The 57671-nt window shown below is 73.0% G+C and carries 45 protein-coding genes (1 of these 45 running past the window's edge); 17 read left to right on the top strand and 28 right to left on the bottom strand.

Going from position 1 to position 57671, the window contains the following annotated elements:
* Positions 1-572 carry the 3' portion of an IclR family transcriptional regulator gene (locus ACIQPT_RS35215; protein WP_401162101.1) on the top strand. 199 nt of this gene lie to the left of the window's left edge, so only the last 572 of its 771 coding nucleotides appear in the window; its start codon lies beyond the left edge, outside the window; the stop codon is at positions 570-572.
* Positions 573-585: 13 nt separating this feature from the next.
* On the opposite strand, the gene ACIQPT_RS35210 is transcribed toward ACIQPT_RS35215, so the two are convergent.
* The 3 genes from ACIQPT_RS35210 to ACIQPT_RS35200 all read right to left on the bottom strand — a co-directional run bounded on the left by ACIQPT_RS35210 (position 586) and on the right by ACIQPT_RS35200 (position 3744).
* Positions 586-1092, bottom strand: coding sequence for a MarR family winged helix-turn-helix transcriptional regulator (locus ACIQPT_RS35210; RefSeq protein ID WP_401162099.1), 507 nt, complete (start codon positions 1090-1092; stop codon positions 586-588).
* On the bottom strand, positions 1089-2786 hold the full coding sequence (locus ACIQPT_RS35205) for an FUSC family protein (protein ID WP_401162097.1): 1698 nt from the start codon (positions 2784-2786) through the stop codon (positions 1089-1091). The genes ACIQPT_RS35210 and ACIQPT_RS35205 overlap by 4 nt, the downstream gene beginning before the upstream one ends.
* Positions 2787-2901: 115 nt before the next feature.
* On the bottom strand, positions 2902-3744 hold the full coding sequence (locus ACIQPT_RS35200; protein WP_401162095.1) for a phospholipid scramblase-related protein: 843 nt from the start codon (positions 3742-3744) through the stop codon (positions 2902-2904).
* Positions 3745-3839: 95 nt separating this feature from the next.
* Between ACIQPT_RS35200 and ACIQPT_RS35195 the strand changes: the two genes are divergently transcribed.
* The 4 genes from ACIQPT_RS35195 (at position 3840) to ACIQPT_RS35180 (ending at position 7048) form a co-directional block, all read left to right on the top strand.
* Entirely contained in the window at positions 3840-4271 is a 432-nt protein-coding gene (locus tag ACIQPT_RS35195; protein ID WP_401162094.1) for a hypothetical protein, read from the top strand.
* 130 nt (positions 4272-4401) lie between these two features.
* Complete coding sequence (locus ACIQPT_RS35190) at positions 4402-5052, top strand: DUF3105 domain-containing protein (RefSeq protein ID WP_401162092.1); 651 nt, start codon at positions 4402-4404, stop codon at positions 5050-5052.
* Positions 5049-5708 (top strand): DUF305 domain-containing protein, encoded by a 660-nt coding sequence (locus tag ACIQPT_RS35185; protein ID WP_401162090.1) that lies wholly within the window; start codon positions 5049-5051, stop codon positions 5706-5708. The genes ACIQPT_RS35190 and ACIQPT_RS35185 overlap by 4 nt, the downstream gene beginning before the upstream one ends.
* Before the next feature lie 92 nt (positions 5709-5800).
* The gene (locus ACIQPT_RS35180; protein ID WP_401162088.1) at positions 5801-7048 is read left to right on the top strand and encodes an ROK family protein; all 1248 of its coding nucleotides are present in this window, start codon (positions 5801-5803) and stop codon (positions 7046-7048) included.
* Positions 7049-7174: 126 nt separating this feature from the next.
* Here the strand turns inward: ACIQPT_RS35180 and xylA are convergent, their stop codons facing one another.
* A complete protein-coding gene (gene xylA, locus ACIQPT_RS35175; protein WP_401162086.1) occupies positions 7175-8341 on the bottom strand; it encodes a xylose isomerase in 1167 nt (388 codons plus the stop codon).
* Positions 8342-8595: 254 nt separating this feature from the next.
* Between xylA and xylB the strand changes: the two genes are divergently transcribed.
* Positions 8596-10080, top strand: coding sequence for a xylulokinase (xylB, locus tag ACIQPT_RS35170; protein ID WP_401162085.1), 1485 nt, complete (start codon positions 8596-8598; stop codon positions 10078-10080).
* On the opposite strand, the gene ACIQPT_RS35165 is transcribed toward xylB, so the two are convergent.
* Both ACIQPT_RS35165 and ACIQPT_RS35160 read right to left on the bottom strand, forming a co-directional pair.
* A complete protein-coding gene (locus ACIQPT_RS35165) occupies positions 10031-11236 on the bottom strand; it encodes a macrolide family glycosyltransferase (RefSeq protein WP_401162083.1) in 1206 nt (401 codons plus the stop codon). The two genes, xylB and ACIQPT_RS35165, sit on opposite strands and share 50 nt — an antisense overlap.
* Before the next feature lie 97 nt (positions 11237-11333).
* Complete coding sequence (locus ACIQPT_RS35160; protein ID WP_401162082.1) at positions 11334-12953, bottom strand: ABC-F family ATP-binding cassette domain-containing protein; 1620 nt, start codon at positions 12951-12953, stop codon at positions 11334-11336.
* A 153-nt stretch (positions 12954-13106) separates the two neighbouring features.
* Here ACIQPT_RS35160 and ACIQPT_RS35155 point away from each other — a divergent pair, with 153 nt between their 5' ends.
* Positions 13107-13769, top strand: coding sequence for a TetR/AcrR family transcriptional regulator (locus tag ACIQPT_RS35155; protein WP_401162080.1), 663 nt, complete (start codon positions 13107-13109; stop codon positions 13767-13769).
* Here the strand turns inward: ACIQPT_RS35155 and ACIQPT_RS35150 are convergent.
* Together ACIQPT_RS35150 and ACIQPT_RS35145 are read right to left on the bottom strand one after the other, a co-directional pair.
* Positions 13766-14083 (bottom strand): hypothetical protein, encoded by a 318-nt coding sequence (locus ACIQPT_RS35150; protein WP_401162078.1) that lies wholly within the window; start codon positions 14081-14083, stop codon positions 13766-13768. The two genes, ACIQPT_RS35155 and ACIQPT_RS35150, sit on opposite strands and share 4 nt — an antisense overlap.
* Positions 14084-14182: 99 nt before the next feature.
* Positions 14183-14620 carry a MerR family transcriptional regulator gene (locus ACIQPT_RS35145; RefSeq protein WP_401162076.1) on the bottom strand — a complete coding sequence of 146 codons (438 nt, stop codon included), beginning with the start codon at positions 14618-14620 and terminating at the stop codon, positions 14183-14185.
* Between the two features lie 404 nt (positions 14621-15024).
* Here ACIQPT_RS35145 and ACIQPT_RS35140 point away from each other — a divergent pair, with 404 nt between their 5' ends.
* From ACIQPT_RS35140 to ACIQPT_RS35125, 4 genes are all read left to right on the top strand, one after another.
* Positions 15025-16527, top strand: coding sequence for a SulP family inorganic anion transporter (locus ACIQPT_RS35140; RefSeq protein ID WP_401162074.1), 1503 nt, complete (start codon positions 15025-15027; stop codon positions 16525-16527).
* 73 nt (positions 16528-16600) lie between these two features.
* Positions 16601-17881, top strand: coding sequence for a VWA domain-containing protein (locus tag ACIQPT_RS35135; protein ID WP_401162073.1), 1281 nt, complete (start codon positions 16601-16603; stop codon positions 17879-17881).
* Positions 17881-18735 (top strand): hypothetical protein, encoded by an 855-nt coding sequence (locus tag ACIQPT_RS35130; RefSeq protein WP_401162071.1) that lies wholly within the window; start codon positions 17881-17883, stop codon positions 18733-18735. The genes ACIQPT_RS35135 and ACIQPT_RS35130 overlap by 1 nt, the downstream gene beginning before the upstream one ends.
* Before the next feature lie 100 nt (positions 18736-18835).
* Positions 18836-20416, top strand: a complete 1581-nt coding sequence (locus tag ACIQPT_RS35125) for an aspartate:alanine exchanger family transporter (RefSeq protein WP_401162070.1) — start codon at positions 18836-18838, stop codon at positions 20414-20416.
* A 36-nt stretch (positions 20417-20452) separates the two neighbouring features.
* Here ACIQPT_RS35125 and ACIQPT_RS35120 read toward each other — a convergent pair whose 3' ends face one another.
* Both ACIQPT_RS35120 and ACIQPT_RS35115 read right to left on the bottom strand, forming a co-directional pair.
* Positions 20453-21415, bottom strand: a complete 963-nt coding sequence (locus ACIQPT_RS35120; RefSeq protein ID WP_401162068.1) for a hypothetical protein — start codon at positions 21413-21415, stop codon at positions 20453-20455.
* A complete protein-coding gene (locus ACIQPT_RS35115; protein ID WP_401162066.1) occupies positions 21412-23592 on the bottom strand; it encodes a hypothetical protein in 2181 nt (726 codons plus the stop codon). Before ACIQPT_RS35115 ends, ACIQPT_RS35120 begins: the two co-directional genes overlap by 4 nt.
* Positions 23593-23695: 103 nt before the next feature.
* Between ACIQPT_RS35115 and ACIQPT_RS35110 the strand changes: the two genes are divergently transcribed.
* Positions 23696-24208, top strand: a complete 513-nt coding sequence (locus tag ACIQPT_RS35110) for a hypothetical protein (protein WP_401162065.1) — start codon at positions 23696-23698, stop codon at positions 24206-24208.
* 83 nt (positions 24209-24291) lie between these two features.
* The gene (locus ACIQPT_RS35105; protein WP_401162064.1) at positions 24292-24783 is read left to right on the top strand and encodes a hypothetical protein; all 492 of its coding nucleotides are present in this window, start codon (positions 24292-24294) and stop codon (positions 24781-24783) included.
* A gap of 43 nt (positions 24784-24826) precedes the next feature.
* Here ACIQPT_RS35105 and ACIQPT_RS35100 read toward each other — a convergent pair whose 3' ends face one another.
* Positions 24827-25555, bottom strand: coding sequence for a GNAT family N-acetyltransferase (locus ACIQPT_RS35100; RefSeq protein ID WP_401162062.1), 729 nt, complete (start codon positions 25553-25555; stop codon positions 24827-24829).
* A gap of 219 nt (positions 25556-25774) precedes the next feature.
* Here ACIQPT_RS35100 and ACIQPT_RS35095 point away from each other — a divergent pair, with 219 nt between their 5' ends.
* Positions 25775-27142, top strand: a complete 1368-nt coding sequence (locus ACIQPT_RS35095; protein ID WP_401162061.1) for a cytochrome P450 — start codon at positions 25775-25777, stop codon at positions 27140-27142.
* A gap of 72 nt (positions 27143-27214) precedes the next feature.
* On the opposite strand, the gene ACIQPT_RS35090 is transcribed toward ACIQPT_RS35095, so the two are convergent.
* The 17 genes from ACIQPT_RS35090 to ACIQPT_RS35010 all read right to left on the bottom strand — a co-directional run bounded on the left by ACIQPT_RS35090 (position 27215) and on the right by ACIQPT_RS35010 (position 54047).
* Positions 27215-28189 (bottom strand): ABC transporter substrate-binding protein, encoded by a 975-nt coding sequence (locus ACIQPT_RS35090; protein ID WP_401162059.1) that lies wholly within the window; start codon positions 28187-28189, stop codon positions 27215-27217.
* A 1-nt stretch (position 28190) separates the two neighbouring features.
* Positions 28191-30176 carry an ABC transporter permease gene (locus ACIQPT_RS35085; protein ID WP_401162057.1) on the bottom strand — a complete coding sequence of 662 codons (1986 nt, stop codon included), beginning with the start codon at positions 30174-30176 and terminating at the stop codon, positions 28191-28193.
* Positions 30176-31363 (bottom strand): glycine betaine/L-proline ABC transporter ATP-binding protein, encoded by a 1188-nt coding sequence (locus tag ACIQPT_RS35080; RefSeq protein ID WP_401162055.1) that lies wholly within the window; start codon positions 31361-31363, stop codon positions 30176-30178. Before ACIQPT_RS35080 ends, ACIQPT_RS35085 begins: the two co-directional genes overlap by 1 nt.
* The gene (locus tag ACIQPT_RS35075; protein ID WP_401162053.1) at positions 31360-32973 is read right to left on the bottom strand and encodes a GMC family oxidoreductase; all 1614 of its coding nucleotides are present in this window, start codon (positions 32971-32973) and stop codon (positions 31360-31362) included. The genes ACIQPT_RS35080 and ACIQPT_RS35075 overlap by 4 nt, the downstream gene beginning before the upstream one ends.
* Positions 32974-33071: 98 nt before the next feature.
* Positions 33072-34574 carry an aldehyde dehydrogenase family protein gene (locus ACIQPT_RS35070; RefSeq protein ID WP_401162051.1) on the bottom strand — a complete coding sequence of 501 codons (1503 nt, stop codon included), beginning with the start codon at positions 34572-34574 and terminating at the stop codon, positions 33072-33074.
* A gap of 210 nt (positions 34575-34784) precedes the next feature.
* Positions 34785-36578 carry an HEXXH motif domain-containing protein gene (locus ACIQPT_RS35065; RefSeq protein WP_401162049.1) on the bottom strand — a complete coding sequence of 598 codons (1794 nt, stop codon included), beginning with the start codon at positions 36576-36578 and terminating at the stop codon, positions 34785-34787.
* Positions 36579-36646: 68 nt separating this feature from the next.
* Positions 36647-36838: a hypothetical protein gene (locus ACIQPT_RS35060; RefSeq protein ID WP_247705258.1), complete on the bottom strand. Its 192-nt coding sequence runs from the start codon at positions 36836-36838 to the stop codon at positions 36647-36649.
* Positions 36839-36942: 104 nt separating this feature from the next.
* On the bottom strand, positions 36943-38082 hold the full coding sequence (locus tag ACIQPT_RS35055; RefSeq protein ID WP_401162048.1) for a caspase family protein: 1140 nt from the start codon (positions 38080-38082) through the stop codon (positions 36943-36945).
* Complete coding sequence (locus ACIQPT_RS35050; protein ID WP_401162046.1) at positions 38079-39245, bottom strand: hypothetical protein; 1167 nt, start codon at positions 39243-39245, stop codon at positions 38079-38081. Before ACIQPT_RS35050 ends, ACIQPT_RS35055 begins: the two co-directional genes overlap by 4 nt.
* Positions 39246-39342: 97 nt before the next feature.
* A complete protein-coding gene (gene fxsT, locus ACIQPT_RS35045) occupies positions 39343-43794 on the bottom strand; it encodes an FxSxx-COOH system tetratricopeptide repeat protein (RefSeq protein WP_401162045.1) in 4452 nt (1483 codons plus the stop codon).
* Positions 43794-44876 (bottom strand): AAA family ATPase, encoded by a 1083-nt coding sequence (locus ACIQPT_RS35040; protein ID WP_401162043.1) that lies wholly within the window; start codon positions 44874-44876, stop codon positions 43794-43796. The genes fxsT and ACIQPT_RS35040 overlap by 1 nt, the downstream gene beginning before the upstream one ends.
* Complete coding sequence (locus tag ACIQPT_RS35035) at positions 44873-46390, bottom strand: hypothetical protein (RefSeq protein ID WP_401162041.1); 1518 nt, start codon at positions 46388-46390, stop codon at positions 44873-44875. The genes ACIQPT_RS35040 and ACIQPT_RS35035 overlap by 4 nt, the downstream gene beginning before the upstream one ends.
* Before the next feature lie 111 nt (positions 46391-46501).
* Entirely contained in the window at positions 46502-47314 is an 813-nt protein-coding gene (locus ACIQPT_RS35030; RefSeq protein ID WP_401162039.1) for an ATP-grasp domain-containing protein, read from the bottom strand.
* A gap of 31 nt (positions 47315-47345) precedes the next feature.
* Entirely contained in the window at positions 47346-48599 is a 1254-nt protein-coding gene (locus ACIQPT_RS35025) for a cytochrome P450 (protein ID WP_401162038.1), read from the bottom strand.
* Positions 48596-49897, bottom strand: coding sequence for a cytochrome P450 (locus ACIQPT_RS35020; protein WP_401162036.1), 1302 nt, complete (start codon positions 49895-49897; stop codon positions 48596-48598). The genes ACIQPT_RS35025 and ACIQPT_RS35020 overlap by 4 nt, the downstream gene beginning before the upstream one ends.
* A gap of 108 nt (positions 49898-50005) precedes the next feature.
* Positions 50006-51742, bottom strand: a complete 1737-nt coding sequence (locus ACIQPT_RS35015) for a hypothetical protein (RefSeq protein ID WP_401162034.1) — start codon at positions 51740-51742, stop codon at positions 50006-50008.
* A gap of 124 nt (positions 51743-51866) precedes the next feature.
* On the bottom strand, positions 51867-54047 hold the full coding sequence (locus tag ACIQPT_RS35010) for a tetratricopeptide repeat protein (RefSeq protein ID WP_401162032.1): 2181 nt from the start codon (positions 54045-54047) through the stop codon (positions 51867-51869).
* 127 nt (positions 54048-54174) lie between these two features.
* On the opposite strand from ACIQPT_RS35010, the gene ACIQPT_RS35005 reads away from it, so the two are divergent.
* The 3 genes from ACIQPT_RS35005 to ACIQPT_RS34995 all read left to right on the top strand — a co-directional run bounded on the left by ACIQPT_RS35005 (position 54175) and on the right by ACIQPT_RS34995 (position 57542).
* Positions 54175-54900, top strand: a complete 726-nt coding sequence (locus ACIQPT_RS35005; RefSeq protein ID WP_401162030.1) for a response regulator transcription factor — start codon at positions 54175-54177, stop codon at positions 54898-54900.
* Positions 54893-56932 (top strand): ATP-binding protein, encoded by a 2040-nt coding sequence (locus ACIQPT_RS35000; RefSeq protein WP_401162028.1) that lies wholly within the window; start codon positions 54893-54895, stop codon positions 56930-56932. The genes ACIQPT_RS35005 and ACIQPT_RS35000 overlap by 8 nt, the downstream gene beginning before the upstream one ends.
* A gap of 172 nt (positions 56933-57104) precedes the next feature.
* Entirely contained in the window at positions 57105-57542 is a 438-nt protein-coding gene (locus ACIQPT_RS34995; protein ID WP_401162026.1) for a hypothetical protein, read from the top strand.
* Positions 57543-57671 lie beyond the last annotated feature (129 nt).

Below are 57671 nucleotides of genomic sequence, written 5' to 3'. Positions count from 1 at the left end.
GGTATGCGGCGGGCCCGGAGCTGGTGCGGCTCGGCCGCCCCGCCGGCTTCGGCCCGGCGGCCCGCGACCGGCTGCGGCCGGTGCTGGACGACGCCGTCGCGCGGACGGGCGAAACGGTGCACAGCGTGGCGCTCATCGGCGACCAGGTCGTCGTCACCGACGGCCGCGAGTCGGGCCATCCGGTGCGGGTGGCCCTGCGGTTGGGGTGGACCGGCCCGGCCCACGCGGAGGCGGGCGGCAAACTGCTGCTGTCCCGGATGACGGCGGACCAGGTGTGCGCGCTGTATCCGCGGGAGGAGCTGGAGCCGCTGACGCCGCGCACCCTCACGTCGCGTACGGCCCTGCTGGACGAACTGGCGCTGATCCGGCGCAGGGGGCACGCGGTCGGCCGGGGCGAGTCGGTCACCGGTATGACCGCGGTCGCCGTCTCCCTGGGCGGGTCCAGCTGGCGGGACCGGCTCGCCCTGGTGGCCGCCGCCCCCGCCGACCGGTCCGACGAGGCCGCGACGGCCGAGCGGGCGGCGCTGCTCGAGGAGTCGGCCGCGCTGGCGGTACCGGCGCACCCCGGCTGAGCCGGCCGCCGGGTCAGCGTCGGGCGCCGCCGAGCCGCCCCTCCAGCTGGACGAGCAACTCGCTGAGCCGGAAGCCGAGTTCGTCGCGACCGCCCTCGTCGAGGCCGGCGAGCACGGCGCGCTCGTAGGCGAGCTGCTCGGGCAGCAGCCGGTCGACGAGGGCCCGGCCCTCGTCCGTGAGGCGGACATGGGCGACCCTGCGGTCGCGGTCGTCGCCCCGGCGGTCGACGAGGGCGCGGTCCTGGAGGGCGCGCAGCCGCTTGGTGACGGCGGCTCCGGAGGAGAAGGTCTCGCGGGCCAGCTCGCCGGGGGTCAGCTCCCGGTCCGTCCGGCGTACGGCGCCGAGCAGGTCGAATTCGGCGCGGGTCAGTCCGGCGGAGCGCAGCGGGGCGTCCTCCGCCTGCTGGAGGAGGGCGGCGCAGCGGTTGATCCGGCCGATGATCTCCATCGGTCCGGTGTCGAGCTCGGGGTTGACGGCCTGCCACTGCCGGACCACCGAGGCAACGATGTCGTCGGTCACTCCGCTCCGATCGAAGGGGCGTGGGCCGTGGGCCCGCGCCGTTGTGCTGTCGCGGCGAGCGTACGGTGTCCGGCCTGCTCGGCCGCGAGAAGGCGCTGCTCGGGCAGGGCGCGCTGCCACCATTCGCCCGCCGCGGTGTCACCCGCCTCGCGCAGTTCGACGAGGCTCGCGGTGAGGGTCCGGCGGGCCCGGTCCCGTTCGGCGGGGGCGGCCCCGTGGTCGGCACCGGTCCGTTCGGCGTCGGCGCGGGCCCGGCGGGTGGCCTCCAGCGCCCGTTCGACCCGCCGCGTCGCCCGCCGGTTGGTGACGAGCGTCGCGGCCAGGAAGCCGGCGGCCGCGCCGAGGACGGTGTCCAGGACCCGGTCGCCGATGAGTTCCCCGGCCGGGTGGGTGCCGCCGAACTCCAGGACCAGCAGGGCCATCGGGGTCACCGCGACGGAGCCGAGCCAGTAGTTGCGGGTGATGAGGGCCTCGGCGGCGAAGCTGAAGAAGAGGCAGCAGCAGACGAGGGCGAGCGGGCTGATCCGGGACACCGGCAGGACGGCCACGAAGACGAGCACGCCCAGCAGGTTGCCGAGGGTGCGCTGGAGGGCCCGGTTCCAGGAGAGGGTGATGTTGGCCTGGTAGAGGGAGGCGGCGGTGACGATCGCCCAGTAGGGGCGGCCGACGCCGAGCGCGGCGCAGAGGTATCCGGCGAGCGCGCAGCCGGTCAGGGTGCGGACGGCGACGGGCAGCAGCGGTGATCCGGGACCGAGTCGGCGCAGCAGGGCCCTGCGGGCCGCGCGGCGGCGATCGGGGGCCCGCAGGGCGGCGCGTTCGGCGTCGATCCCGTAGAGCTCGTCGGCGGTGCCGGGGGCCGACGGCGGCGCGGGCACGGGCCCCCGGGCCCGGGTCAGGGCGGCCCAGGCGCGCAGCCGGTCCGGGTCCGCCGCTCCGCCCCCGGGGCGCGGCTCCGCGAAGGCCGCCTCGGCGTGCACCACCAGGCGTTCCAGCGACCGGCGTACGGGGGTGGGGCGGCCGGCGGCGAGCAGGCACTGCCAGGCGGCGTGCACGGCGGCGGCCGCGGCGTTGCGGGTGCGGGGGCCGGGGTCGGCGGCGCACGCGGCCGCGGCGTCCAGGGCGCGGGCGACGGCCCGGCGTTCGGGGCCTTCACGGCGGACCAGGGCGGGCGCGACGGCGACCAGCCAGGCGAACGCGCCGGCGCCGAGCGTCAGGGCGAGGTGGCCGGGGATCTGTGCCAGGTGCTGTGGGGCGAAGAGGGCGGCGGAACTGACGAAGGTGAAGATCACATGGGCGGGCGGTCCGATCCGGGTGGCGTCGCACAGCACCTTCTGGGCGGCGGCGAGCAGCGCGCCGACGGCGATGAGCACGGCGGTCGATCCGGTGAGGGAGGCGGTGACCAGAGAGACGGCGAGGCCGGCCGTCATGCCGAGCACCACACCGGCGAGGGCCCGGGCCCGCCGGGCGTACGGCAGACCGTGACCGTAGAGCGCGCAGAGCGATCCGGCCATGGTGTACATCACGAGGTCCAGGCGGCCGAGGGCCAGGAGCGTCAGATGGGGGACGGCGGAGGCGACGACCACGCTGAGGGCGGGCTTGAACCAGGTGTCGGACGGCCGGGAGAGCCGGAGGGCCGAGGCCAGCGGGAGGGCCCGGACGGAGGGGCGCCGAGGCCGTATGGATGTATCACTCACCCATATACGTTAACAGGTATTACACCCGTAAATTATCTCTCGCGCACAACACAGCAGGACGCCGCCGCCCGGTTCCGGGCGGCGGCGTCCTGAGGGGTCGGGCGGGAACGGCCGGTCAGCCGAGGCCCCGGGCATCCTGCTTGAGGGCGGTGTCCACGGTCAGCGCCGTGGCGACGACCAGACTGAGCAGCGGCTCGGGCAGGCGCTGGTGGATCTGGAGCACATAGTTGTCGGCCGTCGTGAACATGGTCTTCGCGAGGCCTTCCCAGGTCTTGGTGATCCGGGCGATCTCGGTGCCGTTGTGGTCGACGATGGCGAAGTTCCAGGCGCGCCAGTTCTCCGCCTTGATCGCACCGACCTGCACACCGCCGGCCGTCATGGCGAAATTGATCTTGCCGATGGCGTTCTGCTGGACGATCTCGCCGACGGGCTGCCCGTCGGGGCGCTGGACGATGACGCGCGACTTGATGAACTTCGCGGGGCGGGTCAGCAGCAGTTGCGGCCGGCCGTGCGCGTCGCGGATCTCCAGGCGGTGCGTCAGGTACTGGTCGATGCTGGAGACGAACCGGAGCACCTTGCGCAGCGCGCTCTGGCCGACCTGGACGACCGAACCGACGGTCGCCCCGTGCTGGTCGAACACGCGGTACTCGTTCGTGACCTCGATCAGCTTGGCCTTCTGGTTCACCACCAGGACCGGCTGGTCGAAGAGCGAACCGGCGGACACGGCCTGCTGGGCCTGCGGGGACTGCTGGGCGGGGAACCCGCCGGCGGCAGGGGGCTGCTGAGCGGCCGGGGCCTGCTGAGGCATGGGGGTCTGCTGGGCGGCGGCGGGGGCCTGCTGTCCGTCGGCCGGATGCGTGTGCTCGGTCCACCGGGTCCCGTCCCAGTAGCGCAGCAGCTGCGGGGCGCCATGGGGATCAGGGAACCAGCCCGCGGCTATGTTCGATTGCGTGGTCACTCGGGCACACTATCCCGCGGACAGCTCGACAGCTCGACCCATATAGCTCGACCCATATTCTTTGAATCTTCATACACCCACTACGATGACGGGCGATGACCAGGGTGAGCACGCGGATCGACCGGCAGCGGTACCGCTCCCGCGCGCCCCTCGCCCTGGGCTGGGTGTTCTTCCTGCTGGCCATGCTCTTCTGCTGCACGGCCACCACCTCGGCCGCCGCCGTGCCGGTCGCGGCGGGCCCGGCCGGCACGAGTGCCGTCCGCGCGTTCACCCCGACTCCCGACGCGGCCTTCGAGCCGGTCGTCATGGCCACCGCGGCGGACCGCGGGCTGGGGACCTCGTGCCACGGCGGCTCGACGCACACGGTGGCCGTCGTGCTTCCGGCGTCGTCCGCCCCCGTGGCCGTCCCCTCCCCCGTGGCCTTCGTCCCCGCCGCCCCGCTCACCGGTGCGGCGGCCATCCGGGGTCCCGCACACGACGGTGTGCGTTCCGTCGATCAACTGCGTCTTCAGGTCCAACGGATCTAGAGGCCGGAACCGCTCTCCCGCCGCGCCCTGGCGCCGGTTCACCGGGAGCGGCTTTCCGTATGCCCCGCATCCCTTCCCCCTTCCTTCATGCATCGCCCCGTATGCATCGGTTGAACGACGAGGACTTCCCATGGCTTCCCCCAAGAACCAGAACAACCCGGCATCGGCACGTCGCGCCAAGCTCGAAGAGGCACGGCGCAAGGAGCGCGCCCGCGAGCGCCGCGGCCGCATCATCACCATCACCGCGTCGGTGGCCGTCGTCGGCGCCCTGGTCGCCGGAGGCGGCTATCTGATGGTGCAGGCGAACGAGAAGGACAAGAAGGAGGAGCAGGCCAAGACCTCGCCCGTCACCGGTGAGCGCAGCTGGGACAAGCTGACGCAGGAGCACGTGGCGAACAAGGTCGACTACCCGATGAACCCGCCCGTCGGCGGCGACCACAACCAGGTCTGGATGAACTGCAACGCGGACGTCTACACCGAGGAGATACCGAAGGAGAACGCCGTGCACTCGCTGGAGCACGGCGCGGTCTGGGTCACGTACAACGACAAGGCCTCCGACGCGGACATCGAGGCGCTCACGAAGAAGGTCAAGTCGACCCCGTACTCCCTGATGAGCCCGGTCAAGGACCAGAAGGACCCGCTGATGCTCAGCGCGTGGGGCAAGCAGGTCACCGTCAAGAGCGCGAAGGACGACCGGGTCGGACAGTTCTTCAGCAAGTACGTGCAGGGCCCGCAGACCCCCGAGCCGGGGGCCGCCTGCACCGGCGGGCTGGACAAGTGACCGCCCTGGCCCCTTCCGGCTCCACCCGTCGGATGGTCCTCGCCGGAGTCTCCGTGCTGATCGTGGCGCTCGGGCTGGTGGCGCTGATGGTCGTCCGCCCCTCCGCGGCCTCCCCGTCCGGGGCGTCCTCGGCGGCGCGGTCCGCTCCGGCGGAGGACTCCGTGGACGCGGGCTTCGCCCGGGACATGGCGATCCACCACCAGCAGGCGGTCGAGATGTCGTTCATCGTGCGGGACCGCACCGACGACGAGGACGTGCGGCGGCTCGCGTACGACATCATCAACACCCAGGCAAATCAGCGCGGCATGATGCTCGGCTGGCTGGAGATGTGGGGGCTGCCGAAGAGCGCGGCCGGGCCGCCGATGGAGTGGATGGGGCACACCCTCACCCCGACCGACGACGGTTCGTTGATGCCGGGCATGGCCACCGACGCGGAGCTGGAGGCGCTGGAGGCCGCCGAGGGCAAGGCTGCCGAGGTGCTGTTCCTGCGGCTGATGACCGTGCACCACCGCGCGGGCGCGGACATGGCGCAGGCGGCAGCCGGTACGGCGAGGACGGACGCCATCCGGGATCTGGCGGCGGGCATGGTCCGCGGCCAGCAGTCGGAGATCGGCCTGATGGCGGACATGCTGAAGGACCGGGGCGCCAAGCCCTGAGCGCGGGAGGGGACGGTTCCGGCCGGACGGCCGGGACCGCCCCCTCCCGCACCACCGCCGGAAGCTCCGCATCACATAGGCTCGGCGACGATATGAAGAGCATCCTCACTCCGCTGGGGCCCAAGGCCGACAAGGACACCGTGCGACGGCACAATCTGAGCCTGGTACTGCGTGCCGTGCGGGACGAGGGCGAGCGCGGCGAGGCGACCCGGGCCGGGGTGGCCGCCCGGGTCGGGCTGACCCGGGCCGCGGTGTCCTCGCTCGTCGAGCAGCTGATGGACAGCGGGTTCCTCACCGAGTCGGGCAAGACGTTCAGCGGGCACGCGGGCCGCCCCGGCACCGCGCTCAAGGTGGCCCGTACCGGGCCGGCCGGGCTCGGCGTGGAGATCAACATCGATTACGTGTCGGTGTGCGTGGTGGACCTGGCGGGCACCGGCCGGGTCCGGCAGACCGAACACCTCGACAACCGGGGCGCGCCCGCCGAGGACGTCCTCGCCCGCGCGGCCGCGATCGCCGCACGGACCCTGGACTCGGCGCGGGAGCAGGAGCTGCGTCCGGTAGGCGCCGCGCTGGCGCTGCCCGGTCTGGTCTCCGGCGGGGCGGTACGGCAGGCCCCCAACCTCGGCTGGAACGAGGTCCCGGCGCAGGACCTGTTCGGCGACGCGCTCGCCACGCTGCGCCCCGGGCTCGGCGTGCTGCCGGTCGTCTCGGAGAACGAGGCCAATCTCGCGGCGCTGGCCGAGCTGTGGTTCGGCGGCCTCGATGACGTACGCAGCTTCCTGTATCTGACCGGAGAGATCGGGGTCGGCGGCGCGCTGGTGCTGAACGGCGAACTGCTGCGGGGCGCGCACGGGTTCGCCGGGGAGATCGGGCACGTGGTGGTGGACCCGGCGGGGCCGGAGTGCCGGTGCGGGTCGCGGGGGTGCCTGGAGCAGTACGCCGGACAGGCCGCGCTGCTGCGGGCGGCCGGGATCGAGGGGCTCGGCGGCGCCTCCGGAGTGCTGGAGCTGGAGCGGCGCGCGCGGGCCGGGGACGAGCGGGCGGTGGCGGCGGTCGCCGAGGCCGGGCAGATGCTGGGCCGGGTGCTGTCGGGTGCGGTCAACCTGATCGACCCGGACGCGGTGGTGCTCGGCGGGATCTACCGGGGCCTGATGCCGTGGCTGGCGCCGCCCGCCGACGAGGAGCTGACCGGCCGCGTGGTGTCGGGGCTCTGGGCCCCGGGCAGCGGCCGGCTCCGGGTGTCGTCGGTGGCGGGCGACGCGGCGCGGGGTGCGGCGGCGCTCGTGGTGCAGGACGTGCTGGACGACCCGGTGGCGTACGCGGTGCCGTCCGGCGGGTGAGCCGGGGCCGCGCCCGGCCCCGGCTCACCCGGTACGTCAGCGCCCCCGGCTCACCCGGTACGTCAGCGGCCTCGGCCCAGCCGTTACGTCAGCGGCCTCGGCACGCCCGGTGTATCACCCGGTACGTCAGCGCACGGCGAGCAGGTGGTCCATGGCGAGCTGGTCCAGCGCCTCGAAGGCCATGCCGCGTGCGGCGGCGGCGTCCACGTCGAAGTCCTCGTAGGCGGTGCGGTCGGCCAGGAGGCTCGCCAGGCCCTCGCCGGCGGTGGGCCGCGCCAGTTCGTCCAGACGGGACGCGCGCAGGGCCGCCCGCACCTCGGGGTCGGCGCGGAAGGCGGCGGCCCGCTCCTTGAGGATGAGGTAGTTGCGCATACAGCCCGCGGCCGAGGCCCAGACACCGTCGTAGTCCTCGGTGCGCGGGGGCTTGAAGTCGAAGTGGCGGGGCCCTTCGTAGCCGCTCTCCAGCAGGTCGACGAGCCAGAACGCCTGGCGCAGGTCGCCCGCGCCGAAGCGCAGGTCCTGGTCGTACTTGATGCCGGACTGGCCGTTGAGGTCGATGTGGAAGAGCTTGTCCGCCCACATGGCCTGGGCGATGCCGTGCGGGAAGTTCAGCCCGGCCATCTGCTCGTGCCCGGTCTCTGGGTTGACGCCGACCAGCTCGGGGCGCTCCAGGCGCTCGATGAAGGCCAGGGCGTGGCCGATGGTGGGCAGCAGGATGTCGCCGCGCGGCTCGTTCGGCTTGGGCTCGATGGCGAAGCGGAGGTCGTAGCCCTGCTCGACGACGTACTCGCCCAGCAGGTCGAAGGCCTCCTTCATCCGGTGCAGCGCGAGGCGGACGTCCTTCGCCCCGCCGGACTCGGCCCCCTCGCGGCCGCCCCACGCCACGAAGGTGGTCGCGCCCAGTTCGACGGCGAGATCGATGTTGCGCAGGGTCTTGCGGAGTGCGTAGCGGCGTACGCCACGGTCGTTCGCGGTGAATCCGCCGTCCTTGAAGACGGGATGGGTGAAGAGGTTCGTCGTCACCATCGGTACGACGAGCCCGCTGCTGTCGACCGCCTGCCGGAAGCGCTTGACGATCGCCTCGCGCTCCGTCTCCGGCGCCCCGAAGGGGATCAGGTCGTCGTCGTGGAAGGTCACGCCCCAGGCGCCCAGCTCCGCGAGCCGCTGCACCGACTCGACGGGGTCGATGGCCGCGCGGGTCGCGTCGCCGAAGGGGTCCCGGCCCTGCCAGCCCACGGTCCACAGACCGAAACTGAACTTGTCCTCGGGGGTGGGGGTGAAGCGTTCCGTCATCGTCGTCCGACCGCCTTCGCCTGCCGTCGGGACGCCCGGCGAAGCCCGGCACCCCTATTTGTTCAGTGTCATGACTAATCAAGCACACCGCACCCCCGGCACGGAACCCCCTTGCCGCACGGAGCACGTCCAGCCCCCTGTGCAGAGGGCCGCGCATCCCGTAATTTGTTCGTGCCGCAGCCGAATGATCAGCCCCGTGCACAAGCACCACCACTCACACCCGCACCCGCACCCGCAGCGCGAAAGAGGCCCCCATGCCGTCACCCGGCGTCGTCATCGGCGTGGACAGCTCGACCCAGTCCACCAAGGCCGCCTTCATCGACGCGGTGACCGGCGAGCAGCTCGCCGTGGGGCGCGCCCCGCACGTGGTCACCGGCGAGGCCGGGGCCCGGATGAGCGATCCGGAGGTCTGGTGGCGGGCCCTGTGCGAGGCGGTGGCCGCCGGGCTGAAGGAGTCCGGCCTCCCCGCCCGCGCGGTCACCGGCATCGCGGTCGCCGGACAGCAGCACGGGCTCGTCGTACTGGACGGGGCCGGCCGGCCGCTGCGCCCCGCACTGCTGTGGAACGACACCCGCTCCGCACCGCAGGCCGCCGCCCTCACCGAGGCGCTCGGCGGGCCCGGGGCCTGGACGGCGCGGACCGGCTCCGTACCGGTGGCGTCCATCACCGCCTCCAAGTGGCAGTGGCTGCGCGAGAACGACCCCGCGAGCGCCGCGAACGCGGCGGCGGTCCGGCTCCCCCACGACTTCCTGACCGAGCGCCTGGCGGGCGTCGCGGCCACCGACCCGGGGGACGCGTCGGGCAGCGGCTGGTACTCCACGGCGACCGGCGCCTACGACCCCGTCCTGCTGGAACTCCTCGGCCTCGACGCGGCCCTGCTTCCGGAGGTCGCGCCCACCGGGGCGGCCCGGATCGGCTCGCTCACCGAGTCGGCGGCGAGTGCGCTCGGGCTGCCCGCGGGCATCGCGGTGGCGGCCGGCACCGGCGACAACATGAGCGCCGCCGTGGGCCTCGGGCTGGGCGGCGACGGCCTGCTGGACCACCCGGCGCTCAGCCTCGGCACCTCCGGCACGGTGTTCGCCGCCTCCCGCACCCGCCCCACGTCCACCGCGCTGAACGGCTTCGCCGCCGCCGACGGTACGTACCTGCCGCTGGCCTGCACCCTCAACTGCACGCTCGCCGTGGACAAGGTGGCCGCCCTACTCGGCCTGGACCGCGAGGACGCGGCGCCCGGCGGCGAGGCGGTTGCGCTCCCGTACCTGGACGGTGAACGGACCCCCGATCTGCCGACCGCCGCCGGACTGCTGACCGGGCTGCGCCACGACACCACCCGGCAGCAACTGCTGGGCGCCGCCTACGAGGGCGCGGCCGTCACCGTGCTGCGGGCCATGGACGAACTGCTGGCGGCCTGCGGTCTCGACCCGGACGCGCCCGAGGTCGCCGCCCGGCCGCTGCGCCTGATCGGCGGCGGGGCGCGGGGGCGGATGTGGGTGGAGACGGTGCGCCGGCTCTCGGGCCGCCCGCTCGTGATCCCGGGCAGTGGGGAGCTGGTCGCCCTCGGCGCGGCGGCGCTCGCCGCGTCGGCGGCGGGCGGGGGCGACCCGGTGGCACTGGCGACGGCCTGGCAGAAGTCCGGCACGGACCGTCAACTGCCTCCGCTGGAAAGGGATGTGGAGACCTGGCAGCGAGTCACCTCGGTCCTGGAGCGGGCGTCCGGTCCGCTGCTCGGCGGTTCCTGACACCGCCGGAGGCCAGCATGTCCTCGATGAGGTCGGCGGCGCGCCGGGGGCCGCCCTCGCTCCGGGCGTCGGCCCGCAACTGTGCGCACCGGCGGGCGACTTCGGGGTCGGCGATCAGCTCCTCCAGGGCCGCTCGCAGAGTCTCGGCCGTGGCGTCCGGGGTGTCGATGCGGCGGGCCACGCCCAGCTCCGCCAACCGGTCCGCGTTCATGAACTGTTCGGCGCCCTGGGGCACGGCGATCATCGGGACGCCCGCGAGGAGCCCTTCGCCGCAGCCGCCCATTCCGGCGTGGGTGACGAAAGCGTCCGCCTGGTCCAGAATCGCCCGCTGCGGGACCCAGGAGTGCACTTCGACGTCGGGCGGGATGTCGCCGAGCTCACGCGGGTCGGTGTACTTGCCGATCTGGAGCACGATGTGCCAGCCGGGCAGGTTCCCGTACGCCGCGAGGCACTGGCGGTAGAACTCCGGCCGGTGGGTGTACGCCGAGCCGAGCGAGATCAGCAGGACGTTCTCCGCGCCCTCCGGCCGGGTCCACCGCCCGTGGTCGGCGCGGGAGTCGAAGCAGGGCCCGACGAACGTCACCGCCCCGGTGTCGACCTTGTCGGCGCTGGGCTGCATGGCCCGGGGAATCAGCGCGAGGGCCCGCGCGGGGGTACCGGAGAAGGCGTCCACGTCGAGGGTGGCCGCCCCGCAGCCGGCGAGCCAGTGGCCGAACCTCTCCCGGTACGCGTCGGCGCCGGGCAGCGCCCGCAGGTGCGCCGCGACCTCGTCCTCGTAACCTTCCCAGGCCACGAACGACGGGGACAGCTGCATGAGGGGCCGCCCCTGCGATTCGGCGAGGGCGCGTGCGGCGTAGGCGCCGATGTCGTACAGGTACAGGTCCGCGGGGTCGTCGTCGTAGGCGGTGTGCAGTTGGGGCAGCGCCTGGACGGCCTCGTCGAGGAAGAGGCCCATCGCGGCGACGGGGTCGGCGGGCCAGTCGTTGTCGGCGACCGGCAGCACCGTGGTGCAGGGGACGAATTCGGCGCCGGTGGCCGTGATCCGGTCCGCCAGGGCCGGGTCGTCGGCGTAGGTGACCCGGTGGCCCCGGGCCACCAGCTCCCGGATGATGCCGAGGCCGGGCAGGACGTGGCTGACGATCGGGGCGCCGATCATCGCGATGTGGGAACGGCGTCGGGACGGGCGGGACAAGAGTGATCACTCGTTTCGGGTGGAGGTGGCGGCGGAGGCAGACCGGAGGAGGGGTCAGGTGTCAGTCGCTGAGCGCGGGGACGCGGGCGGGCCGCAGGGCCAGGTGGGCGCCTCGCCAGCGCCGTCGGAGCAACCGGTCGTGGCTGACGAGGACGACGGCACCGTCGAACCCGGCCAGGGCGGCCTCCAGTTCCTCGGCGAGGTCGAGGGAGAGGTGGTTGGTCGGCTCGTCGAGCAGCAGGACGTCGGCGGGCCTGCCGACCAGCCGCGCCAGGGCGAGCCGCTGCCGCTGGCCGGTGGAGAGCCGCCCGACGGGCGCCGACAGCCGGGCACGGTCGAACAGCCCGAGGGCCAGGAGCCGTTCGGCGTGTTCGTCCGGCTCCCCCGGCAACCCTCGGGCGTAGGCGGCCAGCAGGGTCTCGTCCGGCGGGCCGGGCACCGGGTCCTGCGGGAGGCAGCCGATACGGCCGCGCCTGACGACGTGCCCGCGGTCGGGGGCCAGCTCGCCGGCCAGGACGCTCAGCAGGGTGCTCTTGCCCGCGCCGTTCCCGCCAGTGATCAGCAGGTGCTCGCCCGCCCGGACCGTCAGATCGATCGGGTCGAGCCGGCCCGCGACCGAGACCCCGACGGCGTCGAGCACGGTGCCGTGCAGCTGTCCGGCGTGCAGCACGGGCGAGAAGCTCAAGGGGTCCGGCGGGGCCGGAACCGGGTGGGCCAGCAAGCGGTTCAGCCGTTCCTCCGCATTGCGGACGCGGCCGGCCAAGGACTGCTGCACGCGGGCGCCGGCCTGGTTGTAGGAGAGCTTGTCGCCGTCCTTCATCGGCCTGCCGGGGGCCACCCGGCGGGCGGTGACCGCGACCGCGTCGCGCACCCGGTCGACCTCCTCACGCCAGCGGTCGTGGCGCAGGCCCCAGCGCCGCCGTGCCGCCGCCTTCTCCGCGAGGTAGCCGGCGTAGCCGTTGCCGTACCGGGCGACGCCGTGCCGGTCCCCGTCCACCTCCAGGAGAGTCGTCGCGACCTGTTCGAGGAAGCCCCGGTCGTGGGAGACGACCACGGTGGTGCCCCGCCGGCTGCGCAGGTGCCCCTCCAACCAGGTCAGGGCGGCCTCGTCGAGATGGTTGGTCGGCTCGTCGAGGAGCAGCACCTCCGGGGCGGCCGCCAGCACCGACGCCAGACGCAGTCGGGCCCGTTCGCCGCCGGAGAGGGCGCCCATGGTCGAGGCGCGGTCCACCTGCCTCAGCCCGAGGCCGTGCAGGGCTCGCTCCAGCCGGGCGTCGGCGTCGTAGCCGCCGCGCAGCTCGAAGGCCGAGACGGCCTCGCCGTACGCGTCGAGCGCCGACGCGTCACCGTCGGCCATCGCCGCCTCCAGACGGCGCATCCGTCCTTCGATCGCCCGCAGATCGCCCAGCGCGCGGTCGATCACCTGCTGGGCCGTCATATCGGCCGGCAGGACCTCGTCCTGGGCGAGATGGCCGACGCCACCGTCGGCCCGCAGGACGACCCGTCCCCGGTCGGGGCTCTCCCGGCCGGCGAGCAGCCGCAGCAGGGTGGTCTTGCCCGACCCGTTCTCGCCGACGATGCCGGTGCGCTCGCCCCGGGCGAGCGAGCAGGTCACCGAGTCGAGAACGGGCCTGCCGTCGAAGGCTTTGCTGACGGCGAGTGCGGTGATCTGGGTAGGCATACGGGCAACTCCGAAGCTGTCGTGGACGAAGCGGTGGCGGCGGACCGCAAGGCCGGGGGAAAGCTTCGGAAGAGCATCGGCGACTCCACTAGTGCGACAACTGTTGCTTTAAGATGCTGCCATGACCCATGCCACCGGGCAACCTGATTCCCGATGACCGACCTGCCGGAGGATCCGCCGGAACGCGCCCGGGCCGACACGCCGCCGGACCGCCGACCGGGCGGCCGCACCGCCCGCGTCCGGGCCCAGGTGCTCGACGCGGTCCGTGCCGAACTGGGTGAACACGGCTACGAGGGGCTCACGATGGAGGGTGTCGCGGCCCGCGCCGGCGTACACCGGACCACGGTCTACCGGCGCTGGCAGGACGTCGGCGGACTGCTCGCCGACGTCCTCGACGCGGCGGGCGAGGACGACTGGCAGCCTCCGGACACGGGATCCCTGCGCGGCGACCTGACGGCCCTCAACGACGAGATCCAGGAGTCCCTGGTCGTACGGCCGTCGATCCCCCAGGCCCTGATGGCCGCCTCGTTCCGTTCCACGCAGGCCGCCGACGCCCAGCAACGGCTGTGGGAGGACCGGTACGCGCGCTGCGAGATCCTCGTCGGGCGGGCCGTCGAACGCGGCGAACTCCCGCCGTACCCGGACGCGCGCCGCCTGCTGATCGCCGCCACCGCACCGCTCTACCACCAGCTGGTACTCCTGCGAACCGCCCCCGATCCCCAGCTGCCCGCCCAGGCCGCGACCGCGGCGACCCTGGCCGCCACCGCTGGCGCGTTCGCCCGGCCCGCGTCGGGCGAAGAGCCGGACAGCCCCTAAGGCAGCCCCACCAGGCCCCAGCCGCGGCGGGCGGCCGTCGCCGTCACCTCGCCCCATTCACGCAGCAGGGCGATGAAGTCCTCGAAGGTGTCCGGGCGGCCCGCCCAGCCCTCGCACTCGGCGGCGAACGGCGCTCCCAGCTCCTTCAGACGCAGCTCCGTCCGCTCCCAGGCCCGCGCCTTGCCCGGTAGCACCTCCGGCGGGCAGGCCGGCAGGACGTGCCGGTGCCAGCGGTCGGCGGAGGCCGTCAGGAAGAACGCCCCGCCGCCGGTCGAGGCCGGATCCGGCTCTCGACGGGGACGGCCGCCGGCCACCCCCAGTCCACCATGAACAACGTCAGATCCATCCCCATGGCGGCAGCACAGGATTCCCGGCCCGAGCGCCGCCCGGGCCGACCCGGCACCGGCCTCAGGTCAGGGGCGAACCGTGTCGGTGCGAGCGGAGGCACCCTCACCGGGGGCATGCCCGAGGCGCGTGCGCAGGGTCGCGGCGAAGTCCTCGGCACGGGTCAGCTGGGTGCGCAGTTCCTCGATCTTCCGGGCGGCGGCCTGCTCGTAGACCCCCATGCGCTCCAGGAGCGCCGCACGTTCGGTGCTGTCGGTCGGCGGGGCGGCGTCGAGACGGTCGGTGACGTCGAGGAGGTCGCGCATCTCGTCCAGGGTGAACCCGAGGGGCTTCATCCGGCGGATGACCATGAGCCGCTGCACATCGGTCTCGGTGTAGAGACGAAAGCCGCCCTGAGAGCGGGCGGAGGGGATGACGAGCCCGGCTTCCTCGTAGTGGCGGATGGTGCGCAGGGACAGTTCGGTCCGTGCGGCGACTTCGCCGATCTGCATGTGGTCGTCGTCCACGCCTGTGGCCCCGGCCCTTCTCGTCGTGGCGGCCGCATCCCGTACGACCCGCCGAACTCGACTCTAACGTTAGGGTAGAGTTGCTGGTGCGGGAGCGGCTGATCCGCTCCGTCACCGCCGTTCCCGGGGCCGAAGAGGCCCCGGCGAAGATTCCCGATTCTTGCAGGAGAGAGAGCGTGCGCGAGCCCTTGACGCCGATCGCCGCCGTCTGCCCCCCGTGACCCTCCGCACCCCGATGTGAGCCGCCAGCCGCCCGCGCGCGCCAGGCCGGTTCCGTCCCCTCTCGACTTCCGGCCCGCCCTGCAGGCCGTCCGCAGGGTTGCCGACCCGGCCCCTGCGCGCCCTTCCCCGCACGCCCCGGCCCGTCGGCGGGCTGTGCCCGAGCACGACAGGTGCCTGGTTCCTTGTCCACTTCCGTACCGACCTCCGCCGGACAGCTGCGCGGCCTGCGCCCGGACTGGCTGAACGACCCGAAGGTCTGGCGCACCGAGATCCTGGCCGGTCTGGTGGTCGCTCTGGCCCTGATCCCCGAGGCGATCTCGTTCTCGATCATCGCCGGTGTCGACCCGGCGATCGGCCTGTTCGCCTCGTTCACCATGGCCGTGGTGATCTCGATCGTCGGTGGCCGCCGCGCGATGATCTCCGCCGCCACCGGTGCCGTCGCGCTCGTCATCGCGCCGCTGAACCGCGAGCACGGCCTGGGCTACCTGATCGCCGCCGTCATCCTGGCCGGAGTCATCCAGATCGTCCTGGGCGCCCTCGGCGTGGCGAAGCTGATGCGCTTCGTGCCGCGATCGGTGATGGTCGGCTTCGTCAACGCTCTCGCCATCCTGATCTTCATGGCCCAGGTCCCCGAGATGCACGACGTTCCCTGGGCCGTGTATCCGCTGATCATCGGCGGTCTGGCGCTCATGGTGCTCTTCCCGCGCGTCACCAAGGTCGCCCCGGCCCCGCTGGTGTCCATCGTCATCCTCACCGTCATCACGGTCGCGGCCGGGATCGCGGTGCCGACCGTCGGCGACAAGGGAGAACTCCCCTCGTCACTGCCGGTGCCGGGGCTGCCGGACGTGCCCTTCACCATGGACACCCTCACCACCATCGCCCCCTACGCGTTCGCGATGGCCCTGGTCGGGCTCATGGAGTCGCTGATGACCGCCAAGCTCGTCGACGACATCACCGACACCCACTCCTCCAAGACCCGCGAGTCCATCGGCCAGGGCATCGCCAACATCGTCACCGGCTTCTTCGGCGGCATGGGCGGCTGCGCCATGATCGGCCAGACGATGATCAACGTGAAGGTCTCCGGCGCCCGCACCCGACTCTCCACCTTCCTGGCGGGCGCGTTCCTGATGGTGCTGTGCATCGTCTTCGGCCCGATCGTCTCCGACATCCCCATGGCCGCCCTCGTCGCCGTCATGGTCATGGTGACCTTCGCGACCTTCGACTGGCACTCCATCGCCCCGAAGACCCTGAAGCGGATGCCCGCCGGCGAGATCGCCGTCATGGTCATCACGGTGGTCGTGGTGGTCGCCACCGACAACCTCGCCATCGGCGTCGTTGTCGGCTCCGTCACCGCCATGGTCATCTTCGCCAAGCGCGTCGCCCACCTCGCCGACGTCACCGCGGTCACCGACCCCGACGACACCACCGTCGTGTACTCCGTGACCGGCGAACTGTTCTTCGCCTCCTCCAACGACCTCGTCGGCCGGTTCGACTACGCGAACGACCCCGACCACGTCGTCATCGACCTCTCCGCCGCCCACATCTGGGACGCCTCCTCCGTCGCCGCCCTCGACGCCATCGAGACCAAATACCGGCAACGCGGCAAGACCGTGGAGATCATCGGCCTCAACGGCCCGAGCGCCCACCTCCACTCCAGGCTCACCGGCGAACTCACCGGCCACTGACCCCCACACCCGCCACCTCGCACTCCAAGACCCCCGGTTGGGAATACGAACTGATTTTCCATAAGATCCGGCGATGATCACTAGAAAACGGCTGACGACCGGGGTGGGCATAGCGCTCGCCACCCTGGCCGCCGGGCTCGGCACCGCGATCCCCGCCGCCGCCGACGAAGCCCCCGCCACCCCCTCCCCCAAGGTCGAGCTGGTGCTCGACGTCAGCGGCTCCATGCGCACCCGTGACATCGACGGCCAGTCCCGGATGGCCGCCGCCAAGCAGGCGTTCAACGATGTTCTGGACGCGGTGCCCGAGCAGGTGCAGCTGGGCATCCGAACGCTCGGCGCGGACTATCCGGGCGAGGACCGCAAGGTCGGCTGCAAGGACACCCGGCAGCTGTACCCGGTCGGCCCGCTGGACCGTACCGAGGCCAAGACCGCCGTCGCCACCCTCGCCCCGACCGGCTTCACGCCGATCGGCCCGGCCCTGCTCGGCGCGGCCGACGACCTTGAGGGCGGGGACGGTTCACGGCGGATCGTGCTCATCACGGACGGCGAGGACACCTGCGGGCCGCTCGACCCGTGCGAGGTGGCCCGGGAGATCGCCGCGCGCGGCACCCACCTGGTCGTGGACACCCTGGGCCTGGTGCCCAACGCCAAGATCCGCCAGCAGCTGACCTGTATCGCGGAGGCCACCGGCGGCACGTACACCGCCGTCCAGCACAAGGACGAACTCTCCGACCGCGTCAAGCAGTTGGTGGACCGGGCCGCCGAGCCCGTCGTCACTCCGGTGGCGACCGAGGGGGCCAAGAGCTGTGCCGCCGCGCCCGAGCTGAAGCCGGGTCTCTTCACCGACCGCTCGGAGATCGGCCAACACCGCTGGTACCGCGTCGATGTGCTGCCCGGTCAGGAGCTGCGCGCCTCCGCGAGCGTGGCCGCCGACCGCGCCGTGGACGACGACTACGGGGTGCTGCTGCGCGCGGTGACCGTGCACGGACGCGAGATCGTCCGGGGCTCCGAGGCCGGGACCGGCCGCACGGACGTGATCTCGTCCGGGCTGCGCTATCCGAAGCCCGAGGTGGAGGACGGTGACGACGGCGACGGCAAGCCCGCCGCCGAGACCGTCTGCCTCCAGCTCGCCCACTCCTTCTCCGCGCCCGCCTCGGTGAAGAAGTCCCCCGGTCTGCCGGTCGAACTGACCGTGGACCTGGTGGACGGCCCGGACAACGCCTCCGACGTGGCGGCCTTCGGGCTCGGCCGCGGCTGGTGGCTGCTCGGCGTGCTGGTCCTGACCGGACTGGTCGCGGGCCTGCTGACCGGCTGGATCTCGCGCTGGCGTGTCGCCGTATGGAGGACCAACTGATGCGTACGACCACTCGCCGCACCCACGGCGTGCGACGCGCGCTGACCGGGGCGCTGCTCGCCGGACTGACCCTGCTCACCTCGGCCGGCGCGGCGGTGGCGGACGACCCGTCGGCGAGCGCGAGCCCCGCAGACGACGGGGCGGGCCCCACGGAGGCCGGGACCACGTTCCGTACGGCCACCGCGCTGAAGCAGGACCAGACGGGCACCGCGCAGGCCTCGACGGGCGACTACCTGTACTGGGTGTTTCCGGCCGACGCCGGTCAGCGGCCCACCGTCGAGGCCACGGTGAAGCTGCCCGAGAACGCGGCCCGGCGCTCCACGTCCACCTGGCAGATCGACGTGTACGACGGTCTGCGCCGCCGCCAGGCCTGCATGTACGGGCACCAGACCAGGAAGGCGGCGGCCGACGCGGCCACCGTCGAGCTGTCCTGCGTCCTGCGGCCCGTGCGGGCCTGGTCCGAGCCGTGGGCGAACGACCCGCTGCCCGGCAGCTACTACGTCCGGCTCACGGTGGTGGACCTGCCCGCCGACGAGCTCGGACTGCCGGTCGGCGCCGAGGTGAAGGCGACCGTCAAGGAGCAGGGCGGGGCCCACGACGTGGACGGCGCGCTCTCCGAGCCGCTGGTGCCGGGCGTCTCGGTCGCCGGTGCGAAGGACGGCGACGCGGACGGTTCGGCGGCGCCGCGGGTGCCGTCCGCCGGTGAGCCGGAGGACGGCTGGGCCTCGGGCTGGTGGACCGACCGCTGGCTGTGGACCGTGGGCGGCGGCGTGCTCGCCGCGCTGGCGGCCGTGTTCGGCTACTCGCTGACGCGGGGCCGGGGCCGGCCGGCCGGGGTGCCGCAGGGCGTCTGACGGTCCCGTCGGCCGCTCCCCCGGGTGGCGGCCCGCCCGGACCTCGAAGATCCTGGCCCCCGACAAGGGCGGGATCTTCGAGGTCGGGGAGGCACGGCCGATGTGGCAGTTCTTCGCGGACAACCCGTGGGTGGCGGTGTTCGCCGTGATCACGCTCGGCGCGCTGCTCGGCATGGTGCGCTTCGGGCCGGTCCGGCTCGGCGCGGCGGGGGTCCTGTTCGTCGGTCTGTTCGTCGGGGCGCTGGACGAGGACATCGCCGCCGCCGTGCCGGCCGGGGTCTCGGCGCTGGGTCTGGCGCTGTACGTGTACACGGTCGGCCTGGAGTCGGGCCCCGCGTTCTTCCGTGAACTGCGCGGCCAGCTCCCGGTGATGGCGGGAGCGGTGGTGGCCCTGGCCGTCACGGCGGCGGTGGTCGGCTTCGTCGGGCACAGCGGGTTCGGCATCAGCGGGCCGTTCCTCGCGGGCGGCTACGCGGGCATCGGGACCACCACCCCGGGGCTCGCGGCCGCCCAGGACGCCTCGGCGGACCCCACGGAGCCCGCCGTCGGATACGCCATCGGCTATCCGCTCGCCGTCGTCATCACGATCCTGTTCGTCTCGGCGATCGCGGCCCGCCGTCGCTGGACCGCCCGCCGGGACCCGGACTCGGGCCTGCCGTCCACGCTCATCACCCGTACGGTCCAGGTGGGCCGGGGCCTGCGCTGGGCCGACGTGCCCGGCGTCGCCGCGCACCGGGTGCTGGCCAGTGAGTACCGTCCCGCCGACGGCGTCACCCGGGTCGCCCGGGAACTCGACCGGCTCTCCCCCGGTGACCAGGTCGTCCTGGTCGGCGGCGAGGACGACGTACGGGCGGCGACGGACGCGCTCGGGGCCCCGGCCCCGCGCCATCTGCTGGACGACCGCAGCACGGTGGACTACCGGCGGGTCCTGCTCACCAACCCGGAGCTGGCCGGGCACACCGTCGCCGAGCTCGGACTGGGCGAGAAGTACGGGGCCGTCGTCAGCCGGGTGCGGCGCGGCGACTTCGACATGCTCGCCCACGACGATCTGCTGCTCCAGCTCGACGACCGGGTGCGGGTGGTCATGCCGCGCGAGCGGACGAGCGAGGTCACCACGTACCTCGGGGACACCGAGGCGAAAGTCAGCGAGGTCAGCGCGGTCAGCCTGGGCCTCGGTCTCACTCTGGGCTTCCTCATCGGCATCCCCTCCCTCACCCTGGGCTCCACCACACTGGCCCTGGGCACGGGGGCCGGTCCGCTGGTGATGGGCATGCTCCTCGGCTGGCGCCGCCGCACCGGCCCCCTCGTCTGGACCCTGCCGACCCGGGCCAACCTGACCCTGCGCCAGATCGGGCTGCTGCTCTTCCTCGCCGTCGTGGGGCTCACCTCGGGCTATTCGTTCCGCGAGAACGCCTTCTCCTTGTTCGGGCTGAAGCTGGTGGCGGTGCTCGCGATCGGCGCGGTCGTCAGCTACACCCTGATGGTGCTGGTCGCGAAGGCGCTGGGGCAGAGCCGGGAGCGCACCATGGGACTGCTGTCGGGTTATGTCGGCAACCCGGCGATCGTCGCGTACGCCAACAGCCGGGCGAGCGACAGCCGGATCAACAACGGCTACTCGACGCTGTTCGCGCTCGCCATCCTGGTCAAGATCGTCTGCATCCAGCTGATCGTCGGACTCTGACCGTGCGGGCGCCGGAAATCCCACTTCTTGGCGCCATCACCGGCGGGGGCCCGGAACATTCCGGGGATAGTGCCTGTCATCACTGTCCCGCCCTTCGATCTCCTTCAAGTTGGCCGCGTAGACCTTCTCGCCGACGCCGTCCCCACGCCGTCGGCACTCGTTCAGAGCCTTGCGGGTCCATGCCCGGGCCTCGTCGCGATCGCCGAGGTGGAAGCAGTTCAGGCCCAGCAGGCCGCACAGCTTGCCGAGGAAGCTGCGGACAGGCGAGTCCTCGGCGTAGGCGTCCAGTTCGTCGAAGAGCCTCAGCAGAGCCCGGTTGCTCTCCACAAACAGAGCTCGGTCGCTCAGCCGCTGTGCGTGCGTCAGATCCTCCCGACAGGCGTTCAGCCGACGTCCTTCGGTGCTGCCCCGGCGCATCTCGCGAGCGGTGAGCAGGTCGTCGAGGACTTCGGAGGCTCGCGTCATGCTCGGGTGACCCGAGCGCCGTGCCAGATCATGCGCACGACGGGCGTGCTCAATGGCTGCGTCGAGGTCGTTCCGTACAGTCGCGTGCGTGGCCATGCGGGAGTAGATGATCGCCGTCCAGCCGTCGTCGGCCGACCCCTCGCCGAGCATTTCGCGAAGCAGCCTGTCCGCGGCCTCGAAGTCTCCGTCCTCGACGAGAACATCCGTCTCGTGGAGCTTCTCCAAGGAGCCCCGCCGGTCGACTCCCGACAGTTGGCGCAGCGCGGCAGGATGGCCCAGCATGTCCAACTCGCGCGCGATCCGCTGAGCCGTCAGCATGAAGGGCCGCATGGCCTCCATATTGGCGCGGACGTTTTCCCGCAGTTGCCGAGGCACCCTCAGCCACATGTCCCGGTCAGCGTCGAGTTCCGCGGCGTGCCGTCGGCACTGTGCGCTGAAGCCGGCATGGTCCCCATCCCGGTCGGCCACGCTGAGGGCACGTAGCACCCGGCCGAGATCCCCCTCGACGAACTCACCCAGATGTGGAGTCTTCAATGGACCGACGCTCCCCACTGCAGCAGATGGCCGTACAGGTGCATGGACAGCAGCCCGGACGGGTGCTCGTAGCCGGAGCCCCACCCGGACAGGAGGCCGCTGTGCGGTGCACCGGGCGTCACGTCACCGATGATCTGTTCCACGTTCCCCTCGGTTTGGTCCAGGGACACGGTGATGGCCGGGAGTCGAGCCTCGTACACCAGGCGGCACAACGCCTGACCCACATCGTTCGCCACCAGGCCCGACTTCCCCACCACGACCCATACATCGGCTCGCACGGACCGCGCCCGCAGCCGCCCGTACGGCAGATGCCCGACGGGGACCGGGTCCACCGCGGTCCAGCTGCCCGAGACGACCGTGACCCGCAGCTGCTTCTCCAGCTCCCTCCGGTGCCTTCGTACCCAGGACGAAATGAGCACTGCTTCCCCCTCACACTCGGCGACGACCGCGACATGACAGGTCGGCGTCGTGCCGACGGTGTCCGGACCGGGAACGCGCCAGTACGGCGGCATGTCAGGAGGACCCGCATCGGTCTGTCTCTCCTCGATGTAGCGTCGCAGGTTCAAGCCCCCCCATCCGTCGAGGGAGCCGATCGCCCGGACCGGCCGTCCGCCGTCGACCGGCTGTGACCCCGAGTAGTCCGGCATCGGGATCAGGATCTTGCCCTCCCCCATGTCCGGCAGCGGAACCACGCCCGTGACCAGCGCATGCCTGCTCAAGCGGCCGTTCGGCACCGCGAACGAGAGCATGCGGTCGTAGATGTAGGGGAGGTCTCCCGGCTCCGCCATGTCCAGCCCCAGTCGGCGCAGGCACTCCTCGCGGGTCTGCTTCCTGAACACTTCGGTATCCAGAAGCCCTCGCCAGATGATGAGTTGACGGTCTATCACCAGACTGCGCAGCGATTCCGTATCCGTCGCGGGGCCGGCCGGCCGCGCCGAACCACCCGTGTGCAGGACATCCGGGCGCCCGCCTGCCGTGGACGCCAGCGAGGTCGCCGCCTCCAGGCTGCACCAGGCCCGACTCAGGTAGTCGGCGACGTCGTCCAGCAGAACGAGGGTGCGCCCCGCGAACTGCAAGAGGAACAGCGATTCGAGAGTACTGCGGAACAGCTGCTCTTCCGCGGATGTGCGCGGAGCCTGTGGCATGCAGGTGTAGTCGTACCAGAGATGGATGCGCTCCAGCAGGGGCGGGAGTGCGGGCAGGGCGCCGAGCAGGGCGCTCAGACGCTCCAGCCCGATGTCCTCGGACGCCTCGGACGCGCCGAGTTCGAGCGCGTCCATTCCGACCTGCTCCACCTCCCGGGCCACCGGTGCGAGTGACATCTCGTCCATGACTTCGCGCAGGACACCGACCAATAGACATTCCGCCAGGTCTGATCCGGCCAGTCCGACCGGCATGTTCATAGCCGCGGGAGCCACCTGCCGAGGGGTATGCAGTCCGCGTCGGTGTGCGACTTGGACCGCCTCGCACATCGAGACGACCAGATGCCACGCGACCAGGCGTGCCTGCCTGCCGTCCGGGTCGGGCTGTGCGGTGTCCGACCAACGGTGCGAGACGAACACGTGGTGCCGACCGGGGAAGACGCCGCGCACCAGCTGCGACGCATCACGCATCCGAGGGAAGCGTGCGTACCGGATGAGCTCGTCCAGGGGCAACCAGCGCGACTCGGTGAGGTGCCGCCGGACCGACATGGTGGGTTGGAGAAGCACATCCTGCGGCTTGCTGAGCCCGTCCAGCGTGCGATGGCGGACCGTCAGAGGGAACCTGCCGACGACCTCGCCACCGGCTTCGGCCATGGCGTACAACAGTCCCCGCTCGATACCGACCCGGAACTTCCCGTCAGGCATGACGAGATGCCGGTGGGCCAGAAGTTCACGCTGCTCGGCAAGCCGGGCGAGGTCCCTGGGCAGTTCCGTCCGCTGCCGCCGCCGCTCCCGCACGGCGCGGCCCGCCAGAGTCTCGACAGCCAGGAACGGATCCTGCGGGCAGGCGCTCAGGTAGCGGTGCGCGATTCCGTCGTACGTCCGCTCGTCCCCGCCCCGGGCATAGGCCAGCGCCTTGGCGGCCGCCCAGCCCGCGCGTCGGGCGTACAGAAACCCGGGATGCCTCCGTAACTCCTCCGGCGGAACCTTCAGCATGGCCTCGACATCACCGAGCGGCGGTTCACTCCAAGGCAAGCGACTCACCTTCCTTCAAGGGAATTCATGTCCGACCGTGCGATCAAAGCACGTATCTTTCCCCCAGGGTTGGCGAGCGTGACGACTACGGGGAGATGCCGCCATGGCCAATATCAGTGACTCACTGTGGAACGACGAAATCGGCGCGGAGGACTATCACGACGCGAAGGCCGCTTATCACGCTGCGATCTTCGAGCAGTACAAGATGTGCGTGGAGATGGCCGACCGGGTCAGCGCCCGGCGTAACCTAGCCAACACCTTTTTCCTGACCCTTCACACCGGCCTGCTTGCCTTCCTGGGCTCCTGGTTGTCCCAGGAAGGCCACCGCGAGGCACCGCTGGTCCTCGCCCTGGCGGTCTTGCTGGTCCTGCTGGGCATGTGTGTCACCTGGTGGTTCACCGTCCGCTCCTACCATCAGCTGAACCGGGGGAAGTTCGAGGTGATCGGTGCGCTGGAGGAGCGGCTTCCTGCCCGCACCTTCGTTGCCGCCGAGTGGCGCGCTCTCCGCGAGGGCCGGGACTGGCGCATCTATCTGCCCCTGAATCGGGTGGAGCGGTGGATCCCCCTCCTCTTCGCCGGGACCTACGTCCTGGGCTTCGTCGCCACAGCTCTGTGAAATCCGCAGACGTTCCGTGCCGCTCGATCGGTGAGCGACCGGATACAGTGCCCCATCACACGACCGAAAAGGGGGGTCGTCGCATGGTCACAGTCTCTGTCACCGGTCACATGGACCTGGCGGACGAGGCAGTCGGAGCGGTACGCGCGGCCCTGCGTGAACGGCTGGCCGGCCTGCACGGCGATCCGTTGGTGGGGCGTTCCTGCCTGGCCCGCGGCGCTGACACCCTTTTCGCCGAGCAGATCCTGGCTCTCGGCGGTCGGCTGTCGGCGATCATCCCGTCCAGGGACTACCGGGACGCGGTGGTCGACCCGGCGGACCTCACCAGGTTCGACACACTCTGCGAGGCCGCCGAAGAGGTGGTGATCATGCCGTACGAGCACGCGGGGCGCGCGGCGTACGAAGCGGCGAACTCCACTCTTCTCCAGGGTGCGGACTGCCTGCTGGCCGTCTGGGACGGCAGAGCACCCACCGGTCATGGTGGCGGTACAGCGGACACCGTGGCCGCCGCCCGCTCGGCCGGGCTGACTGTTGACGTCGTATGGCCTCCTGGTTCGCGCAGGCGTGGCGGCTGACACTCATACCGCTAGAAGCGGCCCACGAGGGATCGCGCTCCGGTCAGGACAGCCGTACGCTCAGCTGACGGCCCGCTTCCCGGTAGCCCAGCGCCCGCGCGACCCGGCGGGACGCCGGCGGCCGGGCCCGCCACTGCGGCAGCAGCCCGGCGGTGAGGGCGTGCGCGGTCGCCGCGTGCGCCACCTGTCGGGCGAGACCTCGGCCCCGTGCGTCCGGTGCGGTGAGCACGCAGAGGTGGGCGGTGTCGCGCGGCCAGCGCTCGTAACCGGCGGCGGCGAGCACCTCCGTGCCCTTCCGTACGACGAACACCGGAGAGGTGACGTCCGCAAGACCGCTCTCGCCCGCGTCCGACCGTCCCGCCTCCGTGAGCAGCGCGCGCAGGGCGGGGTGCCCGGGGGCCAGGCTCCCGACCGGGTCCGTTGCGGCAGTCCTGACGGGGCGGAGGCCGTCCGGGGCCAGGTAGCCGAGGACGGCGGGGCCGAGCGTGTCGGCCACCGGCAGCAGTCCGGCGACGGTGGCGGGATCGGTGAGCCCGTCGGTGGTCAGGCCGTTCAGCGCGGACCGTACGGAATCGGCCTCCCGGTCGGTCGGCGCGGTGATCAGCGCGGCATCCCCCACGGCCACCACGCCCACCCAGGACGGCGGGGCCAGCGACGACTCCGGTGCGACGAACACCGCCGGGCGGCCGGGAGTTCCGAAGGCGACGGCCGGTTCGGCGGACAGTTCCTGCCACAGCGCACGGGCGCGGGACACCAGCGGGTCGGTCGGCATGGCGGGATTCTCGCACGCCGGCGAAACTCTCACCGCGCCTTCTGTTCGAATCCGCGGGATTCTCCGGATACGCTCGACAACTCGCGTACTCCGTAGGGCTGATGACGGTTTCCGGCCACGCCCTGTCGACGCCCTGGTGGAGTGCCACCCCGTCCTGTTCGATGGGGTTCGAACGGTCGCGCGCCGGCAGTGGCGCGCCCCAGGGAGCGGAGTTCCTCGATGTCCACGCAGACCGGCCCGGCGCTCGACACCCAGCCTCGCGGCCATGCGTTCGTCCCGGGCCCCAAGGGGCTGCCGCTGGTGGGGAATCTGCCGCAGTTCGGGAAGAATCCCCTCGCCTTCTTCGAACTCCTCCGTGACCACGGGGACATGGTGCGCTGGCAGTTCGGCCGCAACCGGTGCGTCTTCCTCGCCGACCCGGACTGCATAGGCGAGTTGCTCACCGAGACGGAACGCACCTTCGACCAGCCGAGGCTCGGTATCGCGTTCCGCACGGTGCTGGGCAACGGGATGATCGTGGCGCGGGGCCCGGACTGGCGGCGCAAACGCTCCCTGGTGCAGCCCTCGGTGCGGCCCAAGCAGGTCAAGTCGTACGCGGCCACGATGGCGGACTGCGCGGTGGAGCTGGCGGACAGCTGGTCCGACGGTGAACGGGTGGACGTCAAGCGGGAGATGGCCGCGCTGACGCAGAAGATCGCGGTGCGCACCATCTTCGGTGTGGACACCCCGGCGGACTCCGAGGCGATGGGCCGGGCGATGGACGTCGCCCAGATGGAGATCGGCAAGGAGTTCGCCGGGATCGGCGCGCTGCTCCCCGACTGGGTGCCGACCCCCGGCCGGGCGCGGATCAAGAAGGCCGCCGCCGTCATCGACGCCGAGGTGGGCCGGGTCGTCGCCCGGCACCGGGACGGCGAGGAGGAACGCCCGGACCTGCTCAGCCGGTTGCTCACCGCCGTCGACGAGAGCGGGACGCACCTCAGCGACGAGGAGATCCGCGACGAGGCGGTCACGCTGTACATCGGCGGCCACGAGACGACGAGTACGACGCTGGTGTGGGCGTGGTATCTGCTCGCCCGCAACCCCCGGGTCCGCGACGCGCTCGCCGAGGAGCTGGACCGGGTGCTCGGCGACCGGGAGCCCGGCTTCGAGGACTACGCCCGGCTGACGTACGCCCAGGCGGTGGTGAAGGAGACCCTGCGGCTGTACCCGGCCGTCTGGCTGATCACCGGGGTCGCGAAGGAAGGGGCGACGATCGGGGGCCTGCCGATCGAGGAGGGCACCCGGGTGTGGACCAGCCAGTGGTCCACCCAACGCGACGCGCGGTGGTTCCCCGAGCCGGAGGAGTTCCGGCCCGAGCGCTGGGACGCCACGGACGGCGACGAGATCGCGGAGTACGCGTGGTTCCCGTTCGGCGGCGGGCCCCGGGTCTGCATCGGTACGCGCTTCGCGATGGTGGAGTCCGTCCTCCTCCTGGCCGTGCTGGCCCGCCGCTTCACCCTGGACGTCGAGCCGGGCGAGATCGCGCCCGTGACGGGCCTGACGCTCCAGCCGGACCGGGACGTCCTGGCCACGGTCCGGGCCCGGTAGCGGGACGGGCCGGAAAAGCGGTCGGCGCCCGGCCCCTCGCACGAGGAGCCGGGCGCCGTGATGCCGGTCCCGTCAGTCCTGCGGAAGCCACTTCTTCCAGACGTCCGGGTGACGCTCGATCCAGCGCTCGGCCGCCTCCTGGGGCGTGAGCTTCTGCTGGGCGATCATCTCGGAGACCTCGTTCTGGTCCTTCTCCGACCACTGGAACTTCTTCAGGAACGCGGACGCGTCGCCACCGCGCTCGGCGAAGTCGGCGTTGAGGAACTTCTGCAGCGGCGTCGTCGGGTACGCGCAGTCGATGTCCGCCGGGTCCTTGGCCGCGCACGCGTCCGTGTACTCGGGGAGCTTCACCTCGACCATCGGCACCTCGTTGAACAGCCACTGCGGCTGGTACCAGTAGCTGAGGAAGGGCTTCTTCTCCTTGGCGAACTGCTGGATCTGGGTGATCTGGGCCGCTTCGGAGCCGGCGAAGACCACCTTGTAGTCCAGGTCCAGGTTCTTCACCAGCGCCACGTCGTTGGTGACGTAGGAGGGCGAGCCGTCCATCAGCTGGCCCTTGCCGCCGCTCTCGGCGGTCTTCAGCTCCTCGGCGTACTTGTTGAGGTTCTTCCAGTCGGTGACGTCGGGGTGCTGGTCGGCCCAGTACTTCGGGACGTACCAGCCGATGTGGCCGGTGACCCCGAGGTCGCCGCCCCGGACGATGGTCTTCTTCTCGTCGACGTACAGCTTCTCCTGGTCCGGGTGGCCCCAGTCCTCCAGGATCGCGTCGACCCGGCCCTGGCTGAGGGCGTCCCAGGCGGGGACCTCGTCGGTCTGCACGAGGTCGACGCGGTAGCCGAGCTTCTCCTTGAGGAGCTGCTCGGCCACGGCGACGTTCGCCTGGGCGCCGACCCAGGACTGGACGGAGAGCGTGACCGTCTTGACCCCGGCGGGGGCCGCGAACGGGGAGGCCTGCTTGGTCATGTCGGCGGCGCCGCAGCCGGCCGTGGCGAGCAGGGCCCCGGCCGAGGCAAGCGCCACGAGCAGGCGGGTACGGGAGCGGTTCATCTCAGCTCTCCTGTCGCTGGCGGCGGGTGGTGGGCTGGGTGACCCGGTCGAGCATCAGTCCGAGGCAGACGATGGCCGCTCCGGCGACGAGACCGGTGGCCAGGTCGCCCTGGGCGAGGCCGAGGACGACCTCGTAACCGAGTGCGCCCGATCCGACGAGTCCGCCGATAATGACGACGGCGAGGACCAGGACGACCGCCTGGTTGACCGCGAGCAGCAGCGAGGGCCTGGCCAGCGGGATCTGGACCTGGCGCAGTTGCTGGCCCGGGGTCGCGCCGAGCGAGCGCGCGCACTCCATCGCCGCCGGGTCGACGCCCCGCAGGCCCTGGGTGGTGATGCGGATGACGGCGGGCAGCGCGTAGATGACCGCTGCCGCGGCGGCGGGGGCGCGGCCGACGCCGAAGAGGGCGACGACGGGGATCAGATAGACGAACTGCGGCATGGTCTGGAAGACGTCCAGGACCGGTCGCAGCAGCCGTTCCAGGCGTTCGCTGCGGGCCGCCCCGATGGCGACGCCGAAGCCGAGGACCAGGGTGACCGCGACGGCGGCGAGCACCTGGCTGAGGGTGTCCATCGAGGGCTCCCACACGCCGAGTACGCCGATCGCGGCCATGGCGAGGACGGCGGTGGCGGCGGTGCGCCAGGTGCCGATGGTCCAGGCGAGGGCGGCGACGATGAGGAGGACCGACCACCAGGGCAGTCCGGTGAGCCCGCTGCGCAGCGGGTTGAGGATGCCGCTGGTGAAGTGGGAGGCGAGGTCGGCGGTGCCGCCGACGACGGGCACCCCGGTGTAGAGGTGGTCGACCATCCAGTCCTTGGCGGTGTTGACCGGTCCGGCGATGGCCACGGTCACGTCCTCGGGCCAGACCCGGCCGTCGGTGGCCCGTCCGACGACGGCGACGGCCGCGGTGACCACGGCGGCCAGGGCCCAGCCGCGCCAACCGCGCAGCAGGGCCGGGCCGGTGGGCTCGGTTCCGATGCGGCGTCCTGCCGCCTCCGTCGTACGGTCCAGCACGACGGCCAGCAGCACGATCGGGATGCCCGCGGCGAGGGCCGCGCCGACGTCCACGGACGACAGCGCCTGGTAGACGCGGTCGCCGAGGCCGCCCGCGCCGATCACGGACGCGATGACGGCCATCGACAGCGCCATCATGATGGTCTGGTTCAGGCCGAGGAGCAGTTCCTTGCGGGCCAGCGGCAGCCGGGCGCTCAGCAGCCGCTGGCGGCCGGTCGCCCCGAGCGAGGCGACGGCCTCCATGACGCCGCTGTCCGCGCCGCGCAGTCCGAGCGCGGTGAGGCGGGCCATCGGCGGAGCCGCGTACACGACGGTGGCGAGGACGGCTCCGGGGACGCCGATGCCGAAGACCAGCACCACCGGGAGCAGATACGCGAACGCCGGCAGCACCTGCATGGTGTCGAGCACCGGGCGCAGGATGCGGAACGTGCGGTCGGAGAGTCCGGCGGCGAGGCCGAGAAGAAGGCCCAGTACGACGGAGGCCAGGACGGCCACGACCATCAGCGCGAGCGTCTGCATGGTCGGCACCCACATGCCGAGCAGCCCGCAGACCAGGAACGAGACGGCCGCGGTGAGGGCGAGCCGGATCCCCGCGACGCGCCAGGCGACGGCGGCGGCGAACACGGTGACGCCCGCCCAGCCGAGGGCCAGGAGGACCAGATAGACCCCGCGTACGGACAGCACGACGGCGTTGCTGATGTGGCCGAAGAAGTAGAGGAACAGCGGGTGGCTGTCGCGGTTGGAGACGATCCAGTCCGTCACGTCGCCGAGCGGCGCGGACAGGTCCGCGGTCAGCGCGTCCGGCCAGATGCCCCCGCCCCAGCGGCTGTGCACGACGGGAACGACGACGACGGCGACGAGCGCGAGCAGCAGGAGCTTCGCCGCTGCCGGGCGGTCGCGCAGGGCGGCCAGCGGCCCCCGGCGCGCGCCCGCGGCGGCGGGGCGGACCGGGGTGGCCTGTGCGGTGGCCATCAGAGGGTCACCTCGCGGGAGCCGTCCGGCGCGTCCGGCGCTTCGTCGGGGGCGCCTTCGGAGGTGTCGGACGCCTCCGGGGCGGCGGAAGCGGTCGTTCCGGCGACGACGTCGAGCAGGCAGGCGTGGTCGACGACGCCGACGAGCCGGCCGCCGTCCATCACCCGGGCGGCGGGGTCGCCGGAGCGGGAGACCGCCTCGATGGCCTCGGAGACGGTGGCGTCGGGGCGTACGGCCGGGCCGCGCTCGCTCTCCCCGGCGAGGGCGGGCCGCATGGCGGTGGCGACGGTGAGGACCTGCTCGCGCGGCACGTCGCGGACGAACTCGCGGACGTAGTCGTCGGCGGGCGAGCCCACGATCTCCTCGGGGGTGCCGAGCTGGACGATCCCGCCGTCGCGCATGAGCGCGATCCGGGTGCCCAGGCGCAGCGCCTCGCTGAGGTCGTGGGTGATGAAGACCATGGTGCGGCCCTCCTCGCGGTGCAGCCGGACCACCTCGTCCTGCATCTCGCGGCGGATCAGCGGGTCCAGCGCGCTGAACGGCTCGTCGAAGAGCAGGACGGACGGGTCCACGGCGAGCGCGCGGGCGAGCCCGACGCGCTGCTGCTGGCCGCCGGAGAGCTGGGACGGGCGGCGGTCCTCCAGACCGGCGAGGCCGACCTTCGCCACCAGCTCGACCGCCTTGGCGCGGCGCTCCGCCTTGCTCAGGCCCTGGATCTCCAGGCCGTAGGCCACGTTGTCCACCACCGTGCGGTGCGGCAGCAGCCCGAAGTGCTGGAAGACCATCGCGGCGCGGTGGCGGCGCAGTTCGCGCAGCCGGGCGCGGTCCATCGCGAGGACGTCCTCGCCGTCGATGGCGAGGGTGCCGCTGGTCGGCTCGATCAGCCGGGTCAGACAGCGTACGAGGGTCGACTTGCCGGAGCCCGACAGGCCCATGACGACGAAGACCTCGCCCTTGCGGACGTCGAAGGAGACATCGCGGACGGCGGCGGTGCAGCCGGTGGCCTCACGCAGTTCGGCGGGCGGGAGCGCGGCGTGCTCGCTGCCGGGGATCCGGTCGGCCTTGGGGCCGAAGACCTTCCAGAGGTTGCGTACGGAGAACACGGGGGTCTCCGTGTCCCCGGCGGTCCCGGCGGCCCCGGCGTTCTCGGCGGGCTCGGTGGCCTTGAGGGTCTCGGTTCCGGTCATCGGACATCGCCTCCGGTGCTGGTGCTGGTTCCGTCGGCCGGCGCGGTGTCGCGGGCCTGGTCGACGAGGAGTTCGGCGCACTTCTCGCCGACCATGAGGACGCCGATCATCGGGTTGACGGCGGGCATGGTCGGGAAGACGGACGCGTCGGCGATCCGGATGCCTTCCAGGCCACGGATGCGCAACTGCGGGTCCACGACGGCCTCTCGGTCGTCGGATGCGCCCATCCTGCAGGTGCCGGCCGGGTGGTAGACGGTGTGGGCGACCTTGCGGGCGTACTCGCTGATGTCCTCGTCCGAGGTGACCTCGGGCCCGGGGCAGACCTCACGCTTGAGCCAGTGGGCGAGCGGTTCGGTGCGGGCGATCTCGCGGGCGAGCTTGATGCCGTCGACCAGGGTGCGGCCGTCGTAGTCGTCCTCGTCGGTGAAGTAGCGGAAGTCCAGGGCCGGCTTGACCTCGGGGTCGGCGCTCGTGAGGTAGAGGCGGCCCCGGCTGCGCGGCTTGGGGATGTTCGGCGTCATCGACACCCCGTGCTCGGGCTTCTCGTAGCCGAGCCGCTCCGGGTTGTCGGTGAACGGGATCTGGTAGAAGTGGAACATCAGGTCCGGGCCCCGGGATTCGGGGTCGCGGCGGACGAAGAGTCCCGCGTCGGAGTCCATCGCGGAGTTCTCCGGGATGGGCCCGTCGGTCTCCCAGACGATGACGGACTCGGGGTGGTCGAGCAGGTTCTCGCCGACGCCCGGAAGGTCGTGGCGGACGTCGATGCCCAGCGCGGCCAGGTCCTCGCGCGGACCGATCCCGGAGTGCATCAGCAGCCGGGGCGTGTCCACCGCGCCCGCGCAGACGATGACCTCGCGGGCGGCGCGCAGCAGGATCTCCTCGCCGTCCTTCGTACGGACGTGTACGCCGGTGGCGCGGGTGCCGTCGAGCTCCAGGCGGTACGCCCAGGTCTCCAGCAGGATCCGCAGGTTGGGCCGGTCGCCGGCCTCGATGTGCGGGTGGAGATAGGCGACCGAGGCGGAGGAGCGCTTGTTGTTCTCGGGGTGGTAGGCCAGGTCGAAGAAGCCGACCCCCTCGTGGAACGGCTTGCGGTTGAAGCTGTCCACACGCGGCACCCCGGCCGCCTCCTGGGCGGCGTCGACGAAGTCGCGGGCGATGGCGTTGCGGTCCTTCTCGTCGACCGGGACGATGTTGTTGCGCAGCTTGGCGAAGTACGGGTCCATCGCGGCCGCGTCCCAGCCCTCGGCGCCCGCCTCGGCCCACTCGTCCCAGTCGCCGGGCAGCGGCTTGAAGCTGATGAGGGTGTTGTGCGAGGAGCACCCTCCGAGCACCCGGGCGCGGCTGTGCCGGATGTGGGAGTTGCCGCGCGGCTGCTCGGTGGTGGGGTAGTCGTAGTCGAGGTCGCCACCGAGGAGGCCGAGCCAGCGGCGCAGGGTGAGCACGTCGTCGCGGTCGATGTCGGTGGGGCCGCCCTCGATGACCGTGACGGTGACGTCCGGGTCCTCGGTGAGCCGGGAGGCGATGACCGAGCCGGCGGTGCCGCCGCCGACGATCACGTAGTCGGCCACGGGGCCGTCGGGGACTGCGGTGCTGCGGGGGGTGGAAGGCATCGGTCACTGCTCCTTCTGCAAGGTTCGTGCGTGTACGTGGTGCTGCGAACAGCCGGGCGGGACCGGACGGCGGGTGTTCCGTCCGGTCCCCGCAGGCGTCAGCCGGCGAACCAGCGCTGGGGACGCGGGTTGAGGTTCTGGTAGATGTGCTTGGACTCGCGGTACTCGGCGAGCCCCGTCGGACCGAGCTCGCGCCCCGTGCCGGACTTCCCGAAGCCGCCCCACTCGGCCTGCGGGAGGTAGGGGTGGTAGTCGTTGATCCAGACGGTGCCGTGGCGCAGCCGTCCGGCGACCCGGCGGGCCCGGCCCGCGTCGGTCGTCCAGACGGCGCCGGCGAGGCCGTAGTCGGTGTCGTTGGCCAGCGTGATGGCCTCTTCCTCGGTACGGAAGGTCTCGACGGTGAGGATCGGGCCGAAGGTCTCCTCGCGGACCACCCGCATCTCGCGGTGGCAGCCGTCGAGGACGGTCGGCCGGTAGAAGTAGCCGCCCTCGGGCCGTACGTCGTTGGGCTTCGGGCGTTCGCCGCCGGCCCGGACGATCGCGCCCTCCTCGCGGGCGGAGGCGACGTACATCTCGACCTTGGCGAGCTGCTGGGCGGAGACGAGGGGGCCGCACTCGACGCCCTCCAAGGTGCCCCGGCCGAGGCGGATGGCGTCGGCGCGGCGGGCCAGCTCGGTGACGAACCGCTCGCTGATGGTGTCCTGGATGATCAGGCGGGCGCCGGCCGAGCAGACCTGGCCGCTGTGGAAGAACGCGGCGTTCAGCGCCTGGTCGACGGCGGTGTCGAAGCCCTCGTCGGTGGCGCAGGCGTCGGCGAAGACCACGTTGGGGTTCTTGCCGCCGAGCTCCAGGGCGACCTTCTTCACGGTCGGCGCGGCGGCCTGGGCCACCTTCGTACCGCTGGCGAGGCCGCCGGTGAAGGAGACCAGGTCGACGTCGGGGTGCTCGGAGAACCGGGCGCCCACCGGGTCGCCCGCGCCGGTGACGAGGTTGGCCGCACCGTCGGGGAGACCGGCCTCGGAGAGCAGCTTGATCAGGTGGACGGTGGAGAGCGGGGTGACCTCGCTGGGCTTGAGCACGAAGGTGTTGCCGGCGGCGAGGGCCGGGGCGATCTTCCAGCTGGCCTGGAGGAGGGGGTAGTTCCAGGGGGCGATCAGGGCGCAGACGCCGACGGGCTCGTGGACGACGATGCTGTGGACCTCGGGGTCGCCCGCGTCGACGACCCGGCCGCCGCTCTCGTTCATCACGAGGTCGGCGAAGTAGCGGAAGGCGTTCGTCACGTCGTCGACGTCGACCCGGCCCTCTTCGAGGGTCTTGCCGGTGTCGCGGCTCTCGGTGATCGCGATCTCCTCGCGGTCCCGCTGGAGCAGCTCGGCGACCCGGCGCAGCAGGCCGGCCCGCTCGGCGACGGGCTTGTGCGGCCAGGGGCCGTCGTCGAAGGCGCGCCGCGCCGCCGCGATCGCCGCATCGGCGTCCTCGGCCCCGCCCTCCGCGACGACGGCCAGGACCGTGGCGTCGGCGGGGTCGAGGACCTCCCGCGTCGCGCCTGATCCGGCGGCCCGCCAGGTGCCGTCGATGTGGATGGTATTGAGCGCCGACATGTCGATTTTCGCCTTCCGTGCCTGAAATGCCCCCTCCGGTTTCGGCCGGGGCGCTGCGCGGTGGACCGGGGTACGGCGCACCAGCGGCCTGGACCCCTCCCCGGTACGGCGGAATGTATGCCGAGAATTTCACTCAGAGTGATACGACTCACGCGCGGCGGCCTCTTCGGGACGCTCCACGGGGCTCCGTGCGGGGCGGCCCGGGTCTGGTCAGGCGGGTGTTTCCGGGCTCGCCAGCAGACGGGCGGCCCGCTCCCACACCGCGGGACCCTCCCCCGCGACAGCGGCGGCGAACCGCTCCGGGCGGGCGAGGAGCCGCCGGTGGCCGGGGTGGAGCGCGGTGTGCGCCAGCAGCCAGCCCGCCAGGAGGTGCGGATCCCCCGGTGCGTCGGCCCAGCCTTCCCGGTACTCCTCCCGCGCCGATGCGGCCTCGCCCCGGACCAGCAGCAGATCGGCCCGAAGTGGTGCGAGGTCCGGTGCGAGGTCCGGGCGGAGGTAGAGCGCGCCCCGCACGTCCTGCCAGTGGGTGCGCTCCTGGGCCGGGACGAGCCGGGGAGGCCGGGCCGGCGGGAGCGGAGCCCCGGAGCGCAGCGCCGCCGCCAGTCCGGCGCGCTCCTCGTCCCCGCACCGCAGATGGCGCAGCCGCCACTCGGCCCGGTGACCGGCCGCCGCCGCACGGGCCCGCGCCACGGCCCGCCCGTCCACCGGTTCGCGCAGCCAGCCGTCGACGGTGCGGGTGAGCCCGGCGACCAGCCGGCGGCCGGGGCCGGTGAGCGCGGCGCGGGTCGCCAGGGTCCGCAGGACCGTACGGGTCTGGAGGCGGCGGAGCGCGAAGCGGAAGGGCGCCAGGTCCAGCGGATCGGCCGCCCGGTCCCCGATCCGGTCCCGCCAGAATCCGGCGACGCCGACGAAGGCGTACGCCCCGTGGAGGAGCCCCGGCAGATGGCGCGGGTCCGGACGCCAGGGGGCGTAGTGCTCCTCGGTGCGGTCGTCGTCGAGCATCGCGAAGAGGTGGAGCAGCGCCCCGAGCTTGCTGTGCTGGAACTCGTGGACCATCGACTCGGCGAGCGCGGCGCCGTTCGGCGGCTCCGCCACCACCATGGAGCCGAACGCGTCCGCGGTGGAGGCGCTGAGCCCCTCGACGGGACCGTTCGGCAACCGTCCGGGCCAGGGCACGATGCGCCTGACCTCCTCGGGGCGCAGGGCGCCCGGACCCGTACCACGGGAACGCGGACCGGGGCCGGAGGCGGGTCCGAGGAGCGCGACCGCCTCGGTGAAGAGGCTGTGCCAGGTGCCGAGTTCGCGCGGAGTGAGCCGTCGGGGCGGGATCGGCCGGTCGAGGTCGCGGTACGGGTCGATGTCGTCGAGGGCGACCTCGGGCCCGCCCGGCCGGACCGGCAGCCGGTGTGTCGGCCACCACAGGGCGCTCGGAGGCGCGGTGAGCGGCCGCAGGGTCAGCGCCGTCGCCCCGGTGCCCCGTCCGGCCGGGAGGAGGAGCAACTCCCCCTCCCGTACCCGCGCGTGGACCGGCTGGAAGCCCAGCAGCGGAATGCCCGGCAGCCGGGCGAGGCCCAGCGTCGGAAGGGCCACCGCGCCCTCCCTCGCGGGCACGACGAGCTCCGCCGCCGTCCCGGCCCGCAGGGCGGCCACCACCGCGACGCCGGCCAGGTGTCCGGTGTCCACCCACAGGGGAGGGCCGGCGGAGGTCCCGTGCAGTCGGCGCAACGTGTGGGCGAGCCAGCTTCCCACCTGCGGACTGAGCAGCAACTCCTCGACGCAACCCAGCTTTCGGGCCTCGGCCCGTTCGACGGCCCGCCAGATGGAGCCCAGGTCGGCGGGGCCCAGGAGCGCGGGCCGCTCCTCCAGCCGGTCCAGCAACTCCCGCAACAGGACGAGGCGTCGGGCCCGCTCCCCCTTCATCAGGAAGCCGACGGCCGCCACCGAACCACCGCCCGAGGCGAGTTCGTCGAACCAGTGGCCGGGCATCCGCATCGGTCCGTGCACCCGCGCTCCTCTGTCGTGGTCCCGACGTGACCTGTGGGAACCCGCTTCCGGGGAGGGCCGCACAGCGCTCAGTCGGCGCGGGCATCGGGAGGGCCGCTGCCGGCCAGTGTGCTGATACGCGCTCTTCGGATCTCGTCCAGCAGACGTTGTCCGGGCGCGGGAGCGAGGGCACGCACGGTGGCGACGCCCACCTCCGCGAGGTCCGCCACATCGGACTCCAGGTAGTCGGCCGGATCACCGGCCGATGCCGTCTGCTGCAAGGCCTTTTCCCCCTTTTCGGTCCGGCGGCACACCATGCCACCCGTCCCTTCCCATCATGACGAATGAGCCGCCTTCCGGAAACCCGTGCGATCACGCCGTACGATCACGGACCCGGCGGACCGGTCCGGCCCTCGGCCAGGAACTCCCGCAGGGCTTCCGCCAGTTCGGCGGCCCTGCCGGGGTCGTCGTCGAGCAGGGTGACGGCCCGGTAGAGGTCCCAGGGGCCCTCCGGACGCCGCCGCACCGTCCGCAGGATGCCCAGGACGTCCGTACGGGGCACCGCGTGCCGCGGCATCCGGGCCACCAGGACCGGGTCCAGCTCCGCGACCATCGTCTGGCGTTCGTCGCGGTCGCCCATCAGCGGATAGGCGAGGAGCGCTTCGACCACCCGGACCAGCCCGCCGCCCGTCCGGTCGGGTCCGGGGCGACCTCCGTTCGTCGGCGGCGGGGTCGCCGGACGGCCGGGCAGATGCTCCGCCTGCCCGGGGCGGTGGAGCTGGAGCGTGGGGAGCTGGGTGCGGCTCGCCTCGGCGCGCAGCCGGTCGAACCGGTTCCGGACGGCCGCGAAGAGCGCCTCCGGGTCGGGGGCCGGACCGCCGGGCAGGGCGGCCAGCTCGTGCAGAAGGATGTCCGAGAAGACGCCCAGCCCACGTACGGGGTCGTTGGCGGCGCGCTGCCCCCGGTCGGCGGCCAGCAGCACGTTCTGCCGGTGCACCCGCTGTCGCTGCCCGGCGGGGAGGCTCCCGTCGGGGATCGTGACCGCCGGGCGGTGGCGCTCCTCGAAGGTCTGGCAGGCGTCGACGACCCAGTTCTGCTCCGCGAAGCCGGGCAGGACATCGCTGCTCAGGCGGCGCCGGGCGGACTCCAGGTCGATGTTGCGCCGGTCGGCGTCCGTGGCGTCGGCGCAGTAGAGCCGCAGGTGTTCGTCCCGGTCCAGGACACCGTGCCCGCCCCACCAGACCCAGAGCACGTCCCCCTGCCGGGCGGGCAGTTCATGGACCAGGACCCGCCGCAGGGTCTCGTGGTCGGCGCCCCGGTGACCGGCGACGGCGTCCGTCCCCTCCGCCGGGTCGAGATGCAGCAGGATATTGGCGTCCGGCACGCCCGTGGACCGCAGCCAGTCCCGGAAGCGCAGCGCGTCGCGGACCGGCCCCGGCAGCGTCCAGTGCGGGCCCGCCGCATAGGCCTCGACGCCGACGACGAGCGCCACCACACGTGCCGGGTCGACACCGCCCGCGCTCACGGCAGCCGCTCCGCGATGGCGCGGTAGACGGCCGGATCGGTCCAGTAGGCGCTGTGGGCGGCGGGGAACGGCTGCCGGTTGTCGGTCGCGATGTCCTCGGCCCGGCCGGGGAACAGCGGTGCGGCGGCGAAGCCGAGCAGGTCGCGGCGGTCGTGGACGTTCAGCCAGGCGGGGACGTGGGCGGGCAGCGGCTGAGGGTGTTCGAGGTGGGGCAGTGCCCCCGTCTCGTACAGGAACGGCCCCTGCGAGCCCACCGTGACCAGCAGCCGGACGCCGGGCAGCGGGGCCTCGATCAGGGTGTCGAGGGCGATGATCCCGCCGAGGCTGTGGCCGAGCAGGACGACCGGGGACTCCACGGCGGCGGCCAGCTCGCGCAGCGCGGCACGGAGGGGGCCGCCCCGGACGAGGAACGTGAGCACGTCGCCCGCCGCCGGATGGGCGGCCCCGGTGAGGGCCGCACGGCGGCGCACCGCGTAACGGGAGCCGAGCCGCAGCACGGGCCGGGCGGCCAGGCGGCCCACGCGCCCCCTGCTGGTGCCGGGCGCCGCGCCGCCGAGCTCCTGGGCGATCCGGTCCACGGCGGCGTCGCGGGTGGCCCCGTCGGGGATCACCGGCGCGTCCTCGGCGAGGGCCGCGCCGATCACGGCGGCGACCAGCGCACGGGCCAGGAGCGTCGCCAGGGCTTCGGGGTCCACGGCTTCGGCGGCCGGGGCGAGCAGAGGACTACGGGCCAGGGCCGCGGCCCGCGCGCCGAGACCGGGGCCCAGCTCCGGGGCGGCCGCCTCGCCCCGGGCGGCCAGCTCCGCCAGCCGCTCCCGGAACTCCTCGTCGGGGAAGGCCGCCCCCGGCGGTATCTCCCCCGAGGGGCCGCGCGCGGCGGCGAGGGCCAGCTCCGCCTCCGGGTCGCGGTAGAGGCGCTCCCAGGCGGCGGCCCCGTCGTCCCCCTCGTCACCCTCCGCGTCCCGTTCGGTGGCTCCGGCCCCGTCGTCCGGGATGCTCGCCCCGCCCGCGGCGAGCCGGGCCCCGTACCGCTCGCCCCAGTCGAGCGGCACGACCCGCACGCCCGGGGCGACCTCGGCGAACGAGGCCGTGACCCGTGCGTACAGGGTCGCGGCGTGCGGTGGCCGCACGCCCGTGCCGTGGATGAATATGACCGTGGTCATGCGTCGCCCCCGTCAGTGGTCTCCCGGCCCGCCGGTCCGGGCCGGGTCCCGTGGTCCGTCCGGACCGGGCGTCGGAGACCCGGCCCGGTCCGTCGCCTCACAACGGAATCACCGGCACGTCGTACTCGATGCGCTGATGCAGACGGGCCGAGGTCCGCCACGGGTGCTGATCCCCCAGGACTCGCGTCAGGCCCTCCACCGCCCGGGCGTTGAGCCGGTCCGCCTCCGCCGGGCGGCCGAGTCCGCGCTGGTCCAGGGAGAGGTTCGCGACGCAGACGAGGGTGAAGGGATGATCCTCGCCGGCCACTTCGGTGAGCAGCGGCAGCGTGGCGCTGTCCACCTCCAGGGCGCCCGCGAAGTCCAGCCGGGCGTAGTGGTCGTTGGCCCGGCCCAGCGCGGCGGCCAGCGTGTAGACGTGCCGCTCCCCCAGGTCCGCCCGGAGCCGGGCCCCCGCGACCGTGTCCAGCCGCTCGGCCTCCTCCACCTCGCCCATGGCCCGCAGGGTGGCGGCCACGTTGACCATGGCGCACAGGGTGTACGGGTGGTGCTCGCCGAAGATCTCCCGGTAGCGGTCGAGGATCTGCCGGCCGAGGCGCCGGGAGTCCTCCAGCCTGCCCGCGATCCTGCGGTCGACGACCGCCGCCAGGGCGGCCCCCAGGGTCTCCGGGTACTCCGCGCCGTACCGGGTGGTGAAGCGCTCCAGGATGTCCTCGACCAGCTCTGCCGCCCCCTCCAGGAACCCTGCCCGGCGTCGGCAGATGGCGAGGTTCAGCGCGGCCCGGATCGTCGCCGCGTTGGTGGGGCCGAAATGGGTCCGGTAGGTCTGGTACGTCGACTCCTGCAGGACCCGGGCACCGGGGAAGTCGCCCGCCTCGCGGGTGTCCACCGCCAGGGCGCTCAGGGTGTTGAGGGTGAGGCCGCTGGTCGGACCGTAGAGCAACTGGCGTTGCCTGGCGGTCTCCTCGTCGATCTCCTTCGCCCGTCGGAAGTCGCCGTACACCCGCAGCGAGACGCCGTAGCTGTGGGCCGCGTTCAGGGTCGTCGGGTCCTCGGGACCGTAGAGGCCGCCCGACCGCTCGAAGGCCTCGGCGCTCAGCTCGCGGGCTGCGGCGAAGTCGCCCCGGTAGCGCAGCGAACCGGCCATCTGGAGCATCGAGTCGATGAGCTCCTCCTCCGGGATCGGAGCGCTGCGCGAGACCTCCATGGCCTGCTCGCTCAGCGCCGCGGCCTCCGGAATCCGGCCGAGGTGCTGGAGGTAGAAGCCGAGCATCTTGGTGATCCGGATGACGTGCAGGTCCTCTTCGGCCGACTGCTCGCTCCAGGCCTCCCACGCCCTTCGGGTCAGGTCCTCGCCCGCCTCGTGGGCGCCCCAGTAGTAGAGGAAGGTGACCATGTCGAACACCAGGTCGCGCACCCAGCCGTCGGAGCTGCCGACCGCGTCGGAGGCGATCACATGGGGCAGCAGTCCGAGGTAGGCAGGCCACTGTTCCGGTGAGGCGGGCAGCCCGGGTTTGGCGGTGGTCAGGAGCAGGTGGGCGGCGTTGCGCATCGTCTCCCGCTCCTCCGGATCCAGCCGGGCGACGATCACGTTCTGCATCAGCCGGTGCATCTGGAGCGTGCCGGCCTTGTGGTCGAGGCGCACCAGCGAGAGCTTGCTCAGGTCGCGGGTGGCGCGGGCGAGCAGCAGCGGGTCGCGCAGCACCCGGTCCAGCTCCGGGGTGATCTGGACGTTGCGGCCGCCGCGGAGCATGTTCAGCGGGATGGGCTCGGGCGCCATGCAGGCGCAGATCTGGAGGAGTTGGCGGGCGGCCGGGTTCTCGGCGGTGAGCCGGCCGAGCGAGATGTCCCAGACCGCGGCGACGGGCAGCGGGTAGTCCGGGGACGGGGCCAGTTCGAGGATCTCGGGGCGTCGTTCGTCCAGCAGTTGGAGGTACTCGTCGACCGGCATACCGGTGGCCGCGTGCCAGGCGCCGGCCTGTTCGACGGCCAGCGGCAGATCGCCGAGCGCCTCGGCGAGCCGGCCGGCGTCATGGGTGCTCAGTCCCCGGGCCCGGCGCTGGAGCAGCGAGATGCTCTCCTCCCGGTCGAAGACATCGACGCTGAGAGGGGTGGCGACCCGTTCCCACTCCCGGTTGCGCGAGGTGACGATGATCTTTCCGGGGCCGCCGTTGGGGAAGTACGAGCGCACCGCCTCGATGTCCTCGGCGTTGTCGAAGACCAGCAGCCAGTTGTCAAAGGGCTTGCCGGTCCGCAGGGCCTCGCGGACGGCGGGGACGGCGGTGTTCGCCTGCGGCCCGACCTCCAGGCCGAGGCCGGCCGCCAGCTCGGCGAGCGCGGCCAGGATCAGACTCTCCTGCTCGGCCGGGATCCACCAGATGACGTTGTACTCGCCGCTGTGGCGGTAGACGTACTCCACCGCGATCTGCGATTTGCCCACGCCGCCGAGGCCGTGCAGCGCGTGCGGGAGGACCGCCGTCGTCTCGTCCTCGGTCAGCTGCCGCTCCACGGCCGCGAGAAGGGACTCACGGCCGGTGAAGTTGGGATTCTTGGGCGGTACGTTGCCCATGATCCTCGGCTGGCCCGAACGGGCGACGCGTGCTTCCGGCGGTTTGACTTCCATCTCCTCGCGAGCCCTCCGGGCGGTGTTGTCAGCTGGTGCCGAGGTGTCAGCTGCTGGGGGTGTCGTGGGCGGCACGGGTCCTCCTGGTGAAACGACGCTGTCCGGTGGCAGCTTTGCCCAATTCGCGGCGTTTTTCATCGGTTCCGCACCGATCTCACCCGGCCGGGCAGGCGGGCCGCCCGACGAGCCCACCAGGCGGGTGGCCACCCTGGCGGCCCGGCCGGCGTAAGGGCCCGCCAGCGCTCGCAGGACGGCCAGTTCGATCCGGAGCCAGGGGCGGGCCCCGGGCTCCGCACCGGGGAGGGCGGTGCGCACCGGGTCGTGGAGGGCCGCGCGGAGCCGCGCGCCGTGGCCCTGCCCCGTACGCAGCTCCGCCAGCAGGCCCACGGTGCGGGCGAGTTGGGTCCTGGTGCTGGTGGCGAGCAGCGCTTCGCGTACGTCGTCGGCGAAGTCGGGCCCGCCCTCGGCGTCGGTGTCCCAGTCGATCAGCCCGCCCATCATGACCTCGGCGAGGTGTTCGGGCCCGGCGTCCGGCAGGGCCACGTCGCGCAGCTCGTCGATGACGGCGAAGTCCAGCGGGGCGAGGGCGAGCAGCACGGCGAGCTGCCGCGCCAATGGGCTGGCGAGCGAGCGGAACCGGCGTACGGCGGCGGCCGCCGCCCGGGGGCCGTCGACGACCGGGGTGCGCAGCCCGGGGGCGGAGGCCCCCTTGGCCATCGCACCCGCCAGGACGACCGGCAGCGTTCGCCGCACCCCGCGTTCGCCGGTCACCAGGTCGGCCCAGGCGCGGAAGGACCCGGCGCGCACGCTGAGCACCGGTACGGGCACGGTGTCGTCGTCCGGTTCGGGCAGCGGGCGGACGGGGTCGTGGGCGCCGAGCGGCGGGCGGCAGTGGAAGCGCCGGTTCGGCGCGCCGAAGCCGCCGGCGTCCAGTTGGGCGCGGAAGGGGAACAGCGAGGAGCGGTGGCGCAGGTAGGGCGGCAGGAGGTGGACGAGCGCGGTGGGCCCGCCCGAGGCGAGCCGTTCCAGTAACCGGTCGGCCCCCGTGCCCGCCCAGCCGTGGGCGAGTCCGTCCGTGACGACGAGGAAGAGCCGCGAGCTCCGGCCGTCGAGCAGTTCGGCGGGGTCGCCGTCGCGTCCGCCGGGCCAGCGGAGCGCGGCGTCTCCGTCGGCGGTGGGCAGGGTCACCCCGACGGTGCGGACATCGCGGAAGGCCCCGCTGCGGGTGGCCTCGTCGGCGATCTGCCGGACGGTGCCGTGCCACGGCGGCATGGTGGGGGCCCGGTCGACGAGGAGCACCAGGTCGAACGCCCGCTCGCGGTCGGGGAGGAAGTAGGGGATCCACAGCCCGTCGGTGAGCCCGTGCTCGGCGGTGGACTCCTCGTCCAGGGCGCTCCGACCGCCGGTGGGCACCCGCCGGCCCAGCCCGCGCAGGGACCTGGCCAGCCGCAGCGGTGCCGTCCGCACGGCCCGGCTTCCAGGGCCCGGCAGCCGGTCGGGGCCGGTGCGCGTGCGCTCCTGGACGGTCCGGATCTCCCGCTCGTACGCCGGTGGCCCCGGCAGTCCGGAGACCCCGTGCACGGTGTCGGGCGCGGGGTCGGGACCGGGGTGGGACGGCGGGTCGGGGACCGGGGCGAGCGGGGGGTCCGGGGCTTCGGCGGGCGGCGGGCCGCCGGGCGACGTGTGGGCGGTGCGGGGCGCGTCAGGACGCCGTACGGGATGGGGAGACCGGTCCGGGGCGGTCCCGGCGGTGCGGAGGGCGTCGAGCCGGGCGGCGGCGAGCCAGGCGGCGTCGGCGAGCTCCGTCCAGTCGGCCCCGCCCGAGTCGTCCGGGCCGCCGTCCTCGGGTCGGTCGCCGGTGGCGCGATCGGGGGAGCCGGCCGGCACGGACGCGGGGTCCGGAGCGCGCTCCCTGGGCAAGCCGTTCATCAGCGGCCCTTCGAGAGGTCTCGGAGGAGCATCTCGACGAGTTTACGCCCGTCGGCATCGGGTTGAAAACCGCCCGCGGTCGTGAGCTGGACCGCGTTGAGCAACTGGTCGATCGACTGGGTGCCGCCGCCGCGCAGCCGGTTCTCGAACTCGTCCACCAGCGCCTCGACGCCCTCGGGGCGTTGTCGCAGATGGCTGACGACGATGCCGATCAGCTGCTCGCGGCCCGGGGGTTCCATCTCCAGGGGAAGGCAGCGGCGGCGGAACGCGGCGGGGAACTCCCGTTCGCCGTTGCTGGTGATGACCACGACGGGGAACTGCGCGCACTCGACCCGGCCGCCCTCGACACTCGCCGTGCCGCGCGGGTCGTCGGTGAACACGGTCGCCGACTCCTCATTGCTGCGCACGAGTTCGGGGATCTCGTAGCTGCCGTTCTCCAGGACGTGCAGGAGGTCGTTGGGCAGGTCGATGTCGCTCTTGTCCAGCTCGTCGACGAGCAGTACCCGGGGGCGTTCGTAGGCGAGCAGGGCGGTGCCGAGCGGGCCGAGGGTGACGAAGTCGCCCAGCGCGGGCGGCTTTTCACCACCCGCGACCGGAGTTCGGTCGCCGGCTTCGCCGGTGTCCGCGTCGGCGGCCCCGGCCGCCCGCCAGGCCGCGATGGCCTGGGCGCGACCGATGGCGTCGTACGCGTACAGGCCGTCCTTGAGCGTGCTGCGGCTGACGACGCTCCAGGGCAGGACCCGGCCGAGCCCCAGCTCACGGGCGATCAGATAGGCCAGGGTGGACTTGCCGACGCCCGGTGGGCCGGTGATGAGCAGGGGGCGGCGCAGCAGCAGGGCCGCGTTGACCGCGTCGATCTCCTCGCGGCGCAGTTGCGGGCCGTCCTGGATCCGGCCGAGGCGGCGCTCGGCGGCGCGGTCGTCCTCGGGCGGGGGCGGCTGGACCGGTCCGCCGGGGAACGTACGCCAGGGCGGCGGCGCGGGCAGCTCCGGCGGCTCGCCCCCGGGCGCCTTCCCGGTCGCGTGGAAGACCCACCATGGGGGCGGCGGCGACGGTGGTCCGGCAGGGGTCTGTCCGGTCATGCCGACAACAACTCCTCACGATCGACCAGTCGGTACGGGTCGTCCCAGAAGAACGCGATGTGCCTGCCCACCCATAGGGGGCCGTCCTCCTCGATCTCCGCCCCCATCCTCAACCTGTTCACGGTTTCCGGCAGTTGTACGTACGGATGCCCCAGAAGCAGGGTGAGCAGCTCGCTGGACTGCGAGGTGCCCTCCGGCCTGCGGTCCCAGGCGGCGAGACCGATGCCCTCGACGACGGCGGTCTGCAGCGCCTCCAGGCCGTGTCCCTGGACCGCGGGGGCGTCGAGGATGACCGCGGTGAGCGAGTCGTCGCCGGCGAGGTGGGCACGCCAGCGCTCGAAGCCGTGCCGGTCCGCGGCCTTCCAGCGGTGGGTGGCCGGGGCGGGCGCGGTCCGCAGCCGGTCCCAGCGGGCCTGCCAGCGGCGCAACTGCCCGGCGTCGCCGCGCATCCGGTCCAGGCTGCGCAGATGGACCCGGTAGCGCATGCCGATCGGCCAGGGCCTCGGGGCTCTGGTACCCAGTTCCAGGCGGGCCATGTCGTGGTTGAGCAGGTCGAAGGGCAGCAGGAACTCGACATGGACCGGAACCTGTTCGCCGATTGCGGGGCTGTCGGCCCACAGCGCCTCGCCCCGCTCGACGGCGCGTTCGACCGCTCCGGCCAGGGTGTCCAGGGTGACGGTCTCCACGGTGCCCGGTTCCGGCCGCCAGTAGCCGGGGGCCCTGTTGATCCAGTGCCGGACGAAGACGTCCGGGGAACCGTCCCGGGCCGGATCGACCATCACGACCAGGCACCGGGGGACGGCCGGGTCGGGGGCGGCGGGCCGCTCCAGGCGCTGCCGGCAGCCGGCGAGCGCCTCCGGGGCGCCGGGGATCCCGGCCCGGGCGTCCCCGGCGGCAGCGGCGGGGTCTCCCACCGCCCACCGGTCCACCCATCGGCGCAGCGGTGTGCCTCGCTCGGCGGCGAGGACGGCGACTGCCTCGACCAGGACGACGGCGGCCGGGAGCCCGTCGGCACGGGCGGCCATGTCCTGTGCGTGGTCGAAGAGTTCGGCCGGTGTTCCGCTGTCCGGGAACTCCCCGGGCAGCTCCTCGGCGAGGAGGGCGCGCAGCTGTGCGCCGTCGATGTCGGCGGCCTCGCCGAGCAGTCGGCGTGCCTCGCGGGCGACGCTGTCGGCGAAGACGGGCGCGGGCCAGGGGCGCGGCCGCTCGTCCTCGGTCCGGATGCCCGCCTCGGCGGCGATCCGCTCGGCGTCGTCCTTGCCGGAGACGGCGCGGATCGCGTAGATCAGCGCCTCGGGGCCGCCGGGCCGGTGGATCACCTTGCGGACCACATGCATCATGTCGATGCGGGGGGTGCTGTCCGGGTAGGTCAGTTCGATGTCGAGCCGGTACGCCACGGCGCCCACGAACTCGATCCGCTGGGTCCGGTCCTTGACGCATTCGAGCAGGGTCAGCTCATCGACCAGGGTCTGTGCCAGGTCCGGTCCCAGGTGCCCGTGCGGGACAGCGTTCATCGCCGACCATCCCCCGCCCAGTCGGTCCAACTCACATGGCTGAACGCGAAGTTACCACGGTTGAATCTTCGGCAACCAGGATCTTGCGGGCTGCAACCGGGGTCTTGTGGACTATGGCCGGGCCCGCCGGAACGCCAGGTCCCGTTCGCGGACCGGGCCGCCGGGGCCCGCCGAGCGGAGCACCACGTCCAGGGCGCGATCGGGGTCGGCGGCGTACAGGGTGCTGAACCAGGCCATGTTGGCCTCGACGACGGCCCAGTCGGCGGTGCGGCCGGGCCGGCTCATCCGCCCGACGTCCACGACGACGGCTCCGGGCAGGGTGTGCCCGCACTCCTCGGTGAGCCGGTGGGCGAAGGCGCGTACGGCGGCCTCCCGGGGGTGGCCCGCCAGCGGGGCCGCGTCGAGCTGCCCGTACCGGGCGTACTGGGATCCGGTGCGGATCTCGCCGTCGAGCAGGAAGAGCCTGAACTCGTCCTCCCAGGTGACGACTTCGCTGACCTGGACGAGCGGGTCGCCGGAGCCCGGCGGGGGTGGCGGGAGGGAGGCGCCGTCCGGGTGGACGGCGGCGGGGAAGCTCTTGTCGGTGGGCGGTTTCACGAAGAGCGGGCCGGTGCGGCGGCGGGCCTCGGAAAGGGGCATCCGGCGGACGCTCCGGCCGGTGAAAGCGGCCGGAAGGGCGTCCAGCCACCCGTCGTGCGGCTCCAGGAGCGCCACGCCGAGCGGACCGGCGACGCGGTCGGCGAAGCGCGGGCCTCCGTAGTAGTGCCCGTCCCGCCTTCCCCGGTACCGATCGGGGACTCCGCCGGCGGGCAGCACGGTCACCTCCATGCCGCGCCGGCGCGCCGCGTCGGACAGGAGGGAGGCCGTGCCGGAGCGGTGCGGCGCGAGCGCCAGGAACCCCGGTCCTGCCGGTCCTGATGGCATACGGCCGCTCCCCCGCCCGCCGACCGCGCCGTCAGTCCAGGAGGACGGGGAAGGCGGCCATGTCGTTCTGTGTCATCACCGGAAGCTTGGTGATCTCCTCGTCCGGAATGGCGAGGCGGAGTCCGGGGAAGCGCCCGAACAGGGCGGGCAGTGCGATGCCCGCCTCGACGCGCGACAGGGCCGCGCCGGGGCAGATGTGCGGGCCGTGGCCGAAGGTCATGTGGCGGCCCCGCGTGGGCCGGGTGATGTCGAAGGCGTCGGCGTCGGGGCCGTGCTGCTCGGTGTCGCGGCCGATGGCCCGGTAGGAGATGACGACTCCCTCGCCCTTGCGGATCACGTCGCCGCCGACGGCTATGTCCTCGGTGGCGAACCGCATCAGCAGATGGGTGGTGGGGGTGTCCCAGCGCAGCGTCTCCTCGATGACCGCGTCCCAGCCCGCCTCTCCGGCGAGCACCTTGCGGAGCTGGTCGGGGTGGGAGAGCAGGGCGCGCACGGCGTTGAGGACGAGGCCGATGGTGGTCTCGTGCCCGGCGGCGACCATGGCCTTGAGGTTGCCCACCACCTCCTCCTCGGTGAGCGGCTCGCCGCCCTCCTCGGCCAGGATCAGCGCGCTGGTGAGGTCGTCCGTGGGCCGGGCGGTCTTCTCCCGTACGAGGTCGGTGTAGAAGACGTCCAGCTCGGCCAGCAGCGCGAGGCGTTCGTCCTGCGGGGTGAGCATGGAGAAGAACGCTTTGTACTGCCTGGTCAGCATGGCGTGCTGGGACTCGTCGACCCCCATGAGCATGCCGACGACCCGCATCGGCAGCGGCTGGGCGAACACCGCCTTCAGGTCGACGACCCCGTCCTCGCCCCGCGCGGCGTCGAGGGCGTCCAGCAGCTCCTCGGTGAACTTCTCGATGTCCGGGCGGATCGCTTCGAGCCGGCGCGGGGTGAGCGCCTGGGAGGTCTTGGTGCGCAGCCGCCGGTGCTCGGATCCGTCGACCGTGAACATGGACCGCCCGGCGTCGATCATGCCGATCAGCGGCCATGCACGTGTCACCACTCCGCTCTGCCACAGCCCCCAGGCGTCGATGTCCTTCACCAGCCTGGGATCGACGAGGAGTTGGCGCCCCTCGGCGTGCCGGGTGACCGTCCAGGCGGGTACACCGAGCAGGTCGATCCGGGCGAGGACCCCGGCGTCGCGCAGCCGTGCGGTCTCGCCGTCCAGGTCTTGGACCATCGGGTCGATGGTGATGGTCCCGGCGCTCGGGTCTGCTGGTGCGGCTTCGGCGTGCGGGCAGTTCACAACGCGTCTCCTGTCGTGCGTACGGGGGTGAAGCGGACGGGCAGCGCGGTCGTGCCGCGCAGGAAGGCGGACGGCCGGCGGACCAGTTCGGCGGCGGGGACGGCCAGTTCGAGGTCGGGCAGCCGGTCCAGCAGCACCTCGATGCCGGTCCGGGCGATGATCTCGGCGATCTCCTGGGCCGGGAAGGGGCAGCGGTACTCACCGTGGCTGAACGCCAGGTGCGCGCTGTTGCCACCCTGCCCGGAGCGGACGGCGGAGGCGGTGACCTGCTGCCGGATGTGGGGGTCGGCGTTGGCGGCGCCGAGGCCGAGGAGCAGCATGTCGCCGCGGGCGATGTGCTGTTCGCCGAGCCGGGTGTCGCGCGCGGCCCAGCGGCCGGCCAGGATCTGGGTGGGACCGTCCTCCCAGAGCACCTCGTTCATGGCCTCGGCGACGCTGTGCCGGCCGCCGGACAGGGCGTCGGCGAACTGGTCCTCGGTGAGCATCAGCCGGGTGGAGTTGCTGATCCAGTCGGCGGTGGTCAGGTGCCCGGCCGCCGTGACGGCCATCAGGTCGAGCGCGTACTCCTCGTCGGTGAACGGTCCGGGGTGGGCGAGCATCCGGGAGGTCACGTCGTCGCCGGGCACCGCCCGCTTGGCCGCGACGAGCCGGTGCATGTGTTCGCCGAAGCGCTGGTGCGCCTGCTGGGCCCCGGGTCCGCCGTCGGCGAGGTCCTTGAGCACCCGGGCGATGTCGGCGCCCTCGTCGTCGGGGAAGCCGACGAGCCGGGCGAGCACGAGGACGGGCAGCGGCTCGGCGAACTCGGCGACCAGGTCGGCGGTGCCCCGGCTGCACACGGCGTCGATGAGCCGGTCGGCCAACTGCTCGCAGTGCTGCCGGATCTCGAAGGGGTCCGCCCCTTCGAGCGCCGGTACGACCATGTCGACGTGCCGCCGGTGCTCGGCCCCGGCGGTGAAGTAGATGGACGGCATGGGGGTCCCCACCATGGGCAGCAGCGGCCAGTCGGCGGGGATGTTCTCCCACTGGTTCCACAGCGAGACGTCCCGGGGGTACAACTCGCCGTCGCTGGTGACCTGGTGGAGTTCCCGGTAGCCGATCACCAGCCAGGCGGGAAAGCCGCCGGGCAGCTCGACCGGGACGACGGGCCCGTGTTCGCGCCGCATCGACCGGTAGAGCACCTGCGGTTCGGTGGGGAAGCCGGGCCCGCCGAGCGCGACGGCTCCCTTGCCAGCGCCCATGGGGCAGCCTCCGCCGGCACCGGCCGTGGACGCGGGCGTGGCGGACGAGGGGTTCGGCATCGTACGGACTCCAGTGGCGACGGCTTCGCGCGTTGTGACCATACGATCAACGCGGAACCACTATAAGGAGGTTCCGTGAACCCTTGGGCCCTGTTCACGCATCTTTGATCACAGGATCGGAGTCGGCGGGGTGAAGGCCACCCGGACGCTCCACTCCCCGGTCCGGAGTGTCAGTCCGTCCGTCAGGTCCTTCGACCGCTCCAGGTCGGTCAGCCACAGGTTCACGGCCGAGCCCAGGAGCACCGGGTCGAGCGCGGGCCGCCGGGCCCCCCAGGCGCGTTCGGTGCGCGCCTCCAACTGCCGCCCGCCGCGCAGCTGGACGAGGCAGCGGGTCTCGTCCAGCCGGGCGACCAGGACGTTGAGGTTCTCGTGGCGCAGGGCCGCGTCCGCGATCCAGTCGAGCGCGGCCACCTCCGCGTCCGCGACCGTACGGGCCAGCACCTCCGCGGCGTCGGGCCAGTGGGGGTGGTTCTCCTCGGTGGTGACGGCGTAGAAGCCGAGCGCCCGGGTGTGGTGCCCCTCGACCAGGGGCCGCCGCTGGATCTCGACGCCCCCGGCGTCGTGGGCCCCTGTCACGTCGTACGCCGTGACCTGCGCCCGTCGCTCCGGTTCTGGCTCAGGTACGGGGAGGGGCCGCGGCACGTCCGGGGGCACCCGCACCCCGTGCTTGGCAAGGAACTTGTACATCCGGGCCCGCGTCACCTCACCGGAGGTATCGACCGACGCGAGCTGTCGGTCGACGACGGGCCGCAGCGTCGCCGGGTCGTGCCGGCGCGCCGCGTCCAGCAGTTGCGCGAGGACGTCCCCGTCGGGGTCCAGGCGCGGCGCGCCGCGGGCGAAGGCGGCGGCGGGAGAGAGCGGGTCCAGCTCGTCGAGGCCGGTGGCCGCGAGCAGCGTGACGCGGTCCGCGGCGGCCGAGTAGAACGACGTACTGCCGTGGTCGCCGACCACCCAGTCGCTGGCCACCACCGCGGCCCGCCAGCCCTCCTGCGGCGGAATGACCATGAGCCCGGCGTTCATCGCGGGCCTGAGTCGCTCCAGCACACCGGCGCGGGTGTGCCGGGCCCACACGTTGGGGTGGAAGACGGCCGCGACCGCGAACTCGTCGGCCGGGAGCGAGGTGACCAGCCGCAGCGGCAGCTCCGGATGGCGCCCGAGCAGCGAGTGCTCGCTCCAGGTGGAGTGCACGACGACCAGCCGCCGCCCGTCGACCGCGCCCAGCCGCGAGCGGTACCGGTCCCGCTGGGACATGCTCTCGGTGATGCGCTGGAAGCACCAGTCGCCGACGGCCAGGGCGTACGGCGCCGCCTCGGGGCAGATCTCGGTGAGCCGGTCGATCTGCTCCTGGTGGGAGACGCCGATCGCTTCCGGGACGACCTTTCCCCGCCACATCAGTTCCCGGCGCGACAGCCCGGCGGGGGCGAGGGCGTCGCCCGTCGACTCGGTGACGAGGCGGTTGTACCCGGCGCCGTGCGGCAGCACCATCAGCGGGGCGTCGAGCCGGCGCATCGTCGGATGCACCGAACAGCTCAGGGCCAGATCGAAGTGGCGCCGGGTCGCCTCCTTCCAGCTCAGCACATGGCCCCCGAGGCCGGAGAGGTAGGAGTCGAGTCCGTCGCCGAAGGCCGATCCCGGATTGACCGTGTAGTACTTCTCGATGCCGTCCTCCCTGCGCAGCAGATGCATCACGTCCGCCACCCGGGTGGCGGACGTGAGCGTCCGGGCCACTCCGAGCACCTCAGCCTTCGGCGCGTCGTAGGTGTTCCAGCGGGACGCGGCCGTCCGGCCGGAACGACGGAGCCAGCCGGACGGGCGGCTCAGCAGCGATGACACCGAGGACAACATGGCTCCGGAAGGAGAAGAGGAACGGAAACAGGGAGAAGGAGAAGGAGAGGGAGAAGAAGGGGAGGCGGAAAGGCCGGAGAGGCGGGAGAGGCGGCAGAGGCGGCAGAGGCCGGCGGGCCTGGTCTCAGCCCGAGCCGTCCGCCGGCGGCCTCAGCCCCATCGACTGCCGCAACGCCCGCAGCTTCTCCTCGTACGCGGCCCGCAAGGGTTCTTCCTCGGCCCGCTCGGCCAGCGAGGCGAGCAGCGCGAGTGCCTGGTCGAACTTGGCCAGCTGCCCGAGCTCCGCCGCGCCGTCGGCCGCCGCGACCGCCGCGGCCACGGCCCGGTCCGGCTCGCCGAGTCCGGCGAAGGCACGGGCGCGTACCAGGTCGATCCGCGGCAGCATGGGATCGTCGCCGGCGGCCCGGGCGACGTCGGCCGCCGCGTCCAGGACGTCGAGGGCGGCGGACCACCGCCCGTCGGCCGCCAGCGCCTGAGCGACGTTGTAGCTCTGCACGGCGACCCCGTGCGGGTCCGGCACCGCGCGGTTGGCCTCCAGCGCGCGTTCGAACAACTCACGTGCCTCATGGGGCTGTTCGCGAGCGAGGGCGATCAGACCGCGGGTCTCCCACACCACGCCGCTCAGCCGCGGGTCGGCGGCCAGGCCCAGCAGGTCGGTGGCGGCGGTCAGTTCGGCGTCCGCGTGGTCGAGGTCGCCCAGTTCGTACGCGGCACGGGCCACCTGGTTACGCATCCGGATCTCCACGTCGGGACGGGAACCGTGCTGGGCCGCCTCGATGCCGAGGCGGGCGGTCGCGACGCATTCGGCGAGATATTTGCGGCTGTGGTAGAGCGCCCACAGCGACTCGCACAGCCGCCACACGTCCTCGTACCACGCGTGCTCCGCCGCCGTGCGAACGACGTACTCCAGGTTGACGCGTTCGGCGTCCAGCCAGTCCAGTGCGTCGGACCGCCTCACGAACAGTGGTTCTTTCGCCGAGAGTTGAGCCAGGGTCCGGACCGGCGGCGGCTGGATCCTGAAGCGGTCACCGAGCACCAAGCCGTCCGCGTGCGCCGCCGCGTCGCGGTAGTAGTCAACGGCGAGCCGGAGGACGGACCGCCGCACTTCCTCGGGCAACGCCCGTGCGCGCAGCCGGGCATGGGAACGCGCCACGTCGTGCAGCCGGCAGCGCCGGGGCCGGTCCGGCGACTCCACCAGAACCGCGAGCCGGGACGAGAGGAGCTCGCCGAGCGCCTCGTCGACCCGGACCGCACCGGCGGCCCGCAGCAGATCCGTGGTGGCGGTCGTGCCGGGCAGGATTCCGAGCAGGTCATAGAGCTGCCGGGTGTGCTCGGACACCTCGGCGACCACCGAGTCCAGCACCGCGTCGACCGCCTCGCCCACGCCGCCCCCGCCCTCCTGAGATCCCTCGCGCGCACCCATGGCCGCCGCCCTCTCCTCCCGTACGCCGTCGGCGCCCGCTCCGGGCCGCCCGGCTGCCGTCAGATCACGTACCACGTCGTCGAGGGTCAGATGGGGCCGTGCCGCCAGCCACTCCACAGCGGCCCGCAGCGCCAGGGGGTGCCCCGCGCACAGCCGTACGACATCGGCGGCGGTCTCCTCGTCGGCGTCCGCGTGCCAGCGGCGTACGAGCTCCGTCCCCGCGGCCTCGTCGAGCGGGTCGACGCCGATCAGCACAGCCCCGTCCATCAGCAGCGACGGCAGGGCCCTGCGGGCGATCACCACGAGCAGCCCCTGCGGCGGCACGAGCGCCCGGGCCTCCGGGGCGTGCTGGGCGTTGTCCACCATCACGAGGAGCCGCTTCCCGGCGGCGACGCTGCGGAAGAGCGCCGTGCATTCGGCGAGTCCGGCGGGCACATAGTCCTTGCTGACCCCGAGGGCGCGCAGGAACTGGCCGAGGACCGCGGCGAGATCGACCACCCCGTCCCGGCGGAGGTCCTCCAGGTCGACGTAGAGCTGCCCCTCCGGGAAGAGCCCCTTCAGCTCCCGTACCACGCTCTGGGCGACGAGCTGCGTCTTGCCGACCCCGCCGACGCCGGTCACGAGCAGCATCCCCGGCTCCGGTTCACCTGCCAGGGCCACGGCGGCGTCCCGCAGACCGGCGAGCTCCTTCGTCCGGTTGACGAACACCCGGCTGGGCGGAGGCCCTTGGCTCGGCGGGACGGCAGGGGGCGCCTCCGGCATCCGCAGACCCTCGATGTGGTTCGCCATCAGGACGGGCCCGACGATGACGGCGTCCCCCGACACCGTGTTGTACGCCGTGTGGTGCGCCGCTCCGCCGCCGTCGGTACCGAGGCTGCTCAAACCCGTCTCCTTCCACCGGTACGACCCACCCTCGCGCAGGCGAACGCGCCGGTTCCCTTCCCGGCTTCCGTGTTCCGGAACCCGCCCCGGCCTCGCACTGTAGTCCCGCCGCTCTACGATCGGGGGCGTGTGCGCAGACGTCATAGTTGCCGAGGACGACGAGAAGCAGGCCGAGCTCGTACGCCGCTATCTGGAACGGGAAGGACACGCCGTACGGATCGTGGGCGACGGCCTCGCCGCGCTCGACGCCGTCCGGCACCAGGAGCCCGACCTGCTGGTGCTCGATGTGATGATGCCCCGGGCCGACGGCCTGGACGTGGTGCGGGTGCTGCGGGCCGAGGACCGTGAGCTGCCGGTGCTGATGCTGACCGCCCGCTCGACCGAGGACGATCTCCTGCTCGGTCTCGACCTCGGCGCCGACGACTACATGACCAAGCCCTACAGCCCGCGCGAGCTGATGGCCCGCGTCCGCACCCTGCTGCGGCGGACCCGGCGGCCCGCCGCCCCGGAGCCGGTGGTGGCCGAGGACCCGGTCCTGCGCGTCGGCGCCCTCGTGGTCGACCCGGAGCGGCACGAGGTGTCGGTGGGCGGCGGGACGGTGGAGTGCACGCCGGGCGAGTTCCGGATCCTGGCGGCTCTGGCGGCGGAACCGGACCGGGTGTTCAGCCGCCAGCGGCTGCTGGAGGAACTCCACGGGTTCGACCGCTACATCAGCGCCCGGACCGTCGATGTGCACGTCATGAACCTGCGCAAGAAGATCGAACGGGCCCCGCGGCGGCCGGAGCGGCTGCTCACGGTCTTCGGCGTCGGCTACAAACTCACCGACCCGGCGAAGGCGGCCCGGCGTGCGTAGGACGCGCGGTCACGGCGTCCGGGCGGAGCGGCCGGACCGGGCGGAGCGGCCGGGCCGGGCGCGGCTGCCGCTGCGCCGGAGCCTGTTGGGGCGGCTGCTGGCCGTTTCGGCGCTGGTGGCCGCGTGTTCGGTGGCGGCCACCGCCTGGATCGCCGTGCAGACCACTTCGGGCGCGATCAAGCAGGAGCAGGGGCAGAACCTCACCGCGGACGCCCGGATCTACGACACCCTGCTGGACTACGCGGCCCGCAACCCGACCTGGGACGGGGTCGGTGCGACGGTACGGGAGCTGGCCCGGGACTCGGGCCGCAGGGTCGCCCTGACCACGCAGAGCCGGCAGCCGCTCGCCGACTCCGCCACCGGGGAGACCGCCCCGGCGCTCCCGCCGCAGGCGTCCGCCGTGGTCGACCCGTTGTCCGTGGACACCGTCCTGGCGGCGCGCGGCGCCGACGGGCAGGGCACGGCGGCCGACCGGATCGACCCCCGCGCGGTGGGGCCGTTCCTGCTGTCGGCGGCCGACAGCAGGGCGTTGCGGCGGACCGCCGACGCCAAGGTGGAGTGCCTGAACCGGGCCGGGATCGCCTCGGACGTGGTGGTCGGCGCGAGCGGCCGGCCCCGGGTGCAGATCGTGGGCAACGATCCCGAACGCGCGCTGAGCACCCGGTGCGATCTGGCCGCGCTGGACACCCCCACCCGTTCGGAACAGAAGGCGCTCGACGCGCTGACCGAGCTGGCCGATGCCTGTCTGGAGCGCCAGGGCCGCGAGGGCGTCAAGCTGAACAACGACTTGTCCTGGGGTGATCCGGCCCCCGCGGAAGTGCCGGGCGGGGCCGGGCCGCTGGCGCCGCGTCCGGTGCCGGAGCCGACGCCGCGCGACGCCCCCGCGAGGGAGGACGCGCCGTCCGTCGTGCCGCCGGAGCGCACCGGGGAGAACGACCGGGCGATCGCGTCCTGCGTGGGCACGGCCCGGAGCGAACAGCTCAGCTCGTACGTGGCCTCCCCGGCCCTCCTCTTCATCGGCGACGAGGGCGGCGCGACCCTGCCCGGGTTCGACCTCTCCCCCGCGAACACGGCCAGGATCGCCGGTGCCGCGGCGCTCGTGCTGGCCCTCACCGTGGGCGCCTCGGTGTTCGCGGGAGCCCGGCTGGTACGCCCGCTGCACGCACTGACGGGAGCGGCGCAGCGGATGCGGGACGGGGAGCAGCCAGAGTCGGTGCCGGTGTCGGGTGACGACGAGGTCGGGCGGCTGGCCGCGGCGTTCAACGACATGTCCGCGCACCGGGCGCGGCTGGAGGAGCAGCGCAAGGCGATGGTGAGCGACGTCGCCCATGAGCTGCGCACCCCGCTGAGCAACATCCGGGGCTGGCTGGAGGCCGCCCAGGACGGACTCGCCGACCCCGACCCGGCGTTCGTCTCCTCCCTCCTGGAGGAGGCCGTGCTGCTCCAGCACATCATCGATGACCTCCAGGACCTGGCAGCGGCCGACGCCGGGGTGCTGCGGCTGCACCCCGAACACGTCGAGGCCCGGGAGCTGCTGAACCAGGTCGCCGCCGCCCACCAGGCGCGGGCGGAGAACGCGGGCGTCACACTCGCCGTCACGGCCGCCGCCCCGGACCCGGAACCAGCCCCGGGCCCGGGACCGCAACCCGCCTTGCGCGCGGACCCGGTCAGGCTCCGGCAGGCGGTGGGCAACCTGGTGTCCAACGCCGTACGGCACACACCGGAGGGCGGGCGGGTGACGCTGCGTGCGTACGCGTCTGACCGCGGTGACGGCGGGGACGGGACGGTGGTGATCGAGGTGAAGGACACCGGATCCGGCATCCCGGCCGAGGATCTCCCGCACGTCTTCGACCGGTTCTGGCGCGCCGAGAAGTCCCGCAGCCGCCGCACGGGAGGCAGCGGCCTGGGCCTGGCCATCGTCCGCAAGCTGGTCGAGGCCCACGGCGGCACGGTGGACGCGACGAGCACCGAGGGCGAGGGGTCGACGTTCGTCCTGCGACTGCCCTCCGGAACGGAACCTTCCGGCCCCTGATCGGATGCCCGTCTGATCAGACGCCCCTGATCAGACGCCCCTGATGGGATGACCACAGCGTTCTGACAGCTTCTTCATATCTCCACGCCAGCCTGGCGGCATGCCCCGTCTCCCCGGTGCGAACCGGCATCCGGGACCGTCACGGGGCCGAGTATGGAATGGAGCCATCCGTATGACCGCTTTCACCTCTCGCCTCACCCTGCGTGCCGCCGTCCTCGCCGCTGTCGCGGCCGGCGCGGTGCTGGTCCCGTCCACCGCCGCCTTCGCCGACGCCTCCCCGAAGCCGTCGGAGCCCGCCTCGGCCGCGCCGTCCCCGGAGCGGAGCAAGGCCGCCGCGGACGCCCCGAAGGAGGCCGCCCCGGCGGTGACCCCGCGCGGAGGCGTGGCGGCGGGCGACCGCCCGACACCCGCGCCGAAGGAGGCCGGCCCGGAGGAGGCCGCTCCGGCGGTCACCCCGCGCGGAGGCGTCGCCGCCGGTGAGCGCATCGCCGGCAGCGGCGACAACAGCACCACGGTGCTGGCCGGTTCGGTGGCCGGGGCCGCGCTGCTCGCGGGTGCGGGCACGCTCGTGCTGCGCCGCCGCTCGGCGGCGTCCGGCCACAACGGCTGACCCGCACGACTCACCACCGCTGACCGTGGCGCCGCCCCCCCCCCGGGCGGCGCCCCCCCCCCCCCCCCCCCCCACCCCCCCACCCCCCCCCCCCCCCCCCCCCCCCCCCCCCCCCCCCCCCCCCCCCCC

The sequence above is a fragment of the Streptomyces sp. NPDC091289 genome (assembly GCF_044757365.1).
Lineage (GTDB): Bacteria > Actinomycetota > Actinomycetes > Streptomycetales > Streptomycetaceae > Streptomyces.
This window is presented reverse-complemented; position numbering and strand designations above follow the sequence as displayed.

Bases quoted from the DNA above. Each gene is read 5' to 3' on its own strand.
- ACIQPT_RS35165 (WP_401162083.1), bottom strand. From the start codon at position 11,236: ATGATCGGCGCCCCGATCGTCAGCCACGTCCTGCCCGGCCTCGGCATC.
- ACIQPT_RS35160 (WP_401162082.1), bottom strand. From the start codon at position 12,953: ATGCCTACCCAGATCACCGCACTCGCCGTCAGCAAAGCCTTCGACGGC.
- ACIQPT_RS35195 (WP_401162094.1), top strand. From the start codon at position 3,840: ATGACCAGGGTGAGCACGCGGATCGACCGGCAGCGGTACCGCTCCCGC.
- ACIQPT_RS35110 (WP_401162065.1), top strand. From the start codon at position 23,696: ATGGCCAATATCAGTGACTCACTGTGGAACGACGAAATCGGCGCGGAG.
- ACIQPT_RS35090 (WP_401162059.1), bottom strand. From the start codon at position 28,189: ATGAACCGCTCCCGTACCCGCCTGCTCGTGGCGCTTGCCTCGGCCGGG.
- ACIQPT_RS35020 (WP_401162036.1), bottom strand. From the start codon at position 49,897: ATGCCGAACCCCTCGTCCGCCACGCCCGCGTCCACGGCCGGTGCCGGC.
- ACIQPT_RS35100 (WP_401162062.1), bottom strand. From the start codon at position 25,555: ATGCCGACCGACCCGCTGGTGTCCCGCGCCCGTGCGCTGTGGCAGGAA.
- ACIQPT_RS34995 (WP_401162026.1), top strand. From the start codon at position 57,105: ATGACCGCTTTCACCTCTCGCCTCACCCTGCGTGCCGCCGTCCTCGCC.
- ACIQPT_RS35050 (WP_401162046.1), bottom strand. From the start codon at position 39,245: ATGACCACGGTCATATTCATCCACGGCACGGGCGTGCGGCCACCGCAC.
- ACIQPT_RS35130 (WP_401162071.1), top strand. From the start codon at position 17,881: ATGCGTACGACCACTCGCCGCACCCACGGCGTGCGACGCGCGCTGACC.
- ACIQPT_RS35035 (WP_401162041.1), bottom strand. From the start codon at position 46,390: ATGAACGCTGTCCCGCACGGGCACCTGGGACCGGACCTGGCACAGACC.
- ACIQPT_RS35030 (WP_401162039.1), bottom strand. From the start codon at position 47,314: ATGCCATCAGGACCGGCAGGACCGGGGTTCCTGGCGCTCGCGCCGCAC.
- ACIQPT_RS35095 (WP_401162061.1), top strand. From the start codon at position 25,775: ATGTCCACGCAGACCGGCCCGGCGCTCGACACCCAGCCTCGCGGCCAT.
- ACIQPT_RS35070 (WP_401162051.1), bottom strand. From the start codon at position 34,574: ATGTCGGCGCTCAATACCATCCACATCGACGGCACCTGGCGGGCCGCC.
- ACIQPT_RS35155 (WP_401162080.1), top strand. From the start codon at position 13,107: ATGACCGACCTGCCGGAGGATCCGCCGGAACGCGCCCGGGCCGACACG.
- xylB (WP_401162085.1), top strand. From the start codon at position 8,596: ATGCCGTCACCCGGCGTCGTCATCGGCGTGGACAGCTCGACCCAGTCC.
- ACIQPT_RS35040 (WP_401162043.1), bottom strand. From the start codon at position 44,876: ATGACCGGACAGACCCCTGCCGGACCACCGTCGCCGCCGCCCCCATGG.
- ACIQPT_RS35085 (WP_401162057.1), bottom strand. From the start codon at position 30,176: ATGGCCACCGCACAGGCCACCCCGGTCCGCCCCGCCGCCGCGGGCGCG.
- ACIQPT_RS35015 (WP_401162034.1), bottom strand. From the start codon at position 51,742: ATGTTGTCCTCGGTGTCATCGCTGCTGAGCCGCCCGTCCGGCTGGCTC.
- ACIQPT_RS35190 (WP_401162092.1), top strand. From the start codon at position 4,402: ATGGCTTCCCCCAAGAACCAGAACAACCCGGCATCGGCACGTCGCGCC.
- ACIQPT_RS35135 (WP_401162073.1), top strand. From the start codon at position 16,601: ATGATCACTAGAAAACGGCTGACGACCGGGGTGGGCATAGCGCTCGCC.
- ACIQPT_RS35075 (WP_401162053.1), bottom strand. From the start codon at position 32,973: ATGCCTTCCACCCCCCGCAGCACCGCAGTCCCCGACGGCCCCGTGGCC.
- ACIQPT_RS35105 (WP_401162064.1), top strand. From the start codon at position 24,292: ATGGTCACAGTCTCTGTCACCGGTCACATGGACCTGGCGGACGAGGCA.
- ACIQPT_RS35080 (WP_401162055.1), bottom strand. From the start codon at position 31,363: ATGACCGGAACCGAGACCCTCAAGGCCACCGAGCCCGCCGAGAACGCC.
- xylA (WP_401162086.1), bottom strand. From the start codon at position 8,341: ATGACGGAACGCTTCACCCCCACCCCCGAGGACAAGTTCAGTTTCGGT.
- ACIQPT_RS35180 (WP_401162088.1), top strand. From the start codon at position 5,801: ATGAAGAGCATCCTCACTCCGCTGGGGCCCAAGGCCGACAAGGACACC.
- fxsT (WP_401162045.1), bottom strand. From the start codon at position 43,794: ATGAACGGCTTGCCCAGGGAGCGCGCTCCGGACCCCGCGTCCGTGCCG.
- ACIQPT_RS35125 (WP_401162070.1), top strand. From the start codon at position 18,836: ATGTGGCAGTTCTTCGCGGACAACCCGTGGGTGGCGGTGTTCGCCGTG.